At 41.3% G+C, this 57,671-nt stretch carries 51 protein-coding genes (1 of these 51 running past the window's edge); 18 read left to right on the forward strand and 33 right to left on the reverse strand.

Features of this window, described 5'->3' with window-relative positions:
* The 10 genes from EHS15_RS16125 to EHS15_RS16170 all read right to left on the reverse strand — a co-directional run.
* Nucleotides 1-4,364 (reverse strand): TIGR04388 family protein (locus EHS15_RS16125; protein ID WP_135761622.1); only part of this gene is annotated, 4,364 nt, incomplete at its 3' end.
* 268 nt (nucleotides 4,365-4,632) lie between these two features.
* Entirely contained in the window at nucleotides 4,633-5,505 is an 873-nt protein-coding gene (locus EHS15_RS16130) for a class I SAM-dependent methyltransferase (protein ID WP_135761623.1), read from the reverse strand.
* Nucleotides 5,506-5,526: 21 nt separating this feature from the next.
* Nucleotides 5,527-6,366, reverse strand: coding sequence for a metal ABC transporter permease (locus EHS15_RS16135; protein ID WP_135761624.1), 840 nt, complete (start codon nucleotides 6,364-6,366; stop codon nucleotides 5,527-5,529).
* Complete coding sequence (locus tag EHS15_RS16140; RefSeq protein WP_135761625.1) at nucleotides 6,359-7,066, reverse strand: metal ABC transporter ATP-binding protein; 708 nt, start codon at nucleotides 7,064-7,066, stop codon at nucleotides 6,359-6,361. Before EHS15_RS16140 ends, EHS15_RS16135 begins: the two co-directional genes overlap by 8 nt.
* Nucleotides 7,038-7,928, reverse strand: a complete 891-nt coding sequence (locus tag EHS15_RS16145; protein ID WP_246052262.1) for a metal ABC transporter substrate-binding protein — start codon at nucleotides 7,926-7,928, stop codon at nucleotides 7,038-7,040. The genes EHS15_RS16140 and EHS15_RS16145 overlap by 29 nt, the downstream gene beginning before the upstream one ends.
* A gap of 85 nt (nucleotides 7,929-8,013) precedes the next feature.
* Nucleotides 8,014-9,342 carry a TonB-dependent receptor gene (locus tag EHS15_RS16150; protein WP_135761627.1) on the reverse strand — a complete coding sequence of 443 codons (1,329 nt, stop codon included), beginning with the start codon at nucleotides 9,340-9,342 and terminating at the stop codon, nucleotides 8,014-8,016.
* A gap of 27 nt (nucleotides 9,343-9,369) precedes the next feature.
* The gene (locus EHS15_RS16155; RefSeq protein ID WP_135761628.1) at nucleotides 9,370-10,113 is read right to left on the reverse strand and encodes a hypothetical protein; all 744 of its coding nucleotides are present in this window, start codon (nucleotides 10,111-10,113) and stop codon (nucleotides 9,370-9,372) included.
* 104 nt (nucleotides 10,114-10,217) lie between these two features.
* A complete protein-coding gene (locus EHS15_RS16160; protein WP_167884259.1) occupies nucleotides 10,218-11,156 on the reverse strand; it encodes an amidohydrolase family protein in 939 nt (312 codons plus the stop codon).
* A gap of 62 nt (nucleotides 11,157-11,218) precedes the next feature.
* Entirely contained in the window at nucleotides 11,219-12,982 is a 1,764-nt protein-coding gene (locus tag EHS15_RS16165) for an acyl-CoA dehydrogenase family protein (RefSeq protein ID WP_135761629.1), read from the reverse strand.
* Nucleotides 12,983-13,132: 150 nt separating this feature from the next.
* Complete coding sequence (locus EHS15_RS16170; protein WP_135761630.1) at nucleotides 13,133-14,665, reverse strand: methyl-accepting chemotaxis protein; 1,533 nt, start codon at nucleotides 14,663-14,665, stop codon at nucleotides 13,133-13,135.
* Nucleotides 14,666-14,834: 169 nt separating this feature from the next.
* Between EHS15_RS16170 and zigA the strand changes: the two genes are divergently transcribed.
* Both zigA and EHS15_RS16180 read left to right on the forward strand, forming a co-directional pair.
* Nucleotides 14,835-16,064, forward strand: a complete 1,230-nt coding sequence (gene zigA / locus EHS15_RS16175; RefSeq protein WP_167884260.1) for a zinc metallochaperone GTPase ZigA — start codon at nucleotides 14,835-14,837, stop codon at nucleotides 16,062-16,064.
* On the forward strand, nucleotides 16,061-16,576 hold the full coding sequence (locus EHS15_RS16180; protein ID WP_135761632.1) for a hypothetical protein: 516 nt from the start codon (nucleotides 16,061-16,063) through the stop codon (nucleotides 16,574-16,576). The genes zigA and EHS15_RS16180 overlap by 4 nt, the downstream gene beginning before the upstream one ends.
* Here EHS15_RS16180 and EHS15_RS16185 read toward each other — a convergent pair.
* The 3 genes from EHS15_RS16185 to EHS15_RS16195 all read right to left on the reverse strand — a co-directional run bounded on the left by EHS15_RS16185 (nucleotide 16,565) and on the right by EHS15_RS16195 (nucleotide 20,259).
* Nucleotides 16,565-18,133 (reverse strand): HEAT repeat domain-containing protein, encoded by a 1,569-nt coding sequence (locus EHS15_RS16185; protein ID WP_135761633.1) that lies wholly within the window; start codon nucleotides 18,131-18,133, stop codon nucleotides 16,565-16,567. The genes EHS15_RS16180 and EHS15_RS16185 overlap by 12 nt on opposite strands.
* 127 nt (nucleotides 18,134-18,260) lie before the next feature.
* Nucleotides 18,261-18,944, reverse strand: a complete 684-nt coding sequence (locus EHS15_RS16190; protein ID WP_246052239.1) for a hypothetical protein — start codon at nucleotides 18,942-18,944, stop codon at nucleotides 18,261-18,263.
* 16 nt (nucleotides 18,945-18,960) lie between these two features.
* Nucleotides 18,961-20,259 carry a hypothetical protein gene (locus EHS15_RS16195; protein WP_425460655.1) on the reverse strand — a complete coding sequence of 433 codons (1,299 nt, stop codon included), beginning with the start codon at nucleotides 20,257-20,259 and terminating at the stop codon, nucleotides 18,961-18,963.
* A 135-nt stretch (nucleotides 20,260-20,394) separates the two neighbouring features.
* Here EHS15_RS16195 and EHS15_RS16200 point away from each other — a divergent pair, with 135 nt between their 5' ends.
* Nucleotides 20,395-20,766: a hypothetical protein gene (locus EHS15_RS16200; protein ID WP_135761635.1), complete on the forward strand. Its 372-nt coding sequence runs from the start codon at nucleotides 20,395-20,397 to the stop codon at nucleotides 20,764-20,766.
* A 51-nt stretch (nucleotides 20,767-20,817) separates the two neighbouring features.
* Entirely contained in the window at nucleotides 20,818-21,303 is a 486-nt protein-coding gene (locus tag EHS15_RS16205) for a hypothetical protein (RefSeq protein WP_135761636.1), read from the forward strand.
* Here the strand turns inward: EHS15_RS16205 and EHS15_RS16210 are convergent.
* The 4 genes from EHS15_RS16210 to EHS15_RS16225 form a co-directional block, all read right to left on the reverse strand.
* Nucleotides 21,300-22,415: a heparan-alpha-glucosaminide N-acetyltransferase domain-containing protein gene (locus EHS15_RS16210; protein ID WP_135761637.1), complete on the reverse strand. Its 1,116-nt coding sequence runs from the start codon at nucleotides 22,413-22,415 to the stop codon at nucleotides 21,300-21,302. The genes EHS15_RS16205 and EHS15_RS16210 overlap by 4 nt on opposite strands.
* Nucleotides 22,399-23,232 (reverse strand): LBF_1199 family protein, encoded by an 834-nt coding sequence (locus tag EHS15_RS16215; protein WP_246052241.1) that lies wholly within the window; start codon nucleotides 23,230-23,232, stop codon nucleotides 22,399-22,401. The genes EHS15_RS16210 and EHS15_RS16215 overlap by 17 nt, the downstream gene beginning before the upstream one ends.
* 168 nt (nucleotides 23,233-23,400) lie before the next feature.
* Complete coding sequence (locus EHS15_RS16220) at nucleotides 23,401-23,793, reverse strand: nuclear transport factor 2 family protein (protein WP_135761639.1); 393 nt, start codon at nucleotides 23,791-23,793, stop codon at nucleotides 23,401-23,403.
* Nucleotides 23,794-23,832: 39 nt separating this feature from the next.
* Nucleotides 23,833-24,384, reverse strand: a complete 552-nt coding sequence (locus EHS15_RS16225; RefSeq protein ID WP_135761640.1) for a TetR/AcrR family transcriptional regulator — start codon at nucleotides 24,382-24,384, stop codon at nucleotides 23,833-23,835.
* A gap of 122 nt (nucleotides 24,385-24,506) precedes the next feature.
* On the opposite strand from EHS15_RS16225, the gene EHS15_RS16230 reads away from it, so the two are divergent.
* Nucleotides 24,507-25,358 carry an alpha/beta hydrolase family protein gene (locus EHS15_RS16230; RefSeq protein ID WP_135761641.1) on the forward strand — a complete coding sequence of 284 codons (852 nt, stop codon included), beginning with the start codon at nucleotides 24,507-24,509 and terminating at the stop codon, nucleotides 25,356-25,358.
* A gap of 45 nt (nucleotides 25,359-25,403) precedes the next feature.
* On the opposite strand, the gene EHS15_RS16235 is transcribed toward EHS15_RS16230, so the two are convergent.
* The 10 genes from EHS15_RS16235 to EHS15_RS16280 all read right to left on the reverse strand — a co-directional run bounded on the left by EHS15_RS16235 (nucleotide 25,404) and on the right by EHS15_RS16280 (nucleotide 37,969).
* Nucleotides 25,404-27,419: a hypothetical protein gene (locus EHS15_RS16235; RefSeq protein ID WP_135761642.1), complete on the reverse strand. Its 2,016-nt coding sequence runs from the start codon at nucleotides 27,417-27,419 to the stop codon at nucleotides 25,404-25,406.
* Between the two features lie 993 nt (nucleotides 27,420-28,412).
* Nucleotides 28,413-29,312: an ion transporter gene (locus EHS15_RS16240; RefSeq protein ID WP_135761643.1), complete on the reverse strand. Its 900-nt coding sequence runs from the start codon at nucleotides 29,310-29,312 to the stop codon at nucleotides 28,413-28,415.
* A gap of 189 nt (nucleotides 29,313-29,501) precedes the next feature.
* Nucleotides 29,502-30,245 (reverse strand): SCO family protein, encoded by a 744-nt coding sequence (locus EHS15_RS16245; protein ID WP_246052242.1) that lies wholly within the window; start codon nucleotides 30,243-30,245, stop codon nucleotides 29,502-29,504.
* Nucleotides 30,214-30,795 (reverse strand): toxin-antitoxin system YwqK family antitoxin, encoded by a 582-nt coding sequence (locus EHS15_RS16250; RefSeq protein WP_246052244.1) that lies wholly within the window; start codon nucleotides 30,793-30,795, stop codon nucleotides 30,214-30,216. Before EHS15_RS16250 ends, EHS15_RS16245 begins: the two co-directional genes overlap by 32 nt.
* 14 nt (nucleotides 30,796-30,809) lie before the next feature.
* Complete coding sequence (locus EHS15_RS16255; protein WP_135761644.1) at nucleotides 30,810-31,667, reverse strand: YHYH protein; 858 nt, start codon at nucleotides 31,665-31,667, stop codon at nucleotides 30,810-30,812.
* Between the two features lie 204 nt (nucleotides 31,668-31,871).
* Nucleotides 31,872-33,890, reverse strand: coding sequence for a tRNA guanosine(34) transglycosylase Tgt (gene tgt / locus EHS15_RS16260; RefSeq protein WP_135761645.1), 2,019 nt, complete (start codon nucleotides 33,888-33,890; stop codon nucleotides 31,872-31,874).
* 30 nt (nucleotides 33,891-33,920) lie between these two features.
* The gene (locus EHS15_RS16265; protein ID WP_135761646.1) at nucleotides 33,921-35,417 is read right to left on the reverse strand and encodes an ABC-F family ATP-binding cassette domain-containing protein; all 1,497 of its coding nucleotides are present in this window, start codon (nucleotides 35,415-35,417) and stop codon (nucleotides 33,921-33,923) included.
* A 49-nt stretch (nucleotides 35,418-35,466) separates the two neighbouring features.
* Entirely contained in the window at nucleotides 35,467-36,618 is a 1,152-nt protein-coding gene (locus EHS15_RS16270; protein ID WP_135761647.1) for a CapA family protein, read from the reverse strand.
* A gap of 115 nt (nucleotides 36,619-36,733) precedes the next feature.
* Nucleotides 36,734-37,357: a PilZ domain-containing protein gene (locus EHS15_RS16275; protein ID WP_135761648.1), complete on the reverse strand. Its 624-nt coding sequence runs from the start codon at nucleotides 37,355-37,357 to the stop codon at nucleotides 36,734-36,736.
* A 6-nt stretch (nucleotides 37,358-37,363) separates the two neighbouring features.
* On the reverse strand, nucleotides 37,364-37,969 hold the full coding sequence (locus EHS15_RS16280; protein ID WP_135761649.1) for a hypothetical protein: 606 nt from the start codon (nucleotides 37,967-37,969) through the stop codon (nucleotides 37,364-37,366).
* Nucleotides 37,970-38,090: 121 nt separating this feature from the next.
* Here EHS15_RS16280 and EHS15_RS16285 point away from each other — a divergent pair, with 121 nt between their 5' ends.
* From EHS15_RS16285 to EHS15_RS16295, 3 genes are read left to right on the forward strand one after another with little or no spacing between them, the layout of a single operon-like run.
* On the forward strand, nucleotides 38,091-38,708 hold the full coding sequence (locus EHS15_RS16285; protein ID WP_135761650.1) for a leucine-rich repeat domain-containing protein: 618 nt from the start codon (nucleotides 38,091-38,093) through the stop codon (nucleotides 38,706-38,708).
* A 52-nt stretch (nucleotides 38,709-38,760) separates the two neighbouring features.
* A complete protein-coding gene (ileS, locus tag EHS15_RS16290; protein WP_135761651.1) occupies nucleotides 38,761-41,508 on the forward strand; it encodes an isoleucine--tRNA ligase in 2,748 nt (915 codons plus the stop codon).
* Nucleotides 41,505-41,891 (forward strand): DoxX family protein, encoded by a 387-nt coding sequence (locus EHS15_RS16295; RefSeq protein WP_246052245.1) that lies wholly within the window; start codon nucleotides 41,505-41,507, stop codon nucleotides 41,889-41,891. The genes ileS and EHS15_RS16295 overlap by 4 nt, the downstream gene beginning before the upstream one ends.
* Nucleotides 41,892-41,894: 3 nt before the next feature.
* Here the strand turns inward: EHS15_RS16295 and murJ are convergent, their stop codons facing one another.
* From murJ to lipB, 4 genes are all read right to left on the reverse strand, one after another.
* Nucleotides 41,895-43,514 (reverse strand): murein biosynthesis integral membrane protein MurJ, encoded by a 1,620-nt coding sequence (gene murJ / locus EHS15_RS16300; RefSeq protein WP_135761652.1) that lies wholly within the window; start codon nucleotides 43,512-43,514, stop codon nucleotides 41,895-41,897.
* 21 nt (nucleotides 43,515-43,535) lie between these two features.
* A complete protein-coding gene (locus tag EHS15_RS16305; protein ID WP_135761653.1) occupies nucleotides 43,536-44,438 on the reverse strand; it encodes an STAS domain-containing protein in 903 nt (300 codons plus the stop codon).
* 12 nt (nucleotides 44,439-44,450) lie between these two features.
* A complete protein-coding gene (locus tag EHS15_RS16310) occupies nucleotides 44,451-45,407 on the reverse strand; it encodes an LIC_12071 family protein (protein WP_135761654.1) in 957 nt (318 codons plus the stop codon).
* A gap of 129 nt (nucleotides 45,408-45,536) precedes the next feature.
* The gene (gene lipB / locus EHS15_RS16315; protein ID WP_246052247.1) at nucleotides 45,537-46,124 is read right to left on the reverse strand and encodes a lipoyl(octanoyl) transferase LipB; all 588 of its coding nucleotides are present in this window, start codon (nucleotides 46,122-46,124) and stop codon (nucleotides 45,537-45,539) included.
* A gap of 54 nt (nucleotides 46,125-46,178) precedes the next feature.
* Here lipB and EHS15_RS16320 point away from each other — a divergent pair, with 54 nt between their 5' ends.
* The 10 genes from EHS15_RS16320 to EHS15_RS16365 all read left to right on the forward strand — a co-directional run bounded on the left by EHS15_RS16320 (nucleotide 46,179) and on the right by EHS15_RS16365 (nucleotide 56,205).
* Nucleotides 46,179-46,715, forward strand: coding sequence for a type II toxin-antitoxin system antitoxin SocA domain-containing protein (locus EHS15_RS16320; RefSeq protein WP_135761656.1), 537 nt, complete (start codon nucleotides 46,179-46,181; stop codon nucleotides 46,713-46,715).
* Nucleotides 46,712-47,068: an aspartate 1-decarboxylase gene (panD, locus tag EHS15_RS16325; RefSeq protein WP_135761657.1), complete on the forward strand. Its 357-nt coding sequence runs from the start codon at nucleotides 46,712-46,714 to the stop codon at nucleotides 47,066-47,068. The genes EHS15_RS16320 and panD overlap by 4 nt, the downstream gene beginning before the upstream one ends.
* A 66-nt stretch (nucleotides 47,069-47,134) precedes the next feature.
* Nucleotides 47,135-47,989 carry a hypothetical protein gene (locus tag EHS15_RS16330; protein ID WP_135761658.1) on the forward strand — a complete coding sequence of 285 codons (855 nt, stop codon included), beginning with the start codon at nucleotides 47,135-47,137 and terminating at the stop codon, nucleotides 47,987-47,989.
* 103 nt (nucleotides 47,990-48,092) lie between these two features.
* Nucleotides 48,093-49,106: a fatty acid desaturase gene (locus EHS15_RS16335; protein WP_210416364.1), complete on the forward strand. Its 1,014-nt coding sequence runs from the start codon at nucleotides 48,093-48,095 to the stop codon at nucleotides 49,104-49,106.
* Entirely contained in the window at nucleotides 49,103-49,867 is a 765-nt protein-coding gene (locus EHS15_RS16340; RefSeq protein WP_135761659.1) for a phosphatidylethanolamine N-methyltransferase family domain-containing protein, read from the forward strand. The genes EHS15_RS16335 and EHS15_RS16340 overlap by 4 nt, the downstream gene beginning before the upstream one ends.
* Before the next feature lie 192 nt (nucleotides 49,868-50,059).
* Nucleotides 50,060-50,476, forward strand: coding sequence for a TRL domain-containing protein (locus EHS15_RS16345; RefSeq protein WP_210416365.1), 417 nt, complete (start codon nucleotides 50,060-50,062; stop codon nucleotides 50,474-50,476).
* A gap of 102 nt (nucleotides 50,477-50,578) precedes the next feature.
* On the forward strand, nucleotides 50,579-51,676 hold the full coding sequence (locus EHS15_RS16350; RefSeq protein ID WP_135761660.1) for a hypothetical protein: 1,098 nt from the start codon (nucleotides 50,579-50,581) through the stop codon (nucleotides 51,674-51,676).
* Nucleotides 51,677-51,679: 3 nt separating this feature from the next.
* The gene (locus tag EHS15_RS16355) at nucleotides 51,680-52,900 is read left to right on the forward strand and encodes a lipoprotein N-acyltransferase Lnb domain-containing protein (protein WP_135761661.1); all 1,221 of its coding nucleotides are present in this window, start codon (nucleotides 51,680-51,682) and stop codon (nucleotides 52,898-52,900) included.
* Nucleotides 52,893-54,710 carry an FAD-dependent oxidoreductase gene (locus EHS15_RS16360; protein ID WP_167884262.1) on the forward strand — a complete coding sequence of 606 codons (1,818 nt, stop codon included), beginning with the start codon at nucleotides 52,893-52,895 and terminating at the stop codon, nucleotides 54,708-54,710. Before EHS15_RS16355 ends, EHS15_RS16360 begins: the two co-directional genes overlap by 8 nt.
* Before the next feature lie 136 nt (nucleotides 54,711-54,846).
* The gene (locus EHS15_RS16365) at nucleotides 54,847-56,205 is read left to right on the forward strand and encodes an adenylate/guanylate cyclase domain-containing protein (RefSeq protein WP_135761663.1); all 1,359 of its coding nucleotides are present in this window, start codon (nucleotides 54,847-54,849) and stop codon (nucleotides 56,203-56,205) included.
* 129 nt (nucleotides 56,206-56,334) lie between these two features.
* Here EHS15_RS16365 and EHS15_RS16370 read toward each other — a convergent pair whose 3' ends face one another.
* The gene (locus tag EHS15_RS16370; RefSeq protein WP_135761664.1) at nucleotides 56,335-57,360 is read right to left on the reverse strand and encodes an ankyrin repeat domain-containing protein; all 1,026 of its coding nucleotides are present in this window, start codon (nucleotides 57,358-57,360) and stop codon (nucleotides 56,335-56,337) included.
* Nucleotides 57,357-57,671 carry the 3' portion of a prolipoprotein diacylglyceryl transferase gene (locus EHS15_RS16375; RefSeq protein ID WP_135761665.1) on the reverse strand. Its footprint extends 705 nt past the window's final position, so 315 of the gene's 1,020 nt are visible here — the last part of the coding sequence; its start codon lies off the right edge, out of view; it ends in the stop codon at nucleotides 57,357-57,359. The genes EHS15_RS16370 and EHS15_RS16375 overlap by 4 nt, the downstream gene beginning before the upstream one ends.

A 57,671-nucleotide genomic window follows, 5' to 3' on the forward strand; every position in this document is an offset into this window, starting at 1 on the left:
CCCACATTCGCTGTCGATTGCAATAGCGGTAATCCCGTTGACGCTAAATTTGCTAAGGGACCTAACAGAGATGCTGTCGCGCTTCCTATCGCTGACAATCCATTCTGGATCGCTGGACCCAAAAATCCTCCCGCTCCCAATGTTAATACGGTTACTGCTGCTGTGATCGCTGTTGACCTTGTTGCTTCCGCTTGTGCTTTCGCTTCAGATCTTCTTCTCTCTATACCAGCTAGTTCTTGTCTTACGAAGGTATTTAATATATCTTTATCGACATTTCCTACACTTGCTACTGTGTTGATGAACAACTGCTTTTGCAACTCTTCCATGATGCCTTTCTGTCCACTTGGTACAGAACTATGATAACTGGTTCCCGTCACAGCTAAGCCGGCGTATTGTTGTGCATTCGCCAAATATCTTCTTTCTGCATACGTTAGTTCCATGTTTCCAGCAAATCGAAGTTCGGTGGCTTCCTTTATTCTTGCGTTCATCTCCGATTCAGGAACTCCTGCTGCGATCAACGCACTCTTGACAATTCCACTTCCTAGTCCGGATATCTGATTCATTATGCTTGTGATCGGATTTTCGTTTATCGCTGCTCGCGTTTTTTTTGCTTCTGCCTTTCCCTTATAGTCCGTAATCATTAAGTCGAGCAAGTCCTTGGGTAGTCCGGAGGCTGTTGCTATGCTGCTCACCATATAGCTTTGTATCAAGGCATCATTTTCTGATTTTAAACTCGCATTCCCTCTTTTGCTCGCTAGAATTTGATTCATTCCCGCATCATATTGTTTTTTGCCTACCAGGCTTTCTATACCAGCTAACGCTATACTATCTGCGATCGTCATTATAGGGGATAGTCCCACAGAATTAAGAAGGGCGGCTTTGCCTGCTTCTGTTTTTGCTATGTAGTTCTCGAAACTTCGGATCGGATCATTGATGGAGAATGTATTCGCTCTTTCTCTTATATTTCTTGCTTGATCTTCCCTTCTCATATAACCTATGATATCTGTTGCCAGTTGGATCTGATCGTCGGATCCTCCCGTGGCTCGGATGAATCCTGCTGCTATGCTTGTATTGATTTGAGATTCGATTTTGCCTTTGATGGACGCTTGTATTGCCGATGCTCCCCCTGTCATATACGCAAAGATCAAGTCCTTGAGAAAACTATCCGACGATTCCGCTGTCTGTTTGTTCTGCTGATATTTCTTCTCGTTTTGGTTTTCCGCTGTGGCAAGACTGCCTACTGCCGCACTTGCGGCTTTACTATCTTGGCTTAAGCTTTTATAGTATGAATTCAAGTTATCATTGTTCGCTACTGATACTATATCCCAATCTCCTTGGCTCCAGGTATCGAATAGATCCTTGCCTGTCGGCGCTGTCACTGCCTTCATTTGGGATAAACTCACATACTCTTCTCTCGTTGTATACTCCGCTAAGTATTTGCCGTTTACTTTGATGATCTCTCCGGTCTTGATCTGTTTGTATATCGTGGCTACGTTCGTATCCGTGTTGATCGTGTATGAGAAATTTTGTTTGATTAGGTCGGAACATCCTGCCGGATTCGCAAAACAAGTCCCGCTTTGTTTTTTTTCTGCTTCGGTTAACTTTTCATATTCGATGTATCCTAGTTTGACCTCTTCCTCTCTTGTCAGTTTGCGAACGATCATTCCGTCTACGTATTCCAAATTCAAATCGGCGAGTCGTTTTAGTTGCAATTCATGATTATTGCCGAAGCAACTCTCATAGTCCTTTCCTGTTTTTCCCTCACAATTGCGGGCAAGCCTTGAGTCTTCCAAGTGTTTGAGTATTTCTGTGAGTTCCCAACTGCTGGCGTTGAGTGTTCCATCCGGATTGTAGATATTCTGTGCTTGGATGTTTCCTGCTTCGTCTCTGTTTACGAGTGCTCGTTTTTCCCAGTCCACTCCGTAGGTCATTTGGTTGAGTAAGGTTTCTTGTTCTTTCCTAATTGCGTTTGCGTTGTTTTCATTTAGAGAAAGCAGTTTGGTGTATTGTTCCACTCCTGTTGTTGTGGAGTTGAAGTAGGAAAATATTTCTTTACCATTCGAGGAAGCGTATGTTTCCACCTCTTTCTCGTAAGCTGCTCCGAAGATGCTGTATTTCACTTCCTTTGTCTCCGCCTTGTCGGAAACGCCGATGGCTCCTAATAATGCTTGTTTTCCTTCTGTAAAATTTCCATCCAATATGGTTTTTAATAAAGAATTTTCTCCTCCTAGAGTGACCGGAGTCGGTTTGATCAGTGTAGGATCTATTTTATCACTTATACTCGTTTGCCCCAATGGAAGTAAATTTTCCGCTCTTACCGTAGGGAAACTTACTGTGCTGGATACTGTTTCCTTAAATGTAAATTCTGTTTGGGTCAGTCCTATCAGGGAACTTCCGTAGTTGTTTAGGATTTCGTTGGTTCCCGTGCTTCCCGTTCCGATTCCTATATTCGCCAAATTAGCATTTGCTGTTGTTTGAAATTGGGCTAAATCTTCCGTATTCTTTACTTTTCCCGCTTGTTCGTAAAGTTCTATCCATTGAGTGAGCCCTGCCTGCCGTTCCTCTTCCATCTTAGAAAGCCATTGTGATTTTTTGATTTCCAAATCTTCCATTGACTTTTCGTAATCGGCTTTTGCCTGGGCTTTTAATACGCTGACTTGTGTTTTCCATTCTTTATAAAACTGATCATAGTCGGCTACCTTTGTTTCCCAACTGCCGATAGCAGGATTGAGATCGTTTACATACAAACTCAATTGTCCGGATAAAGAGGTTCTATTGTTCTTCCAGTAGTCTGCGAAAGATCTTGCTCCCAAGTCTTCCACTTCGTACACGAGTCCGTATCCTAGTCCCCCCATAAGGACTCTATCTTCCCAAGGACCGCGCCAGATGCTGTAAGAATGAAAACCTGCTCCGTCTACTACGTAATTTCCGGCTAAATGGGTTAAGTCGGTAAAGGACAAGATATCCCACTTATTCATTAAATCATTATGATCCGTATATAAGTTGGAAGCAAGTATCTTTACTACTTGTTTGTCAGAGCCGTATCTTCTCTGAATCTCTGCCATGATTCTATCTTGGTCTTTGCTGTAGATGGCAGCGACCAGACTTCTGGTGATTTCATCCGTTCCCAAAGTATGGAACATGTTTTCCCCTAATGCTCCGAAGTAGTCCGCTCCTTGTCCTCCGGAGAACCAATCCATTGTTTGGTTGGCATATCCGTTGTCTCTCAAATACAAATAATTGAGTCCGTATAGAACCTGATCCACCATCGCAGCTGGGTTCGTATTGTTGGCACTGTGATCGTATGTGAATTGAAGTGAATTTTGATAGGTATAGATTCTATTGTCGTATTTAATATAGTTTTGTGTGGCAGATGTGGTTTGGCCGTCTAAAAAAACGGTGATCTGTGAAGAGATTGTAGAGAGAATTTTGGATACATCTATATCGGTTTTGGATAGTTCATTTCGAATGTCATTCACCAATGCAGTTAAGGTCAATCCCGCTCCATTCAATTCGTTCGAGTTGGCTTTTTTATAGAGGCATCCTTCTGACAATGTGCACGCTGGTTCCAAATCAGAAGCAAGCTGATTCATCATTTCCCCCATCGCATTTTTAACAGCCGTTTTATATTGATTAATCGCAGTTAAATTCTGTTGAAACATCACATCCGATTGGTCCAAAGAACTGAGGAAAGCTTCGTAGTTTTGTTGGATCACCGCCGAGGAATTGGCGAAGTCCGCAGTTCCTGCTTGATAATTCAGATTAAAATTAGCATTCCAATTGCCGATTGCCTGCACCAATTGATTTTGCAATTGTCCCGCTTGCGTTGTGTTGTATTGGTACTGCTTGTATAAATCTTCCTGACCGATTCTTTGCAAATAAGTTTCTTCGATTCTTCCGCTGTTCAGCTTGGAGATGAATTCGTTTCTATTGCTTAAAAAATCCAGGTTCGCCCGATGTTCCCAATCGTTCATAGCAACGATCTTTTGAGATTCCAATGCTTTTTGAACCGCATCCTTATACGCTTCCACATCGTTATAGGAATCGCTTTCCGTAATTTGAGATACATGATTGTAAATGGCCTGGTCCGCTTCATTTTCCCAATACGCTCGGATCAATCCTTTATAATAGTTCACTTGTTCCGTCCATGCAGAGAGACTGTTTTGGAAATAACTTTGTCCATACACACGATTCATCAGATTCGTGTCATAACCTTCCAATTGCAGTTGAGGGAATGGGTCGGAGAGTAATCTTCCTGCGAACAATAGAATTGCACTGATCAGCAGTATCTTTTTTCTTTTCGTTTTATTTATTATATTTGAAAAACCTATTTTCCTAAAGAGCTTTCTAATTATATTTTCCATCTTACTCTCGTTTCAGCACAAACAAATCTCGATTTATTGCGAGATAGGTCATTTAACTGAAGAAAGGAAGATCTATCCAGAAAAAAATCTTTAGTTCTATTATTGGCAGTGCGCCGCTTTTTTCTTTTTCGCACACTTTATACGGAATATACGTATGTTTTTTTATTTTTTTAGATCGAATTTGGCGCCTTATCCGGCTCTCCCTCGACGAGGGCGCTCGGTCGATCCGGGGCGTTTCGTATATGGAAATTTTATTTCCTACCTATGTTCACTTAACCGTAAGGATCGCCATCATATCCCCTTGATTCGTTTTTTTTACCAAAGGATCTGCGATCTTTTTGATCATACGAAATAGAAAACCAGCATTGGGTTTGGAAGTAAGTCCGCTTCCGTAAGAAAGAGAAACGGAAGATTTATAATTCAATTTCTTCAATAAGGATAAAAGTCCTGAAAGAGAGTAATAATACAGATGCTCCGGAACATTCAGATAACGCCAGTTCGGCCCCTTCCAACGAGCGAGAATCCCGTATCTGCATGTGGATAAAACCAAACATCCCCCCGGTTTCAAATGGCGGTAGATTTTCTCTAAAGTTTCTTTCGGTTTATGAAGATGTTCTATGGTCGCCCATAAGGTAATGACATCATACTGTTTTTGAAACCCCTTGTCCCAAGAAAGAAAATCTTCCTGATGCACAGTGAGTCCCAATTTTTCTCTGGCAAATCGAACCGGTCCGTCTGCGACTTCGATCCCTTCGGAACGGTATCCTTTGGAGCGCATATAATCCACGAAATATCCTGCGGCACATCCTATGTCCAAAGAACTCAAAGAGGCGCCAGTCTGTTTATAATTTTTTTCCCATTCGAAGAATTTAAGGTCTGTTAAATTTAACTGAAAGACTCTGGAGATTTCACTGCGAATGGCATCCGAATAATAATTATCATAACCCCGATCCGTTCTTTGAGTAAAATAGGAGTCGGAATAATAACGAATCACCTCAGCCAAACTCGGTTGAGGGTTGACTTGCACAAGCCCACAAGACTTGCATTTTACGATATGAAACTCCTCTCCCAGAGGACTTTGTTTCGAAAAAAGTGCAGAGAAGGTTTTCCCTTCACAGGTATTGCAAACTACCATTTCCATAGAAACAGTATCGGAGGAAATTCAAAAGAAACGTTTGATTAAACTGCGAACCGTCAAAATCAAAAAGGATAAAATGCACATAAAAAGAATGATCGTGGAAGAAGTGGGAAAAAACACCTCCTCCCCGTGATGATGAAACCCGGTGAGGCTAAGGAAAAAACCTCCTATCGTTCCCAAAAGAGAGAAAAGAATCGAAAGAAGAGCTAGGATCTTAGTCGAACGAACGAAAGGCAAAAGAGTGAAAACGGGAAGAAGTAGATGAGCTATGGAATAAAAAGAACCCAAAAGATTCACTGAAACAGTGACCGCAGTGGAAAGGATCATATAAAACAGAATGTCGTAGAAAATGGGATTTCCGATTTGAATTCTATATTCGTCCCGATCGAAACTTAGAAAAAGAAATCTTCTGAAAAAAGAAAGATAGAATATGAAAGCTAAAGAAGCAATCCAGATACCGGCGGAGTCCAGTTTCACTTCGGAAGTCAAAATATCCCCGAAATAAGAGGCCATCAAATGGTTCTGAACATCCCCACCTAATGCGAGTAAAATCTGGGACAAGGAAGCGAAAAATACGAACAAAATTCCCAAAACCACATCTTCTTTGATATGAGTGGATTTATGAAGAAGAACAATGGGAAAGATAAGCGCACTGGAAAGCAAAATGGGAGCCAAGTCTCTATCCCAACCCATAAACAGACAAAAGGCGACGGAAAAACCGACTGCTTGTGATAAGGTGACTCCGAAAAAAGTCATATTCCTCAGAACGAGTAAAATTCCCAATACGGAAAGTAAGGCTCCTAAAATTCCGCCTACGATCATCTGAGGCAGAAATAAATCCCAATTTTGTATTACATTAGTCATGGTGGTGGCAGTGAGGGGGTTTTTGTCCTTCTGAAATTTTGTAAAACTTTCCTTCGTCGATTTCAAAGATTTCGGAAAAACCTTGTCTCCAATCGTGAGTGAGACTGTGAGTGATTACGAACAAAGAACGATTCGCTTCGTGAATGTATTCTTCCAAAATCTCTTGGAACAATTCCCTGGACTCATGATCCAAAGAATCCATAGGTTCATCCAAAAACACCAAATTCGCTTTGGTAAAGAGGGAACGTAAAATCAAAACCCTTTGCAACTGACCTCCGCTGCACTCAGAAATTTGTTTCTTTAAAAAATGACGGATTCCCGTTCTTTCGATCAGAAACAATTCCTCATCCGTGAATTTTTTCTTAGGAAGAAAACTAAAACCTATATTCTTAGGCATCAGCAACACTTCCTTCACTGACAAAGGAAAATCAAGGCGCATCTTTTTCGCCTGAGGCACGTAAGATGAAGATTTGAGTTCAGGAAAATCAATGGAGCCGGACAAAGGAGGAATGAGCCCAGTCAATGTTTTGAAGACGGTCGTTTTTCCAGCTCCGTTCCCTCCGATAAGAGCGTACGTTTTGCCCGGCTGAATGTCAAAACTGACATCGGAGACTACGGGAAAACCGCTTCTGTATCCGACGGAAAGGTTGTTCGTTCTTAAAAAATAAGATTTAGTTTGATTTTGTTCTATCACTTGCATCGCGTATCTTCTGCAACATTATTTTTAAAGTCTCTTCATAGGTAGTCGCTTCCGGAGTTCCTCCTACGGAAACAGGCATCACAAGCACGATACTTCCGGGAACCTTGGAAGAAACATATTCCGCATACTTGGGATTATGATACGGTCCTAGTAGAATGATTTTGATTTTTTCCGCAATCATATAACTTACCACTTGGTCCATATAACGAACTGATGGCGGAACTCCCGGACGTTCCTCTATCGTAAGATTTGCAGTGAACTTGAATCGGGAGGCCAAATAAACGAATTGGTCGTGGAAAACGGCGACTTTCAATCCGAAGTAAGGCTCCATTTTTTTCAGCTCCTCTTTCGTAAGGGAAATGATTCTTTTTTTGAAAGAAGCGAAATTATCATCGTAGTAAGAATGATTCAAGGGATCGACTCGATTCAATGCGCTTCTGATATTGTCCGCCATTTGAATGGCATTGATGGGATCGTTCCAATAATGGGGGTTTCCATAGATATGCATATCTCCCATAGAACGGTCCATCATTACGGTCGGCTCTCCCAAGATCTTCACTTGAACGGAAGTATCGCAGTAACCCGGCTGCCCTTTTTGGATTTTGATGTTTCTGGACTGCTGCTGAATGTAAGGAACCCAGCCTACTTCCAAATCCAATCCCACCATACACAAAATATCCGCCTGATTGAGGCGAACCAAAAAATCAGGACGAGTCATCACGAAGTGAGGGTCATCGAATCCTCGAATTAAACCGGAGACATCTGCCTTATCACCTGCGATTTGTTCTGCGATATATTTAATGTCCGTAGTAGTAGCGACTAGGGATACTTTCGCCTGCAAGGAGAAAGAAATCAGAAACATTCCTAAAAATAAAAACAATCGTAGGGTTTTATTTCCATTAGGATCGAATCGAAATGATGTTACTCGCATTTTCTTCTCCATTAAATCAATAACTGTGTGCAGGATGCGAACCCAAAATGGCAACCGCCTGAACGTATCCTCTGTATTCCTTGGACTCTTGTCCCGTTTCTTTGGAATAATCCTGAATGAAACGTCTTTCCGCAGAAACTCTGATTTTCCCGAATTCGGAACTATGAAAAGTCACCTGAAGGGACTGTGCTTCCACAGCATTATTCGCATATTTCCCGTTTTTGTCTGTTAGATTTTTATCTGTATAATAATCGTAACGAAACCCCAATGACCATAATTGATGAAACTTATAATCGATAAATAAATAAGTTCCCCATTTATTCTGAGAACCTGGTTTGGATTTTTCAAAAGTCGTTAGATTTATGGTTTCGGGAAAAATTTCCTGTTGGTACCAAGTTTCCGTCATGATGATGAATTCTTTTAAATTGGACTGGTTCCAGCGAAGAACCGCATCGAAACCGTAAAGATATCTTTGGTTCCTTCTGTCTTGGGTAGGTTCATAACGAACCCCGGAAAAACCGAATTGAGTTCCCCAGTTGTTTCCGAAGTAATAAAAATTTTTGAGATGAATGTATCCCATCGGATTGTTCTTTTGAACTCCTTCCGAATGGGCATGCCCCCATTTTTTTCCGTTCGTTGCACCTAACACCAATTCCTGAGTGATGTATTTCCAGGGAAGAAGTATGCTGAATTCAGCCCCCGTATCCATCGCGGATTCCCATCCGAAAAATCGTTCGTGAACGATGGGGGACATGGTGAACGGTCTATCATGAGAGTGGATTTTATTCAATCTGCCGATGTCCATAAACATTTGTCCCGCTTTTAAAGACATGTTATATGGTAAAAAAGGAAGCTGGATCCATGCCTCATGAACTTCGTAAAAATATTTTCCGTTCTCTCCGTGAGCGGCAGCTAAAAAGTTTCCTCTCAGCCACTGATCCACAGCACCGCTGAACCCGAATTCGGCGGTCCGTATGTCCAATTTATTATCAGTAGAATGAGGTTTGTTTTTGTCCCAGCCGCCTACTATGTCTATGGCAACGGATGCGTCCATCATCAGGTTCTGAGCTGATCTGTTGATTTGATTGTTCGATTGTACGGGAGAAGTGGTTCCTCTGGAATCTTCGGAGCCCTTGCTTCTTTTTTCCTGCTCCTTGAGATCTTTCTCCAAATCATCTTCCCAATTATTACCGGAAGAAGAAGTGGAAGAGGTATTCTGAGCTAAAGAAGGAATGTCTTTCAATTCCTTTTCCCAAGTATCCGTCTCTGCAAAAAGTAAAAACGAAAACAGAGTAAGTGCAATCGAAACACTTACTCTTCCTTTCAAACTAAAAAAAAATTTCATTTTCAAATGCGGATTCTACGAAACTAATTATTGGAATGAAGTAACAGTTCCTACAACATCGTATGCGGTAAATGATTTTAAAGTCGCACCGCTGAGTCTGAAACCGATCTGTGCTCCCGTGTTGGAACCGAAATCTTCTTCTTCAAAATCAGGAACGGCTCTGTTTACGGATGCACATGCGGTTTTCCAGCCGAGTACGTGCAGTCCTGCCCCTTCCTTATGCATTTCCAAACAAAGAGTATTGTCTGTAAAAGAAGTCAAAGCGAAGTTTGTGGTTTTTGTGAAGTCTGCTGTGGCACCAGTGTTGGGTGCTTTGGTTTGCACTTTCGTAGTAGTGATATGAAACGCAGCTCCGTTCACGCTATTGGATCTCATCACCACATCCAAATAACCGGAAACCGAATTGATGGAATATGTAACTTCGATTGTGGTTTTTTCTCTTCCGTCCAAAGCGTTGAAACTTCCTTTGGAAAGAATGGTGCTGGAATCAGAAGTTCCGATCACTCCGCCCGCAAAAGCGACATTGGATGCGTTGAATCCTAAAACGGAAAGAGCGGAAACAGCATCCCCCGAACAAGGAACCAAATTGAATTTTCTGCCTACGGTAGGGCTCGCACTGACGGATTGTTCCGCAGGGCATCCTGCCGCACCTGCAGCAACTAACAATAATGAGTTTAGATCGTCGTTATCTTTTTTCTTTTTTCCGAATTCCGCACAGTTTGCGGCAAACAGAATGAGCGCTAGAAGGGAAAAGAAAGTTTGTTTTTTCATAAAAAATTCCTCACGGGAACAATGATTTGCAACCTTGTTGCAAATGCAACTGTGTTTTACTTAAAAAAGAGAAAAAAAATACCAAAGAGTTGATTTTGTTACAGTTACATGATAGGAAACAGATCTTCTGCGTTTTTCCATAGAACCTTTCTTTTCGCCTCATCACTGATCTTTGCTTCCAAAATTTTCATGACAGGATGAGAAAGATTGTAAGGAATATTAGGAAAATCGGAACCGAATAGAATTCGATTTTGATATTTTTCCAAAAGAAACAACCAGGAATCCACATTTTCTCCAGTGGCGAGAAAATCCACAAAGACCATGGTCGTGTCCAAATAAAGATTGCGGTAGCTGCCGATTAACTCTGCATATTCGGAGATCTCTCTGGCACCCATATGGGCAACGATCACCTTTAGATCGGGATAGGTTTGCATAAAAGGAAGAAAATGAGAAATTCCGGTGAAGTCTCCCGGTAAAGGAGCATTGCCAGTATGAATCACCAAGGGAATCGATACACTTTCCAAATAACGAAAAGTTTGTTTCAATTCCTTTCGATTCAGATCCAGTTTGGAAACTTCGCAATGAAGTTTGAATCCTAAAAATCCGTATTCTTCTACCGCTTTTTTTACGTAAGTTTCCACTCCCTCTTCCGGATAAAAAGTTCCGAAAGGAACCGCACCTTCCCAATTTCTCCAATGAGAATGAATCCAATCGTTGAGAGACTCAGCCATATCCGGCTTATGAGCATAATTTAAAGTGGTAAATCGTTTGAATCCGTTTTTATGAAGACGCAAAACCCTTTCCTCTTCCGCATAACGATATGCTATCGCCCAGCCCACCTTATCGAACCATTTCCAAATCAATTTCATCACTACTTCCGGGAAAAAATGGCAGTGAATATCGAAAAGGTAAGGAATGTTTAATTTTTTAAGTAAGTTTAGATGAGGAGGATTTTCTTCATCGAGTAAGGGAGGAAAAACTCCTTTTTCCTTCCAAGGGAAAGGAGAAAGGAGTCTTTGTTCTTCCGAATTAGACGGACTCACTTCCCCCGTTTCCCCGTGAAAACAGGCGAAACAAGGAAGTAAATCTGAGGAAGGATGGATCACTAAACTGCTGCTAGGATCTTTTTTCTGCCTTTGATTTTCGTAAGATTGGCGGCCAAGATGGCGGCACTATCCAGCAAATAACTTTGAGTGAGTGCTTTTCTGCCTTCTCTTCTTTCCACTTTCGCACGAGGAATGTTTCTTTCCATCAACATACTTACATGGAAACGAGCAGCGGATTCTACCACTTCGAAAGCCAATTCTTCTCTTAAAGTTCCCGAACTGGAATCGATTCCGGTGAACTCGTTTACAACGGATTCCAAGGAAGACCAAAGTTCTTTGAGTTCGGAAGAAGGAGAAAATTTCGCCATTTCTTCCTTAACATATTCTCTGAAAATTCCAGTCTCAGTCATACCGGAAACGATTCCTCCGATACAAGCAACCGTCTGTAACTGAGTCGTTCCTTCGTAGATATTCGTAATACGCACGTCTCTATAGATACGAGCTACATCATAGTCTTCCGTATATCCGGAACCCCCGTGGATCTGTAATGCATCGTAGGCGACTAAGTTTGCGATCTCAGTGATGTAGTATTTGGAGAGAGGAGTGAACAAAGAAGCGAGTTTTTCCCATTTTTTGAAGTTTTCATCCTTTCTAATTTCCTTTTCGGAAATTCCGTTCATCCTGCCTCTTTCTTCCTTCCAACGATAAAGATCCACTGCACGGCTTGCTTCGTAAAGAATGCATCGCATTCCTGCGACTTCTCTTTCCATACGATCCAACATCTTCTTTACCGCAGGGATTTGATCGATTGTTTTTCCGAATTGCACACGTTCGGTGGCATATTTAAGGCCTTCGAAATAAGCCGCGGATGCGATTCCCATCGCTTGCGCTGCGATATTCAAACGTGCTTGGTTCATCATCGCCATGGAATATTTGACCAAACCTTTTCCTTCGTCCCCGATCAAAATGCCGGGAGAATTTTCGAACACAACTTCACAAGTAGGAGAACAGTGAAGTCCCATTTTCTTTTCGATGGAAGCCACATATACGTCTTTGGAGTGAACCAAAAAGAAAGAAAGACCTCTCGCACCGCTTGTAGTGGAGCCGGTTCGAGCCAATGTCAATATGATGGAAGGTGCCTTATCGAAACCGCAGGCATGAGTGATGAATCGTTTGGTTCCTGTGATTTTCCAAACTCCGTCCTCTCCTTTTACAGCTTTTGTCTGTAAGTTGGGAAGGTCGGATCCGTAGTTCGGCTCAGTAAGAGCCATCGCTCCGCAAAGTTCTCCCGCAGCCATCTTAGGAACATATTCTTGAATCATTTCTTCTGTTCCGAATCGTTCCACTGTTTCCGCAAGATTCATACAACCTAAAGTGATCGCAAGACCTCCGTCGGCACGAGAAACGGATTCGGATAACATAGATTGTACGACAGAAGGAAGACCGATTCCGCCGTAATGTCTGTGGATTCCGTAAGGAAGAAGACCTGCGGATTTGATTTTTTCAATCACATCGATCATCTCTTTAGGGAAAGTCACCTTTCCGTCGTTATATTTCAAACCGACTTCATCCATCACTTTCGCTACTTGAGAAATGTCTCGGCCGGCAATGTCTCCGCCCGCTTCCAATGTAGATTTGTAAAATTCGATTGCGTCTTCGTAATTTCCGGGAGCAAAAGCCAGTTCTTCCTGGCCTGTTTTTTGATAGGCTTCGTAGTCTGCGAAATTCTCTTCGTAAGCGTCTATGATCTCTTTCCAATCGGTAAGAGAATCGAAATGGTCGCGCAAATCAGCGTTATCGCTAAAATAATTGTTAGATATCATGGGAGGATCTCCAGAATAGATCTTGTTCAAGATCAAGTTTTCAGTTCGTTTCGGGGATCACAAACGATTTTTAAGAACGGGATTCTCCCGATTTTCCATATTTAATGCAGTTAAATTTAATCGAATCCTTTCATCATTCCCAAAGAAGTGTTATTTGATTTTTTCCGCCAAAGAAGCGATCTCGGAAATATGTTCCCGAAGCACTCTTGTATTCTCCGCCACCAATTGGACCGCATCTTCTATATTCTGTGCGGCTGCCATCACTTCCTTGTTCCCTAAAGTCTGTTCGCTTGCGATGGTTTCCAATTGAGAAGACAACTCTTTCAATTCTTTTTGAGAGGAAACCACTCTGGAATTCAAACTCTGCATCTCTATGATCTTATCGTTAAAGATGCGCACGCTGGCTTCGATATGTGAAATTTCTTTCTCTTGGCCAACAGCCAAATCGGAGGCTTCCATTGCGGACAGATTTCCTTTATCCAAATCGGATTTCGATTTTTGAATGGTTTTGGAAATGATGCTGGCATTGGATGCGGAACTTTCCGCAAGCTTCCCTACTTCTTGAGCGACCACTGCGAAACCTCTTCCGTGTTCTCCCGCTCTTGCCGCTTCGATTGAAGCATTTAACGCAAGCAAGTTGGTTCTATCTGCGATTTCTTTCATGATTTGATTCACTTCTTCCACTTTTTGAAAAGACGATTTCACTTCCTCCAAAGAAGAATTCAAAGCGTTCATGGCCAGGGAAACTTTATTACTGAATGCGGAAGATTGATTTACCTGATTGGAGATTTCTCCGATTTCATTTCTCACTTCTTTTACGATCAGATCCAAATTAAAACTTTCATCATTGAGTTTGCCTATCTTTTGGTATTGATCCCGCACGAACTCTGCGGAACTTTCCGTAGACTGGGAAATTTCAGTGAGGGAGGCGCTGATTTCCTCAATGGAAGCTGCTTGTGTTTGGATTTGCGAATTCAAATCCTCGGCAAACAATTGTAAGGCATCTACGGAGACGTTTAGTTTTTCCGCAGTGATAAGCATGTTTTCTTTCTGCTTTTCCACGATTAAGGAATGTTCGTCGGCTTGTTTCTTTTCCCGAAGCGCTTGGTCCTTAATTTCTACGAGAAGATTCACCATTCTACCGGTTGCGAACGTAGCCATTCCTAAAAAAGTCACCTTTACGATTTCTATCGGCAAAGAAAGAGCGTACGCAAGTTTATGAGTGTCCGTTCTATCTACGAATTCCACTCCCATTATATGAGCGATCCAAAGTGCGGCCACATCCATAAGAGACAGAAGCACCCCTACTACGATCGTTTGGCGCTGAGAAAAAAGAAAACCGGAATAAAGAATCACAAAAAAACTGATCACATAATTGATTCCTAACTTTAAGGCGCCGGAAGCGATGTCTAAATCGATCATTTGCTGCCCCAGTGTATTGAAACTTAAAAGAAACACATCGCCCAAAGTGAAATAAAAAGCATGAGGATCCAAATTCTTCCGAAGTCGGTACGCCTGTAAGGCGGAACTGACCCCGTACAAAGAAGTGGAAATCACCATTAGAGCCAACTGTTCTTTTCGCAAAGAACCAAGAGCACCTATAATGCCCGCCACATAGAGAAAAAATAAAAAAATACGAATCGAATTGATGTTCTTTGCAGAACGAACGGAATATACATCCATACCCCAAAATTGTTTCCGTTTCCCCTTTCTGACAACCAAATAGTTCCTTCTTTTATCCCATCTGTATAACAGATGCAACTTTGTTGCAAAAATTCTTGACAAAATTTCCCTACGATCCCAAAAATGCAATTCAGTTGCAAATGCAATATAATTGCAAAGAGGTATTGTTTTGAAAAGGGTTCCCGTTACGGTTTTATCAGGATTTTTAGGAGCAGGCAAAACGACTCTGCTCAATCACATTTTAAACAACAGAGAAGGTAAAAAAGTCGCAGTCATCGTAAACGATATGAGCGAAGTGAACATCGATTCCTCCTTAATTGCCAACGGAGGAGCCAATCTGTCACGCACCAACGAGAAGTTAGTCGAAATGTCCAACGGATGTATCTGCTGCACTCTAAGAGAAGATCTTTTAGCGGAAATCACCGAACTTGCCAAAGACGGAAAATTCGATTACATACTGATAGAATCGACGGGAGTATCCGAGCCCCTTCCCATCGCGGAAACATTCACTTTCGAAGATGAGAACGGAACGAGTCTTTCCGAAATCGCAGAACTAGATACGATGGTCACCGTGGTAGATGCGGTTCATTTCCTGAAAGATTTTTCAAGCTTAGAGATTCTGAAAGATAGAAATTGGGAAGCAGGAGAAGAAGATGAAAGAGGAGTCGTAGATCTTCTGGTAGATCAAGTGGAATTTGCAAACGTAATCGTTGTGAATAAAATCAGTCTTCTTGCCGAAGAAAAGAAAAACAGACTTCTCACCATCATCAAAAGTCTGAATGCGGATGCGGATATCATCACAACGGATTTCAGCAAGGTGGATTTGAATCGAATTCTACATACCAAAAAATTCGATTTTGAAAAAGCAAGTGAGTCTCCTCTTTGGCTGAAAGAACTGAGAGGAGAACATAAACCGGAAACGGAAGAATACGGAATCAAAAGTTTCGTATACAAATCCAGAATTCCCTTTCATCCGAAACGACTTATGGATTGGCTTGAAACCGAAAAACAAGGATTAGTGCGAGCCAAAGGGTTCGTATGGCTTGCCACCAAAATGGATTGGGTGATTTTATATTCCTTAGCCGGGAGCATCGACTCTTACAGACCGGAAGGTTTTTGGTGGGCGGCAGTGGAAGATTCTGAAATTCCGGATGATCCTATCATACAAAAAAACCTAATGGAAAATTGGGAAGAACCCTGGGGAGACAGAAGACAAGAAATCGTATTCATCGGAATCGATTGGAATGAAAAAAAGATCAGACAATCACTTGATGCTTGTTTGTTGACGGAATCCGAATTTTCACTCGGGCCTGAGGAGTGGAGTTTATTCGAAGACCCTTTTCCTGACTGGGATTTCGATCGGGAAGAAAATTCTTCGGAAAAGGAGTCCGCTTTATGAATGTTTATTTGGGAGATATAAAAATCGAACTTATAGGAAAACGGCCGCAAACAGGATTTTCTCTTCAGAAAACTTTTTCGATTCCCGCAGCCTATAACACAAAACGCGCCCTGAAAAACGATTCCTTAAAGAAAGGCTGGGTCATCATATCCACCTTACCGAATATCAAGTCGAATGAATGTTCTATGCAGATATTGAATCTGGAAAACGAAATCAAAAAACTGAATGAAAAGATTCGAATCTTTCATATTGCCTGCGACTCTCCCGATCATTGGGAAGGAGTTAAGGAACTGCATCCTTCTCTCAAAGCGAAAGGGTTTTGTCTGAACCTAGCAGCAAAAAAAGATGTTATGAATTTTAAAGAAAGTTTCGGTGTAGGAGTGAAAGGTTCGGAAAGAATCGCACACGGACTCTTTGCCTTTCGGGATGGAAAACTCATTGGTTCACTCATCCCGAAACAACAATATGGAATTCCCAATATAAAGGGATTTCTTAAATCTTTAGGGTTTTGATTTGGATCTCCATGCGTTCCATTCCTGTTTGGTACGGAAGTGTTCTCCTGTAACTGCGGCTAACGCATAGTAGGATAACTTTCTCTTTTCCGGATGTTCTCCGTTGACATGATCGAATAGAATCGGAATGGAGTTTTTATCTTTTCTACGAGCGATCTCTTCCATGGCAGGTCTGTAAACGTCCGCATCGGAAGAAAGGGTCGCTTTTTCTATGGCGATTCTAGCTTCCTCGGAATCGATCTGTCCGATTGCGGAAAGAATTTGAGGAGCCATTTTAGGTCTGTTTTCCAAAAGGCGAATCAATGTAGGAAGAGAGTCCGCTTCTCCGATGGAACCGAGTGCCTCTAAAGAATACGATACCAATTTGGGATCGGAACTTTCCACTGCTTTCAAAAGATCGGGGATCGCTTCTTTTGCCTGCATCACACCCAAAGCCCAAGCGGAACCGTATGGACCTTCCTTTTCTCCGGAAAGTAAAATTTTACGTAAAACGGGAATGGATCTTTTGTCACCTAACCATCCTAATGCTTCCGCATATGAATCCCTCTCCGGTGCTTTCTGATTCAAAAGAAGTTCTTCCAATTTTTCTCTGGCAGGAGCAAATTTCTGTCTTCCTAAAATCTTAGCGGCACTCCCCCAGGTGTATTGTTTATCGGAAGAAAGAAGTTTGAGAGCTTTTTCTCCCGCTTCCTTGGAAGGAATAGAAGCAAGAACATCCGTTACATACAGTCGGGTTTCGTTCGTTTTGGATTCGATCAGAGGGAAAGTCATAGAAATGATTTTCGGGTCTCCGATTTCTATGAGGGCCATGGAAGCATTTTCCTTTCCTTTGGAATAGGAATGATCCAGCGCCTTTACTAAGTTAGGGATTCCTAATTTACTTTTAACTCTTCCCAAAGCAAGATAGGCCGCAGCAAGGCTGGGAGAATCATCCTGAACTTCCGTAATTCGAATTAAATAATTTTCAGAAGGAGCATAACCCAATTTTCCCAAAGCCATCGCATAGGTTTTGTCTTTTTCCCTGTCTTTGTTTTTCAAAGCTAAAGCCAATATATTGGCTCCTTGGTCCTTGGCTCCGATTTGCACTAGAGCTTCCACAGTCTGAAGGCGCAAAGTAGCATCTTCCGAATTCAAAAGCGGAAATATATTTTTTCCTGCTTTCACATCTTTCATCCTTGTCAGTGCATCCAGATACACATCCTTAGGATTTTCTTTGTCCGTCTCCAGTAAGCTAACAATGTTTTGTGTGGACGATTTGTCCTGTAGGTCTCCCAGCGCAATCGCCGCACCGGCTCTCACTCCCGGTTCCGTATCTTTCAAAAGAGTTTTGAGTTTAGGAATGCTTTTTTTCTCCTGCCTGCTTCCCAATTGGATGGCGGCTTGAGACCTGAGAAAAACATCTTTGGAATCTAAATCTGCGAGTAACTTCTCCGTTGGAACTTCTTCTTCCACAGTCATTTCCACCTGAAGGTCTGGTTTGGTAGGTCCCGCTTCGCAATGAGCGAAGGCAAATCCCAAAAGAATCAAAATAAGAAATCGTTTCAAATGATTTTGCATAAGGAAAGTATATTCTAAACGCCGGTGATTATTGTGTAAATTTGAAAAAGAAAAAGGAAGGTGGAAAGAAAGGAAAAAAGGAAGACTCGCCGAATCGTAGTTTATCGGCTCATCTTCCTTAGAACGGTTAGGATTTAGGAACTTGGCTTCTTACTTCTTGCAAAGTAGAAAGTTCTTTTTTCCACACTTTAAGATCCCTTTCCGCATTCAGCTTGTCTGCCGCAGCGGTTTGGTTATTTTCCATCCAATATTCGATCATTTGAATTCTGGATTCCAATTCGTGGATCTTATAATCGAAGTAAATTTTTTGTTCCGCAGGAGCAGGTCGGGAAGGTTCCGAAGGAGGGTTGCCATTCGGCTCCGACCATTTGTTTTTAGAGATAGAACTTGCAAAATTGGCTTCCAACGCAGTGAAAGTTTCCATATTTTCCTTCGCTTCTTTCTCTTCGGCTTCCGTCATGGCGGGTCGAATTTCCTTAGGAATATAAAAGTTTTTAGGATACTTCGCTGCGAAGTCTCTCCATTCTTCTTTTATTTTCTCTTTTCGATTCGGTTGTCTTTCCAGAGCAAAAGGCCAAAGTTTTTCGGCCTGGCTGAGTTCATCTTCTTCAGGGGCAGGAGCATCGGCAAACTCCGGATCATCGAATAAACTTTTTGCCCTCTTGGCCAAAGGAATGTCGGAATCATCTTCCGCACTCACCTTGTTTCTAGGATCGACATCCTCGTCTCCCTTTTGAAAACCTAAAATAGCGAGGAAAACCAGGGCTACAAGCCCTAGTCCTCCTATTAACCATTTGTTACGTTCCGTCATGACGAATACCTTCCTGTTATGCGAAGATAGAAATCACCCAAGAAATCGCTTGGCCGAAGATGTTTTCCGTTAGGAAACCTTTCAAGTCCACTGGGTTTCTGTTCAAGCTGTCGTAATACCAAGCAGTGTATTCACTTACAGCAGGAATAGAGTAACCATAACGAGAGTTAATCGCTTTGATAAGTTCGTTTGCGAACAAAGAGTGACCATACATGTTCGGGTGAACTCCGTCTAGTCCGAAAACACCAGGTTGGTTCGGTAGAGGCCAGTTCGCACGAGCGTTTCCTGGGCTCCATCCGTCAGCGCTGCGGATCGGTCTTCCGTTTTCTTTCAAATCATCAAAGATCACTTTCAAATCCGCTACCGCAAAACGCATAGTAGCTGCTTGTGCTTTGATTTCATTGTTCAACATAGTTAAGAAGTTAGAGATAGTAACGATTTCGGAAGAATCCAAAACTTGGTTCGGATTGGATACAGAGCTTCTATAGAAAGCTTTCAATCCGCTGTAGTTAGATCTGCCTTGTGGATCGTTGTATTTTTCCAAATACGCGATGGAAGTTACGTTAGGAATAGTGAAGAGAACTCCACCTTTCAAAGATCCCATAGCAGCCATTCTTCTGAAAAATTCACGAATGTCTCTTTTGTAACGAGCTTCATCCAAACAATCCAAAGATGTATGAAGAGCAGTACAGAGAACGTGGTTTGCACCTGCAGTTCCGAATAGGAAAGTAGGTTTTACTTTTTCCATGATTTGAGTTTGTGTTCCCGCATCACGAAGTCCGAATTGGTGGAATTTGTCCGGTTCTTGGCAATCCGCAACAGTCACCCAACGATAAGTGTACCAGTACCAAGTTTCCCAGTACCATTGTTTTTCTTGTTTGGTAGCAGTGATGTCTTCACATTTACCGGAAGTCTTAAGGAGGGAAGTATATTCAGCACCTGTGATTCCTGCGTGAGTAGGAAGAGCAACGGTTCTTTCATTTCCACCGATGATGCTGCTTGCGATACAGAAAACGCCGCAGTTCCATTTCAAAACATCTTCCAAGTTTACATAAGGCCCTTTGAGCTCATTGTAAGAAACGGAAGTTCCTGCTTGTTTAGAAACAAGGACAGGGTAAGCCCAATCTTGAGTTTTCTTTTCTACGGTAACTCCGAAAAAGCCATGGCTTAGGGAATCCCCTACAACACCTACTTTTTGGAACATTTGTGCCTGAGTTTGCGACCAAACCGGCATGGAACTGAATAATAGAGCAAGAAATAGCCCTAAACCAACGAATCTTTTCATTTTTCCCTCCAAACGGAACATATTTAACACATTTTCTTCAATTGCAACATTTTTGTGCATTTTTGAACCAGTGTCAAGATTTTTGGAAAAAAGTTTTTAAAAAAATTCAGATTTATGTCCTAATTTGCTTCCCCCTCATTCTAAGCCCAAGGAAAGTCCGAACCTATGCATTTAAATACGATCCAAAGCCTCACCGCGAACCTTCTTTATTCTACATTTGTTTCTATTGGCTCGGTAGCAGAACTCCATATCGACGAAAAGCAGGACCAAGAAACTGCGATGGGAATCTTAAATTATACCCTTTCCTTGCTGGATGACTCCCGAAAATCCATCCAAACCTCTCTTTCCGACAAAGGAATCGGGCTGGAATACCAAAACTTTTTAGAAGGAGCTTACGAAGCCTTGGGTTATATGAAAAAACAAACGGAATCTTATGTGTTATATGCGAACACTGGAAACAAAGACTATATCGATGAATTCGAAATAGCAAGAACCAGCGCTTGGAATAAAATCAGCGAAGTTTTAGGAATCGGTTAGATTTTCGCTTTTCCGAAAGATACGTAAAATCAAGATCAACGGAAAATATCCATGAAAACAATTCGAACTCTTTGTTTCCTCTCTCTAGTTTGGACAGCAGCTTTTTCTTTCTCCCATTTGCAGGCAGAACCTAAAAAAGAAAAACCATCCACAGCCCCTACTCCTCTGCTTTTGGAATCGATAGGCACTTTATCCGCACAAGGAGTTTACCTCACCTATATGTCGATAGGTGCTCTTTCCGACGGATTTGTGGCGCAAGTTTACGATAAGGAAGCGGCACAGTCCATCATGACATCCTATGTTCATCTTTCCAAAATCTGCCAAACGCAACTTTCCAAACTTTTGAAAGAAGGAAACCTGTCTTCCGAAGATAAAAAATACATTCGCGAAATTGAAATCACATACGGCCACTTGATCAACCAAGGACAAGCGATCATCGATTATATAGAATCCTCAGACCAAACCCACCTGAAAACATTCGAAAGCAACAGGCTGGAAGCGGGAAAAAGAATCGAAAAGTTAATTCAACAGAACTAAGAGTTCGTCTTTTGTCTGGGAAAAAAGTTTTTTCCTTTTTCCCAGAGGAAACAAAACAGAAGGATCGCAATCAAATACATGCAAGAGAATAAAAAGCTGGCAAACTCAGGGTTTGCCGTTAGTTGTTTGAAGTTTCCATACAGATAAGATCGCAGTTTGGAAAACACACTCAATCGAGTGACAAACCCTGTTAGAAAAAAAACAAGTAGAGCATTTCTTCCATAAAGACCAAAACCCAACCTACTTCCTAAAGAAAACTTCTCCCACACAACAAACAAAGAACACAAACATTCGGAGAGAAAGGCAGTGAAAAAGATAAAGCTGAGAGACCAATTCGTTTTATTCAAAGGAAAGATTAAAGAAAACGCAAACGAAAGAACAGGATAGACCAGAAATTCAAATCGACACCTAAGGAACAAATTTCCATCCGAATACTTTTTTCTTCTGAGAAAAGAAACTGCACCTAACATCACTGTAAGAAATGCGGGAATCGAGCTGAAAATCCCTTCGGGATCATAGTTTTTTGTTTCTTTCCAAAGATGATTTCCGAATACGAAACGATCCGTAAGTGCGCCGAGAGTATTAGACACCAGAGGTTCTTCCTTAACGAAAGAAATAGAATTCGAATCGGATGAAATGGAGAAAAAACGGTTTAAACAGGCAAAGCAGATCACAAGTAAAAAAAGAATCCAAATGGAGGGAAAAAACTTTTGTTTCGGTACATATCGTATCCAAACGGCGCCGCAAAAATAGAGTAAGGCGATTCTTTGCAGAACTCCGGGAATCCGAAACGTTTCCCAGTCCCATTTCGGAAACAAGGATAAAAACAAACCCATGAGAAACAGGGCGGTACTTCGAAACAAAATTCGTTTCCAAAAATCGGAGAGGGATTCCTCGCTTCGTTTGGAAGAAGAGATCATTAAACTGTAACCGACAGCCCACAAAAACAAAGGAAACACCAGGTCGGCCAAATGAAACCCGTTTCCTTCCGCATGTTTGAGTTGAGGATAAATGAAACCCCAAGAACCGGGGACATTTACGAATAACATTAAAAAGACGGCAAAACCGCGAAGATGATCTAAATATTGTTTTCTTTCAAACGAATCGGCCATTCTTATTATGGTTTTCCAAAACGGAAAGAATCGTAGACTCTTCCCATTCGTCAATCACAGCACCGTTTCCTTTGATATAAACCAAAATATCGGCTCTTTCGTGATTGGGAACTTTTACCAATTCGTGCAAAACCAAAGAGAGTCGTAAGGAATCTCTTTCTTTGGGCTTTTTATTTTTTTCCTCGGTAAGATTGAATTTCTCCTGCACCGACAAACAAAACAATTCCCAAACATGCACCGAATCCAGAATGCCCTGCAGAATGTCTTTGCTCTTTTTATCTTTATCGGATTCCAACTGATCTCTGGAAACCATCATCATTCTCAGATAATAATACAAAGTGGGGCTGTTGAGAAGGATCTTTCTAATTTCGTTCTCGCGCAAATTGGCGAAAATTCCCAGAAGAGCCTGCATGGTAAACGAATTGCCTTCCAAGATGTCGAAATAGGCTTCCCAGGTTTGCGGATCCAAATTGGCAAGAAGATGGATCTTCAAAGTGGGATCTCGATCCATTTCTTCGGAGAGGGAAAGAATCTTCAAACTCTGAAGAGGGTCTAACATCGTTTTGACTTGGGAAAAATAATTCCCAGATTCAAAATTGCCAGAAATAAATTGTTTTCCGTAACCGAAATAAATGAACCTCAGAAGAAGTGAGGAGGGAAACTCTTCCTTATTCAGAAGAACTCGAGTTTCCGATTCGGAACGAAACAACCAAAGGTATTCGAAAATGAGATCGCAAAAAGCTTCATCTTTCTGCATGATCTCCACCCAATCCCGGATATGTTCTCCTTCATGGATTTGCTGAAAAAAATCCAACATTTCCTTGGGGGACGAATTTTTCCAGAATTCGGAGTTTTTCCAAAGCACAACCAAAGATGAATCACTAAACTTTTGGTTCAGTCAAGTATTTATTCCGAATTTAAGGAACCGCCTTACAGAAAATTAAATGCTCAACCATTGAACATAAATTTGACGAATATGACAAAATCATTCTTCGATCCAAAGAGCGTGCACTGTGTCAAAATATTCTTTCACCTTCAGGATCTTGCCGTCGGAAAGAGTGATTAGAAAATGATAATGATTGTTGTATTTTTTCTGATTCGATTTACGAACCGCATTCGATTCCGCGATCAAACTCACTCTGTCATCCTCTGCGGTCATTTCCTTCAAAGTGAAAGTGAAATGATCGAAGTTTCTATGGATCATTTTCAAACCGAGACTGATTTTTCTCTTATCGTAATCTCCGGAAACTGGTACATTTCCCATGATCCACCAATGCAAATCTTCCGAAAAAAGGAGAAAGGCTTCCGTTAATTTCTGTTCATTGATCAATCCGAAAAACTTTTTTACAACATCTTTATTAAATTCTAAATTCGACATATTTTTCCTCGTTTTATTCTAAACATTCAATATACATATCTAAAGAAATAAGTCCTTCATTTGAGACTTCATCAGCTCGATTACTTTTCTGTCCTTTGTCAGAGAAAAAAGCCTCAAACCTCCCAAATACAAAAGATACAGTTGCAGGGAAATCGAATCCAATTTCTCTCCTTTTCTGTTTCGATCGAACTTTCCTACGCATACTTTAATGGTTTCAATTACCTTTCTGATCGCATTTGTCCTCGCAGTATCAAATTGGCTCAGATGAGATATTTCTCCGGAAAACAAAGCGATAGGACAGTCTTTTCTGGAATTATTTCTTTGCTCTCTTACGATAAAACTCACCCACTTATCTATAAAATCGGAAATGGAATCGGAACGATCCAGCATCTTCAACATAACAAGGTTTTGCTGAACTGCCAGATGATTCAGATACTCATTCCCTAAATCGTCTTTAGATTCGAAATGATCGTAAAGAGTCTTCTTATAGGCACTCGCATTCTGCAGGATCTCGGAAATACCGGTCGCCTGATACCCCTTATCCCGGAACAAAGAGAAGGAACTGTCCAATATTTTTTCTTTTATTTTCATATTTCCTCGAATTAAAAGTAGACCGATCAGTTCACTTTTTCAACTTTAGGTAGACTGACCGGTTCACTTTCTTTTAAAAAAAGAGCAGGTCAAATTCTTTTTTTGTCTTTAGGAGGACGGAAATGAAAGCGGAAGAATTATTTATTTCAGCCAAAGACGGTTTTACCTTAAGTTTGAGTTACTTCCCTGCGGAGAATACGGATAAAAAACAAGTCATAGCCATCCATTCTGCGGTAGGAGTGAGAAAAAGTTTTTATTCTCCTTTAGCGAAGTTCCTGGCAGGAAACGGATATCACGTTTTTACACTGGACTACAGAGGAATCGGAGACTCAGGCAATCCTTATCAAGTAGAAGAAGGAATGCATGTTTGGGGAAGTTTGGATCTGGCAGCATTGCATGAATTCATTTTTCAAAAATTTCCTAATTCGAAACTTCATATATTGGGGCACAGCGGAGGAGGATGGCTCACAGGATTTTTACCACCTCCACAAAACTTAAGTTCAATGGTATTTCTTTGCGTAGGAAACGGTTACTACAATTCTTTCCCATTTCCTCAAAACATCAAAATATATGTATCTTGGAAATTTCTGATTCCTTATACAGTGAAAAAACACGGAGTTCTTCCTACGGGGAAAAGTTATTACGGACTTCCTCTTCCTAAAAACGTTGCTTTAGGTTGGGCGGAATACGGATTGAAAAAAGATTTTATCGAAGACTTCTCCCTCAACCCCAGGGCTAAATATTTGGAAAATTATAAAGTGAGTGCTCTCTCTTACAGTTTCAGTGATGATTCGGTTCTTCCGGAAAGTACCGTAAAATCGATGTTAGCAAAATTTGCAGGACTAAAAATTACGGAAAAACACATTCGCCCTGAAGAGATAGAAGAAAAAGAAATAGGACATTTCGGATTTTTAAGGCCTGGCCATAAGAAAAAACTATGGCCGGATCTTTTGGAATGGCTGGAAAAACAATAAAAGTCGATCCGTGGTGCGAAGACATGCTATTTCGCTTAATATTTGTTATTTTATTTTATCGACTCTTTGTCTCTGAAAATAATAAAACCTCTTCGGCTTAGTATCATAGAAATCCCAGTTTTGGAACATCATAATTCCGAATAATTCCACTATACGATGAGTCTCCATGGATGCGGTTCCCCCTACTCCTAAAGTCAAAGTAGTACTCATCGTGGTGTATTTTTCCCAACTCTGAATCTTAAATTGGGTTTCCCGGCTTTTAGCAAAAGCTTCGATATATTCCTTAGAAAGGATCTCCCTTAAGTTTCCGTTGATTGGAGAGGCGCTCCCAGTGGAGCAGAATCTTAAAAAAAACATGATTTCGCAATTCAAAGACAATCCTGAAACAACGAATCCGCCAGAGAAGTCCCCTTTTAGAATTTCTTCCTGATCATTGAGTATAGGAGAATACTTTCTCCAGCTTCGAGAATATTCTTCATTCATATACTTAGTAAAACCAACGTTTGATCCTAAAAAAAACGCTTCTGCCCCCGCTTCCAATCCATATCCGGGACGGATCACGAAAATATCAGAAATTCCGTATGCGATATTTCCCAAATACCGAACGGGAGCCATGAGAATATTTTTTACGGAAAATTCAGAATGCCTGTCTTCATTGAGTTTGTCCGCAAGTTCATTGTATTTGGCAGTCAAAGAAACATCAACTAACTTCGTGTTCTCGATCGTATTCTTAGCGAGCTGCATAGCGCTTGCGGAAAGTTCCTTTTTTTCTCTGGAAAGAGATTCATTCTTCATCTCTGACTCAAACAAAGATAAAGTATTTTCTTTCTCAGCAATATTCAAAAGTTCATTGATTTTGTTTGTTAAATAAACGGTTCCGATCTTTTTGATCTCGGAAGATCGTTTCTCGGAATTCACAAGTAAATCGGAATATTCCGTTTCAGGAAAAATTCCTTTCTTCATATTTTTGATGTAGGAAGTTCTCTCCGTAGATTTACGATCTGCGATATCGAAATCCCTGTTCCCCACGGAACGATGGATGCCATCGGAAAGGATATCTAAAAATGCATTTTCCAAAGAGCGAATCGAATCCTTCAAAACGGAACCTATTTTTTCATTCTTTGCGGAAGGATGTAACTTCTCCCATTCATCCAAATTCGAATGATAAACGGACAAAAACTTTTCAATGGATTCCCTGTTTAGATTTTTTCTTTCCTTCTCGAAATCCTCTGAAATTTTATCTATCCTCTCTTTCCATAGAATCCCCGTTACATTCTGTCTCCTAGAAGATACGGAAGAATAAAACTGTTCTATCCTTGATTTCGTTTCCGGCCTAAGTTCATCCAATACGGTGATGACTCTTCCGTAAATCTCCTCCCCTTCCTTGAACCTATCCATTTTCACTAAAAGATCCGCCTGGTTGATGTATCCTGCCAAACTGCCGATCAATTCTTGATCCGTTCGATTCGCACCTTCCAAATAAGGAATTTGAATTTTATCATCGGAAAGTTTTGGGATGGAAACCGCAATCGGAAGAATGGAATGATAAGAAGGAGCTTTATTTTTATCGATCACATACCCTTCATTTAACAAAGATTTACCGGCCTCTTTTGCAAAAAAGGGGATTTGAAAGTCTTCGCATGAAAAATGAACGGTCTTTTTGATTTGATAGGAATCGTTACTTCCTTTCTCCAAAAGATAAGTTTGAAAATAGAAAACATTTCCGTTCTTTTGGTATTCAGCATAAGCCAAATAATCAGGCTTATAAGGAGATTTGACGATTTGTTCCAAAAACCCGTTTCTGTCCCCACTGAAAGACAACACTAGACCTGCCTGCTTCAAAAGAGCGGCAAGAGCGTTGTCGTCCAAAATGGAAATATTTTTCGCTTCGGAAAGCAGCCCCTCCAACAAACCGGCACTGGCTTGAAAAGCGAACTGAGATTCCGACTTAGGAAGGACCGTCTGTAGATACAATCTTTTGTTCTCTTCCGATCGCAGAGAAGAGCCAAAACAAATAGAATACATAAAGACCCAAAAAGATATGGAAACTAAAGATTTCATAATTTATAAATACTCTCAGTTTCCCAATGTAAGAAAAAGGCGCAGAAAGCATAATCAAAATTTTGATCCGACTACCGCACAAGCTAAAAGCCTGAATCAATTTATATAACATAAGTTTATCGAATTTATAAAGAAAAATCTCATACTAAACGCAAATTACAAAATATTCGAATAGTAAAATGAACCAAAATATAGACAAACTCATTATAATAGGAATAATGATGTGATTTCGAAGAACGAATCTTACCTTCTACCGAATCACTTCCTTCAAATCGAGCAATCCAAGAAAAGGAATCATATACAATATAGGCTGAAACAGAACAGCCGTCACATCAAAGAAGAAGACATCAAACTTGCCCAGGATACACAACCACCTCCGTGAAAACAAAAGCGACCGAACCATATAACAAAAACAAGGAACGAGTTCTTATAAAACGTGACTGAAGCGAACAAAGCTCGTACCAAATCATTCGAAGGAAAGGCTACCGCGTACACCGTATAACTTTCATTATAATAACCAGAACTCATCAAAACTTTTTTCTTTTCCTTGGGGCGCTTCGAATCCATACTCCGATCGGAACTTTTATGAAGAACGACCGCGCTCTCCGCTGCAATCAAAGCGAAACAAACAGCATTTCCCGTGAGCGAGTAAAGACGTTTCCGCTTTGATTTACGCTACGATCGCTAGCGCGGGGTATACTTTCCCCGCCCTGATCATGGGTGGGGAATCCTCCCGCCACCCATGACCTCTCTCTATCATTTCCGCTTCGAAAGGACAACCTGTTTCCGAAACTTGGCATTTTTTTTAGTTTTCTTTTCGCTCTTTTGCCCATAACTTTTCACCTTTTTCACTTTTTTCAAAATAAGGAAAATATCTGTGGAAGGTACTACATGGAAATAGCTTGGTAAGTTGGATACAGTGAAAAAAAAAACGACACCTAACAAGAAATAGATGCCGTATTTTAAAGAATTTACTTAGATTAGAAAAAAAATTTATTTCCTGGAAACTTGCTGACTTAATTTTTCCAAAAGAGAATTGGCTTTTTCCAAATCTTTTTTAGCCTGAGCCACCTCCGCAAGCAACGCCTGATTCGTCGCACCTGACTCCAAAGAAGAGTTCAAGTCCAAATCCTCATTTTCTTTCTGAGCTTCTTCCATACCGTTCATAATGACCCCGATAAACAGGTTCAAGATGATCATAGTTCCCGACAAAACGAAGCTAATGAAAAATGCAGCTCCCAAAAGTGGTGTTGCGGAAGGATGCAGACACAACGCCTCGTTACCATCATAACCGAATTGATTGCATCCGTACATCTGAATGTACATCAGTTCCGTCCAACCTTCCAAAGTAACCACTCGGAACAAGGAAACCATCGCAATCGCAAGATTTCCGAAATGGATCGGATCGTTCGCCCCAAACATAAATACAGAGGCTACCCCGTAGATATAAAATTGCAGAAGAAGCAGAATCGATACATACCCCATAGAAGGAATACTTTTCAAAAGAGCGGAAACCAAAATCTGAAGTTTAGGAAGAGCGCGCACCAGCTTCAAAACCCTAAGAAGTCTCAAAAGTCTGAGGATAGTTACATACTGTCCGCCCCCTTCTCCTAAAGGCAAAAAAGTTGCGGCAACGATAAAAAAATCGAAAACGTTCCAACCGTCAAAAAAATACAGATACGGTTTTTTCCCAAAAGATAGCATCTTGATGATAATTTCCGCAATGAAAATGGAAATGATGATTTTGTCAGCGGAATGCAGAAGGGTTTCCCGTTCCTTTGCGAAATCATGATTCGTTTCTAGGCCGATCAAAATCCCGGCGAAAAGAATGACCAAGGTAATAAAATTTTGAAATTTTGCAGAGTCTGCGATCTTTTTTGCAATGGCAGTCAAGGAAATACTCCGGTTAGAAAATGGGTTTATAAAGTTGCAGACTATATGGAAGTCAACAACAATTTCCTTCAAATTTACTAATGACACACCCCTAGGAAATCTCCGCAAAGAAGCAATTTACTGTTCGTAAAATACCCGTAATACGAAATAAAAGGGGTATTATCAGGCATACTATAGATTTGGAAATTACTAGTTGAGAGGAAGCGGTTTTTCCTTTAACAGAAGTTTTATGTCATCAATCATAATTTTCACAGACTCACCCCTGTTTCCGTTATAGATTCCACGAAAACGTAGATTTTCATCTATCAGAAAGATCTGTTCCGAATGAACGAAATCTTTTACGGAATCTTTATTCGTAGTATTCGTGTCCGCTTGGAACGTATTCCTTGCCAGTCTAAAAATTTTTTCCCTATCTCCGGTAAGCAAACTCCATTTTTGAGGCCAAATCCCTTTTTCTTCTCCGAATTTCTTCAATTCGAAAGGAGTATCCAGATCAGGAGTCACCGAATAAGATACAATCTGTACTTTAGGTTCTTTTCCGTAGGCAGATTGAACGAATTTCAAATTTCTTATGATACTCGGGCAAATCCCGTGGCACTTAGCAAAGAAAAAGGATACGATCGTTATCTTATCTTTTAAATGAGTTTCCTTTATGTTCTGATCCAATTGGTTTTGGAAGGAAAAAGCATCCACCATCCTTACTTCCTCAGGAAGATCTCCCTGTTCCGACCAGAATGCCTCCAAGTCTTTTCCTCTAAAATAAGGAAGTTTATCCTTTTCCGGCTTTGCGAAAAAAGTGAGTGAGGAATCTTTTTTGCCGCTTTCCTGCTCCCAAGAATCACAACCAAACAAAATTAAGGTGAAAATAATAAGGGCACTGTAATGGAAAAAGGATTTCATCCTAACGAATGACTGTTTTTTGATTGGTTTCATCGCCTTTCAACTTAAAACAAAGTTTAGATCCCAAAACGCCATAAAGCCTTTCCGAAGTATAAGAATAATTGGCAAAGATCTTACCGTCTTTACGCCAAACTTTTTGGCCGATGAGGTTACCTTTTTCGAATCTTCCATAACGATAAGGATTCCCTTCCTCATGCCATTCCCAATGATCCCCATCGGACAGACCTTCCTCGTCATAGGAGAATTCGAATCTAGGCTTCCCGTCTTCATACCATCCCTTATGTACACCTATGCTTTTTCCGTTTCGATAAAAGTATTCAGCGGCTAACTGCCCGTTCAAATACGTGTCGTAAGTTCTGCCATCTTCCTTTCCTTCCTTCATTTCAGTTACCCGGATTATACCGTTCGGATGAACTGATTTCATGATCCCAGTAAAAGGAACTCCTTGGTAAAAATAGACGCTGTCATACCCTATCGAAAAATTAGGATCATTGTCCATACGTATGTCCGGACCCAATTCCTGTTTAGAGTTGCAATAGGATAAACAAAGAAAGGATAAAACGATAAAAAATAGATTTCTCATAGAAATACTAAGAATTACTGGGATGTCCCCGCTGTTCCTATGTATTTTCCTGATAAAATGATTCCGTTCACTTCGGATCCGTTATTCACATGATAATGGTAAGCAGTAGAGGAAGTTTTCGTAGAATTATAGTTAGCTGCCTGTGTCCAGGAAGTCGGAACCGAAGTAGTTTTGCCGGAGAGATTACATTGAGTCGTACTATTAGCACCTCCTAAACTGAACCCGGAAGTACCGTTTGCAGTATCATCGTGTTTTTTACCGAAGATCAAATAACCGTCCAAAGCGATTCCTACCAAATTACTGTCGTTATTTGTGAGTTTAGGAGGCTCTACGTGGTAATGATAAGCACCTGTGTTTGTAGGATGACCTTGAGAGGTATCGAAAGTATAGTATTCCGTAGATAAGGAATCTCCGGGAGCTGCTTGGTCGTTATAAATAACGATTCCGTTCGTAGAAACTCCGATAGCTCCAAAAGAACTGGCAGGTGCCGATGTGGAGGTATTATTCATGGGAACAGTTAAAGTGATGTTTTGTGATTTAATCAAATTAGGATTCGCTGAATTTTTCCCGGAAGAGTTTGTATATAAAGAGGATTCATACAAGGAACTGGTGCTTCCCCAATACACTGATTTATAAGTGGGAACGGATGTTGTTTTAAATACGTAATTGGAACCGCTGACGGATACAGTAACACAAGTAAAACTGTTCTTAATCCAGTCAGGCACTCCTGCGCCGAAAGAGGTAGTACAGGATGAAGAAGATAAAGCAAGCAAAGCCAAAAGAGTCACAGAATCCTTATTGTCGTCTTTCTTTTTTGTGCAATTCATCAGCAGGCAAGCGGTTAGGAAGGAAATCAGAAGGTGCTTTTTCATGGAAAAAATGTAAGTGGGTTCCGAAGGAAAAGCAAACTAAAAAAACAATATTGTCAAAATATTTCTGAAAAACCCACGTTAAAGTACGAAGGATCTGTTAGTTTCTTTTTCCTCCCCATTCAAGTCGTTTTCGTTTTCCCCATCACCCGATACAAGTTTGCGACTCCTTCACAAAGAAACGTCACCCAAGGACGTTTTAGAAAACTACTTAGAAACGAATTGCGGATGAGACAAAATCCTCTCTACCCATTCCTTCCTTTGAGCAGGATCCAAATTCTTCGGATAACGAGCGTCACTTTTCTCCCATCGGGAAAGCCATTCTTTGCCGAGTAATCCTGAAAGTTCCGATTCCGTATTTGGTTTTCCGGAATAAGCAACTGTAGTTTCCGATTTGGGACCGGATCCCAAACCCCTTCCCACCCAAAAACCGCTGTGGAGCAAAGAGGAACGCACAGCAGTGGATGCGGAATAAGTGTACAAACGAACCAGCCTGGAAGAATTTCGAAGCCGATCAAAGAGTTGTTCGAAAAAAGTATGAGTCCATAAGGAGGAATCCGTCTTAAAAGAAAACGGATCGTAAAAGATAAGATCGGGAATCTCTTTCTGTACAAAATGTACAGCAAAATCCCCTTCTACAAGTTCCCAAATCAGATTTTTAGAATCGGATTTCCAAACATTATATTTCAAGAGTTCCCAGGGCGCTTTGTGAAACAGATGGGGAAATTTTCCATTGTTCTTCAAAGCCAAACGAAGTGGATCTAAATCCGATTCGAAACTGATGATCTTTAAAGTGCGAGGAACTTCTATTTCTTCGAAACAACGAACCGCCATCATTGCGTTCGTGGCAGCGCCTAAACCTACGTCCCAAATCACAAGAGGAGCCGTATCGGAAGAAGAACGAAGTATTTCGGAAAGTCCGGATTGTTCTATATAAAGTTGCTTCGATTCCAAATAAGGATCGTTCACCGAATGCATCACTTCACCCGAACTTTTCTGGCGAACGCTCCAATACTCCCCAGCAGGATTTTCAATCAGCTCGTAATCCCCTAAACTTTTTTTACGGTTCGCTTTGGATGGTTTCAAACGATGGAAAGATGGATTCACATTATCGGTTCGATCCAATTCTTCCTTTTTTCTTTCATAAAAGGAAGCAAAAGTATCGGATAAAATTTCTTCCCGCATATCTTTCATTAATTTATGATAAAAATAAAGATTATGAATTCCTAATAAATGCCAGCCTAAGACTTCTTCCGTTTTCGTTAAATGATGCAGATAAGCTCGAGAATAGGAACAACAACAAGGGCAATCACAATCAGGATCCAAAATTTGATCTTCAAATTTATAAACAGTCCTATGAATCTGCAATTTACCTTTGCTCGTGAAAGCGACTCCTCTCTGAGCCAGCTCAGTAGGAATGGTACAGTCGAACATATCCACACCCCGATGCACAGCTTCCAATAAATCCAAAGGAGTGCCCACTCCCATTAAATACCTGGGAAGGTTCCTCGGGAGTAAGGAAGCGGAAAGTTCGCAGAAATCGTTTCTCTCTTCTTTGGTCTCACCTACTGCAAGACCCCCTATGGCAAACCCGTCAAACGGAAGTTGTGTGAGAACTTCCGCACTTCTTTTGCGTAAATCCGGAAAACAAGCACCCTGCACAATCCCGAACATAGACTGAGGAGAATCCCCTCTGGCATCCAAACTTCTTTTCGCCCAACGATGAGTGACTTCCATTGCGGACTTAGCTTTGGAATATTCGACCGTAGAAGGAACACATTCGTCCAACACCATCATAATATCGGAGCCGATCGCTTTCTGCATACCGATACTGATTTCCGGAGAAAGGAGGACGTTCTGGCCGTTCACATAACTTCGAAATACGGCACCTTCTTCCGTCATTTTTCGTGCATTCGGAAGACTGAAAATCTGGAACCCTCCCGAATCCGTAAGAACGGGTCTGTCCCAATTCATGAATTTATGAATCCCACCTAACTTTTGAAATACTTCCGGGCCGGGGCGAAGAAGGAGATGATAAGTATTGGCAAGTAGAACGTTGGAGCCCGCCGCCTTCAACGTTTCCACGGTTTGGGATTTCACGGTGGCCTGTGTTCCCACAGGCATAAAAATAGGCGTTTTTACTTCTCCGTGTAAGGTGGTGAAGCGAGCAGCTCGCGCTTTCGAGCCGGACGCCTCTTTCTCCAATATAAAGTCTAATCTGGACATGAAAGAATGACGGAAAGACGAGAACCTATTCTAAAGATCTTCGTCCGACCATCCTACATCCGATAAAAAGTCGTCATAGGAACCGTCAAACACAGTGATCTGATTGTTGTCGAAAACGATGAGTTTCGTAGCCACTGCTTTCAAGTGCATCTCATTGTGAGTGACCATCACTACGGAACCGTCAAATTCATCGATAGCTTCGATCAAGGAATCGCAGGATTGCATATCCAAGTGGTTCGTTGGTTCATCCAAAAAGAGAAGGTGGCAAGGAGTCACAAGAATCTTACCCAACATCACCCTGCTCTTTTCTCCTCCGGACAAAAACTTGATTTTTTTCAAAGCAGTGTCACCGGAAAACATAAGTCCTCCAGCGATGTTTCTGGATTTACCTTCCGTGCAGGATTTATCCGCACTCATAATTTCTTCCACGACTGTGGCATTTTCGTTTAAGCTGAGTTTGTTGGTTTGCCCGAAATAACCTTCTTTCAAAACGGGATGTTTGGAAACATTTCCTGAAACGGGAGAAAGCTCTCCCGCAAGGATCTTCAGCAATGTAGATTTTCCCTTACCGTTCTTTCCGATGATACAAATTCGATCTCGTTTGCCTACACTGATGGAAAAATCATCGATAAGCAAAGGCCCTTTTCCATCGTAAGAAAAGGAAATATTTTCTGCGGATAACATTTGATTTGCGCCAAAGGAAGCACTGTTGAAATAAAGCTCCAAATCTTCAATGTTCTCTAAAGCTTTCATCTCTCCCTGTTTCTCGAGTTTTTTCACACGGGACTGGGTTCTGCTGGCAAAACTCGCCTTAGCTTTGAACTTAGCGATGAAGATCTCTTCCTGTTTTCTTTTTTTGGCTTCATTCAAACGGGTCTTTTCGTAAATTTCTTCTTCCTGATTGATCTGGTTGTAGAGTTTGTCCGTATCTCCCTGTACTTTGATCGCCTTTGTGCGATGGATCGCCACCACATGAGTGACAACACTGTCCATAAAACTTCTGTCGTGAGTGATAAGAACAACTTCCCCTTCCCAGGACTTCAAAAAATCCTCAAGCCAACGGATCGTAACGATATCTAAATAGTTGTTAGGTTCATCTAACATCAACATATCGGGACCGGAAACTAAAAGTTTAGCCAGATTCATACGAATCTGATACCCGCCGGAAAACTCGGAAGGGTTTCTTTCCATGTCTTTCTCTGAGAAACCCAAACCGGAAAGGATCTTTTCCACTTTCCAAGTTTCGTATTCTTCTCCTTCAGGAAGTCCCAATGCGCATTCTTCCAAAACGGTAGGCATGGTGAAATGAAGATGCTGCTGTAAATGGCCGATCTTATAGTTTTTAGGAACCGTGATGGTTCCTGAGTCAGGTTCTACGCTTCCCAAAATGATTTGAAACAATGTGGACTTACCGTGACCGTTTCGCCCCACAATTCCGATCCTTTCACCTCTGTTGATGGCGAAGTTCAAATCTTCAAAAAGAACCTGTTTTCCGTAAGACTTATTCAGTCCAAAAATCTTTATCATCTGTTTTACTTTATTATTAAATTATACGAATTTACTTATTTTCAAAATTTTATAGTTCATTCCAGGAAATGGTTCCGACCGATCTGCGGATATTTCCTTTCTCGTCGATCTCAATGGGACTTCCCGGAAAGTCGGAACGAGTGAGGCTTTGAATCAACTTAACGGATCTCAATTGAGGATCCGGGTAAGGAATGCCGGGCACTTCCATTATTACAGGAATGATGTTTCCTTTCAAAAAATTGCCTTGTTTGTCCAAAGCAACTTGCAGAACCAAAGACAAACCGTTGTCTCCTTTTACGGAAAGAGTTCTATAACCCAAAAAGTTTCCTAAAGAATAAGCGATGAGTCTGTCTTTATAAATTTCCATTCCTCTGGGAACATGCGGCCCATGACCTAACACTAAATCGGCGCCTAAATCGATCATCCTATGGGAAAACTTCACCATATTTCCTCGGTTCTCTCCCAAGAAGATTTCTTCCTGATCGGGAGTATGAATCGCATTCGCTTCCGCTCCCGCATGGATGGAAAGAACCACCAGATCCGCATTTTGGACGGCTTCGTTTACCAAAGCTTCGGAAGCTTCGAAATTGGTGATCGAATTATGATATCTTTGGTAACTGAATCCGATGAATGCGATTTTCAGATTTTTCACAGTAGTGTATTGGATGAGACCTTTACCTCCGACTGCCAACATACCCGCATCGTTTATATTTTTAATCGTATCATTGAATCCTTGTTCCGTGAAGTCCATCGAATGATTGTTCACAACACTGAGAACGTTAAACCCTACATCTTTCATAAGTTTGGCATAATGAGGAGGAGTGCGAAACGCATAGGTATTGGGACGTTTGATGTCTTTTCCCGATTTAGGATAATCGGTGAGAGTGCTTTCGAAATTCCCGAATAAGATATCCGCACCGGAAAGATGTTCCTGCATAGGAGAGAACAATTTCGCTTCATCATCTATCAAATGGCTTTCGGGATAATTGGAGCCGGGAATGGTATCTCCCACCGCTTTGATGGTGAGCACTTGGTCTTCGTTTGCAATGGATGTCAGATGAGAATCGGTCTGTTGTTTTTTCAGAATGGTTTTGTTTTTTTCCCCGACGCAATTCAAAACGAGGGAAACGATCAAAATCAAAAAAACAAAACGGAAGGAAGAAGAAAGAGGTTTCTGCGGGAAGATCAATGGATTTTTCATTTCAACTTGGTTCAGATTTGATTCTTTTCTTTGGAAAATCCACGAGTCCACTCATTTTTGAAAAGAAAGGCTTATCGGATCCGTTTCTTCCCTTCGACCCTGTTTGGTTTTTAGGCTAAGAAGGAGAAATGAGGGAAGAAGTATTCAAATGCTCTAATATATACTTTTCGACTTTCTTCATCGCATCGATGGAAAGAGTGGTGAATTTAACTCCGGAAAGAAATAGATCTTCCCGGTTGGGATCTTTTTTACACCACATAACCAATCCTTGGCAGATGAATCTAAGAGTTTGGCCGGGAATATAAACGTTCAAACTTAAGATCGTATTCTTCGGAATTTCCTTATGACTTGTCATTTTAATTCCGACCGTGCTGATGTCGGTGATGACTCCTTCGTATCTTCCTCCCTCGGTCCAAAGAGTGAAGCTGAATTGAATATAGGTTTTTAATCTTTCCGTTTTGCGGATTTGGCTTTTATGAATGATTTTCGGTTTATGAATGGAGATGTATTCCCCTTCTCTTTCGGGAAGTATGGAAGATCTAAATTGAAAATTATAATTCGACATACTGAACTCTACCAAGATCGAACCGGAAATTTTTTCTCTCAGAAAGTTTTCGTCGATCTTGATTTTCATTCTGTCCGATTCCAAAGCGTCCAGTATTCCTTGAAATTTTTTTCCCTCAGGATTGTTTTCCTGAGGGAAAATCTGAACAGGAAGATTTTGTTGGAAAGCGGACATATCTATCTACCGTTTCAAAAACACATAACCGGTGATTCCCGCCCAAACGGCCATCATCAAATGAAAGACATGCCATCTTGCCAAAAGCCCGAACAATAATTCGTCTCCTGCTCCCACAACCAAACCAGCTAACAAAAGAATGATGCAGGATAGAATCGTAAGGAGACCTAAAAATCTTTTCGAATTTAGGAACATCTGTATCCCTGCCACCAAAGCGATGACGGTTGCGATGGCACCTACGGGAGTTTTGATCGCAGGAACCGACCCCAAAACGAAAGCGATTCCGAAAACGGCAGAAGCAGCGATAAGGATATAAGAAAATATCTTTTTCGTTTCCTTCAGATTTCCTGTAAGAAAAAGATAAGCACCCCCTAGAAGAATCAAACCGAAGACGGAATAAAAATCGGAACCGAATCTGTGTATACCCACAAGTTCATCGACCAAATTCAATCCGTAACGAGTCGCTCCCAAAAGAGCAACGGCACCTAACAATAATAAAGATATGGACGCCAGACTATGTCTGTATTTGCGGTCTTTCTTTTGAAACAAAGAAAAAGAAAACCAAAAGGACACGATCACAAGAACGATTTCAGAAACGGCATAATGCTGCATAGTTTTCCCCTAAACCCGTAGAAGACTAATATGGGAATTTTAGAATTCAAGCTTTTTCTTCTCCTTCCATCCCTCCTAGATTACTTGTCAAAGAAAAGGAGGCTCATATTCTGGAGTTATTATGACACTCCGCATCTTATGTTTATTCCTTCTTCTCCTCTCCTTCGGCTGCAAAAAACAAACAGTTTCCTTCGATGTTTGGTTGTCCGAAAACAAAAACGAGAAAGTAGTCAATCTTTCGAATAAGGAATTGGGAGATCTCCCCTCCTCCATAGAAACCCTGGAAGCTGTCGAAGAACTTACGTTACAGTACAACTCAATCTCCAAACTTCCCGACGAACTGGGAAATCTGAAGCGACTCAGAATTTTGAATCTTTTCGGAAATCCGATCCGCGAACTCCCAGAATCCCTCGGCGGACTGCAAAACTTGGAAATACTTCTTCTTGGCAGAACGGAAATCAGTTCGGTTCCTAAATTTTTACCGAAACTGGCTTCCTTAAAAACATTAGCCTTGGACGAAACCAAACTCACCCTTACGGAAGAGGATGTGGAAATCCTGGCACAAATTCCTAAATTGGAAATCTTGGATCTTACCCTTCTGAGAGAATTCAAAACCCTTCCTAAAAATATTTCCAAACTCTCTCATTTGAAAGAACTGCAAGTGCAGAAAGTCCTATTCGAAAAATCTGATGTAGCTCGATTGAGAGATGAACTTCCCAAAGTAAGAGTGAAACTATAAAGACTTAAATTTGCTGTTTTTCTGGGGGTAATGTCTTTTTCTTGGTCGTATCATGGCCAAATCCGAATCGGAAAACCCTTACTCTAAAACAGTATTGCTACCTACTACTGCCTTCCCTATGAAGGCAGACCTCGCCAGTCGAGAACCCAAACAAATCCAAATTTGGAAGCAAGAAAAAACGTTCTCTCGCATGAGAGAACTCAGAAAGGACAAACAAAAATTCGTTCTGCACGACGGGCCTCCTTATGCGAACGGAAATTTTCACTTAGGCCATGCATTGAATAAAATTCTGAAGGATATGATCGTAAAAAGTAAAAACCTAAGCGGTCATCCTGCGGACATGATTCCAGGCTGGGATTGCCACGGCCTTCCGATCGAAGTACAAGTATTAAAGAATCTTGGCAAAGAAGCTAGAAACACTTCCCCTTCCGAACTCAGAAAAAAATGCAGAGAGTATGCGGAAAAATTCGTCGCCAAACAGGGAGAAGACTTAAATCGCTTTCTCTGCTTTTGGGATGAAGACAATAAATATCTCACGATGGCTCCCGGCTTCGAAGCAAAAATCGTGGAAGTCTTCGGAGAACTTTTCAAAAAAGGTTATATCTACAAAGGTAAAAAGCCTGTTTATTGGTGTATCGATCTTGCTACCGCTCACGCAGAGGCGGAGATAGAATATCACAATCACACTTCTCCATCCATCTATGTTAAGTTTCCCATCCAAGGAGAAACAGATTCCTATTGCCTCATCTGGACGACCACTCCCTGGACTCTTCCTGCAAACTTGGCCATCTGCTTCAACGAAGAACTCGATTACGCTTTGTTTGACGGAGGAGAACAAGGAAAACTTATCTTAGCCACCGGTCTTGCGGAAACGGTTTCCCAAAAAACGGGAGTAAGTTTAACTAAAATTAAAGATTTAAGTTCGGATGATCTGAGAAAAATGATGTTCCGCCATCCTTTCCTGGATCAAAATTCCATCCCTCTCTTCGGAAACCACGTCACATTGGATGCGGGAACCGGATGCGTTCATACGGCACCTGGGCACGGAACGGACGACTATCGTGTAGGAATCGCAGCAGGATTAGAACCGTTCTCTCCTGTAGACGATTACGGTCGTTATACGGATGAATTCCCTATGATGAAAGGGATCAAAATCTGGGCCGCCAATCCGATGATTGTCGATCTACTGAAAGAAAAAGGAATGCTTCTGCATTATTCCGAATTCCAACACTCTTATCCTCACAGTTGGAGAAGTAAAAAACCTCTTATTTTCAGAGCGACTCCTCAATGGTTTTTTTCCATCGATTACAACGAATTGCGAAATCAATCCTTGGCAGCAGTAGACAAAGTAAAATGGATTCCCGATTGGGGAATCACACGCATTCGTTCCATGGTGGAATCCCGCCCTGACTGGTGTTTGTCTCGTCAAAGGAACTGGGGAGTTCCTATCCCATCGTTCACATGTAAATCCTGCGGACACACTCACCTAACCAAAGAAACGATTCAGCACTTCATCGAAATCGTCAAAAAAGAAGGGATCGAAGTTTGGTATGAAAGAGAAGCGGCGGATCTGCTTCCTACAGGAACCAAATGCGAGTCGTGCGGATCGGACGAACTCAAACAAGACAAAGACATTTTGGATGTTTGGTTCGACTCGGGAGTTTCCAACTTCGCAGTGTTTGGTGATTCTCCCGGCAAAGAACCTGCCGATCTTTATTTGGAAGGTTCCGACCAACATAGAGGCTGGTTCCAATCCTCCCTTTGGCCTTCCATGGCAATCAGAGGAGTTCCTCCTTACAAGGCGGTTCTCACTCACGGTTATACCTTGGACGACCAAGGAAGAGCGATGTCCAAATCCCTAGGAAACGGAATCGAACCTCAGGAAGTGATCGATGTTTACGGTGCGGATGTCCTTAGACTTTGGATCAGCTCCCAAGATTTCAGAGACGACCTTAGACTGACCAAAGACGGAATCAAATCCGTAGCGGATAACTACCGTAAGATTAGAAACACATTCCGTTATCTGTTAGGAAACACTTCTCCCGACATAGAAACCAACCCTCCGAGCGAGAACGATTTGGAACCGATCGATTCGTATTACCTTTCCCAACTGGCTTCTCTTACGGAAGAAGTTAAAAAACATTACGAAGCCTACCAGTTCCACTTGGTATATCAGAAGGTGCTTCTCTTCTGCACTGTGAACCTATCTCAGGATTATTTCGAAATCATTCGGGACAGAATGTATTGTGATGCGAAAGGTTCGAAAACAAGAAGATCCTCCGAATACGCACTCAGAGTGATTTTGGAAACGTTGACCGTTCTCACTGCACCGATCCTTTCGTTTACTGCGGAAGAAGTATGGAAAGAATCCGGCAAAAAAGATTCAGTATTCTTTCATGATTTCCCCGATCTAAACAAATTCAAAAATACGAAATCGGAAGAAACACTCTCTCTCATTTTCCAAACGAAAGAATCCGTTCAAAAGGCGTTAGAGGATGCACGACAAAAAGGGAAGATAGGAAAGTCTTTGGAGGCGAAAATCCGTCTAATTCCTAAAGAATCCGCAAACCCTCTTTCCGAATTCGGGAAAGAACAATTGGAACTTGTGTTCGTGGTATCCCAAGTGGAGATAGAGAAAGAAAACAGCTCTGAAGAAGAACTGTCCTCTCACAAGGGAGAACATTACACAATCCAAGTTCTGAAACCTAAGGAACATGAATGTCCTAGATGTTGGAGACACACTAGAGACAACCACAAGGAAGGGGAATTGTGCGGAAGATGTAAGGAAGTGGTCCAATGAACACCCAATTTTTGTTATCCGTAGACTGGAATTCCATAAGATTAGATATGTATCTTTTCGCTAGCCTATTTATCGTAGCGGGAACAAGTCACTTTCTGTTGGACAGGTTTTTCCTGAGGATTATGCCGAAGTGGGTTCCTTTTCCCAAGTTCGTAAATTATGCAAGCGGGCTTGCGGAGATTCTGTTAGGACTGCTTTTGTTTCCTGATTTAACTAGAAGTTATGCGGCATGGCTTTTGTTCGCACTTCTTCTTGCGGTTTGGCCTGCCAACTTCTACCATTATTTTTCAAGAAACAAAATGGATCCACCCAAATGGGTTCTTCTTGCCAGACTCCCTCTGCAAATTCCCCTTTTGTACTGGGCTTACAGTTTCACCTGGTAACTGTTAACTTCTTCTCAGTTTTCTAAGTAATTTTCCTAAAACGATGTCGGCTTCCGAAAGCCGACTGATTCCCGCCAAAAGAAAATAGATCACAATCGCAGGGCCGATCGAAATCACAAGAGAGACCCGGCTGAGATTTGCGTGCCCTAATCCGTAATTTTCTTTTCCCCAATCCATCCAAAACGGCTTCAGAAGAATCTCTCCTAAAAAGAGCCAAAGGACAAGCCCTACTAAAGGGAGGATCATTTTACCGACTCGAAAGGCGAGAGACTTCCAAGGAATGGAAACGGAATGTCGGGAAAGGAGAAAAACAAGCAAAACAGAAGTCAGAGAAGCGGCGATTGCGGAAGACAACGCAATGGCGCCGTGTTTCAAAAATGCCATCAATGCAAGGCTCATCCCTATGCTTGTAAAAAAGGAAACGAACTGAACTCTAAGGGGAGTTTTAGTATCTTGAAATGCATAATAAGAAGAAACGAGGACTTTGTTCGTACTATAAAAAGGAATCGCAAAAGAATAAAACACCAAAGGAAGATAGGCAGTTTTAGTGGCAATTGCATCCCATTTCCCTCCGAAGTAAATGGCATCCAATACGGTTTCGCCTAATATAGATAATCCGATAGAAGCAGGAAGGGTCAAAAACAATCCGAAACAAAGTACATCCAAAATCTCTTTCGGAACTTTTTCCTTTTCTCCCGCTCTTAGATCTTTCAAAAGAGAAGGAAGAATGGTCGTGGCAAGGGCCACTCCAATAATACCCGTAGGAAGCTGCACAAGTCTCTGCGAATAGTCCAAGCTCACTACCGCACCCAGTCCTGGATTCGCATTCTGGATATAATTTGCCAAAAAGATATCCACAAGAAGACCGATCTGATAAAAACTCCCCCCTAATGCGGCGGGCAACATCAATTTGAAAATTTTGCGGATGGCAGGATGTTTATAATTCAGTTTGAATACGGGACCGTATCCCAGTTTGTATACATAAACCGCTTGTACGATCAACTGAAGAACCCCTCCCGCTACGATTCCGTAAGCAAGAATGAATACTTTCTCTCTCAATTCCTTCAAAAAAGGAAATGCGAAAATAAAAACGATCAGATAACTAAAGTTAAGTATAATGGGAGAAAGAGAAGGAACGAAGTATTTATGATGAGAGTTGGAAATCGACATGAAGATCGAAGACAAACTGGCGGTCATAATCAGAAAAAAGAGAACTAGGGAAAGTTCCACTACGAGTTCTCCGTATTCCCTGCTTCCTCCTACGAGTGCGGGAAGAAAATCAGAAGCAAATAACCAAAAGAAGGCGACAAACAGAGACAAACACAAAAACAGAAAACTAAGAACGGTTCCCGCCATAACCTTGGCTTCTTCCTTTCCCATTGCTTCGTATTCGGAAAAAATCGGCATAAAGGATTGAGACAAGGTTCCTTCCGCCAAAAGATTTCGGAACATATTGGGGAGCCTGTATGCCACGCTGAATGCGGAGGCGACCATTCCCGTTCCGAAACTAACCGCCATAAAATGATCGCGGACCAATCCTAAAATTCTGGATAAGAAGGTATAAAAAGATAAGGCCAAACTGCGTTTGGCACTGGAAACGTTTGCTTCCGATTTTTGATTCATGAAATGCTGCTTGTAATAAAATTAGGAATTGAGTTTTTCCAAAAACCGCACAGCTCCCGTAGAACCGACGAATACGTCCGTTTTACAGTGAGGGCATTGGTGTTTTCCCACTCTCATGACCCTCAGTCTTGTACCACATGCTTCACATAAAATCACTTTTTCGAAACCTTCGGAAGATTGTTTCGATTTGGGTCCGATGTAGTTCGGCATATTTTTAGGAAGTGTGTCTTCTTTGAAAGGGAGTTTGTATCCAGAAAAACGTTTTTCCAATTCGGAAGAAAGAGTGTCTTTGATTTCCTTTCGAAGGCTCACCAATTTTTCCTCCAAAAGAACTTCCATAGAAGAAGGAGCATTTTCAACCGGTTCTGCTATGTAAGTTTTTGCCTGAACCTTTTTTTCTTGAACTGGTTCTATTACAGTCTGCGCTTTCACATCCAACGATTCCAATTGAGAAACAGGTACTTCCGAAGAAGATTTCACATCCGACTTGGGAGCTCCCGTATAATAAAAACGAATTTTTTCCTGGCTTGGTTTTGCGAACGAAGTTTTTAAAGTCTCAGAAAGTCTCGGTTTTTCTTCCTGAACTTGAAAACTTCTCAAATAGTTTTCCGCATCCGCCAAAGATTTACGAATCGGGAGTTTTTTATAGACTCCGAGCAAAGTCAAAACGGATTCCACTTCCCTACTGAGTCCGTAGAAGACGAAAGCGAGCCCGCCTCCATCTAACATCCGTTTTTGAATTTTCAAAAGGGTGCTGATTCCGTTCGAAGTGATGAAATCCACATGTCCGAAATTAAAAAGAAAACGAGTGTATCCTTTGCCGATTTGAGATTCGAGGTATTGGAACAAATCTTCGGAACTGACTCCGTCCAAAGCCCCTTTCAATTGGATCGAAAAAACTTTATCGAAAGATTGTTGGTTCAATGAAATCACCTTTTAACCTAAAAATATGGCATCCACCACTCCGGCAGGAGGAGGAGAAATTTCTCTGTCGGGAAGAGCCTTCTGTGCAGGAACGCCCGCTTCATTATCAGTTTCCGTCAAATCCACAAGTGTGGATACCTCGGAAGGAGGAGTGATCGTTTTCTTTTCAAACAAAGGAGGATTCTCTTCGGAAACAACCACCGGGGAAGAGGATGCGGCTCCCCCTTCCTCTCTGGCAAAATAATGAAATAGAAAAAAGATCCCCCAAAGCAGAATACTTAGACAAACTGCAATTAGGCTGTAGTTCAAAAGAAGCCATTTAGCAAGCTCCAGTTGATTTTCGAATAAAAGAAGAAGGTTTCCTCTTTCATATTTGAAAATAACGGCTCCTAAAACTTCCAACTTGCCAGTATGATAAACGGGAGCATACATCCTGACTTCATTCGCATTGGCCAATGGAAAAAACTTTACAAGTCCTTTGGCAAATTCAGGCAATTCGGGGTGTTTGGTGCTTAGATCTTTGGAATCCTCTTCAGGATGGGACCATTCCCATTTTCTCATACGGATCGCTTTTCTAAAATAACTTTCTTCCGTTAAACCTACGCTAGGTTTTCTTTTTTCCAAAGGTTCCGCAACTTCCCCTTCTACGGAAGAAGAAAGTAAAACTCCTTTTACATTGAACAAACGGATTTCTTTCAGAATGAACTTTTCAGGATCTTGGGAAGTGACTTCCACATAACGACCGAAAGTTTTATTCAATTCGGAAAAACCTTCCTGGTTCAACCTAGGTTCTACCGCTTTTGCCAAAGCCAAAACGAAATCGCGGGCTCTATGGTCGGAGAGAACCGCTTCCTGTTTCAAAGAATTCTGAACCGATTCGTAAAAAGACCAAACAACAGCACTGAGGGCGACTGCTTCAAAAACGATAAATAATAGAATGAAATAAATGACTGATCTTAGAATGAACACGACATCGTCCTCTACAAAGAACTTCGGTTCAAACGGAAAGATAGAGGCGGAAAAAAGAGGAAAGAAGTGAAAAAGAGTAAATTCTTTAAGACTTTGCGGAAAACCCAAAACAAAATGAACAAAATTTCGCTACAATATCAACCTCTCCAAATGAAAGAGCATCGCTCCTGCAAATCTCAATTTTTCTTTTTCCCAATCCTTCACCTTGCCTAAACGTTTGAGAGAGATCATATTGGAAGAAAGTCCTCCGCAAGGATGAATCCATTGGAATGTGGACAGATCGTTCACTCCATTCAAAGCAAAACCGAAACTAGTGAAGTAAGACTTCGCATACACGCCCATCGAAACTAATTTTTTATCAGGAAAATCCTTCAGATACAGACCGGGGGAAGTTCGATTTTCTTCCACTTCCAATTTCCAAATCTCCAAAATGGCATTTCGAACCGCAATCGTAAGGGCCTGCAAATAGGTGCCCAAACTTTTGTCTCTTTTTTTCAAATCGAAATGAGGATAACCTACGATCTGGCCCGGTTCATGGGCAGTATAATCTCCTCCTCTGTTGATTTGAATCAGCTCGATGGATCTGCTCTTTAGGGTTTCCTGAGTAGCGAGTAGATTTTCCGCTTTCGCCCCAAGACCTCCTGTCAAACATGGATAGTGTTCTAAAAATAGAACGGACTCTTTTCTTTCGGTTCTCGCTCCTTCTTGGAATTGCAAATACCGATGATAGGAACAAGGCTTAGATAGGTAAAAGGACGGGAAACCACTGGAATGGAGAAACTTTGTCATGCGATACTTTGGATCCTGGAAAAATCTCCCAATGGTCGAACCAGACTTGATCTAGCGAAACTCCTCTACTATTCCGACGGAGTTCATTTCCAAAAACATGCTGAAATGATCACAAGAGGGATTTATATCCATTTGGAAGACTCTCCCTACCCCGTCAAATTGAACGAAGCCATCATGTTTTTAAAAGAAAAAGGCCATGTCAGTGCCACTCCCGTAATTTCTGCCAAGGGAGTTCAGGGATTCAATTTGAACTTTTCCCAACCTTTGGAAGGTCTAATTTTAACCAGAGAAGAAAAAAGAGTGATGAGGAAGGTAAATGAAGCCTTCCGAGGGAAAGTGGTAGATGAAAGCCGTCATTACCCTAATCTTTATGAAAATTACGTCGTCACACCATTATATGAGGCGATTCCCTTCGATGTGGCGCGCATCAACACCAAAATCCACGTATTTATGCAAAAAAGCCTTTTGAATTTGTCGGGCAAAATATTTAGGGTCTTATTTGAGAGGTCTCCGGAATGATGATCACTGTTTGTAAAGGTAAAATCCATAGAGCTGTCGTAACGGAGGCAGAATTGCACTACGAGGGAAGCCTCACGGTCGATCAAGATTTGATGGATTTGGCCGGAATGCGTCCTTATGAGCAAGTTTCCGTCGTAAATGTGAACAATGGGGCTCGTTTCGAAACCTATCTGATCGTAGGAAAAAGGGGTTCAGGAACCATTTGCTTGAACGGAGCCGCCGCCAGATTGGGGATGAAAGGCGATAAAGTCATCATCATCACCTACGGCCAATTGGAAGAATCTTCCCTTCCCGCAGACTACCAACCCAAGGTAGTGTTCGTGGATGAGAACAATCATCCGAAAAAACCCTAATCTTGTCCTAATCTTTCTGGGTCAATTCTTCGATACTTACTGTATAAACCTATCGGTAGTCAGAACATGAAAAAACTATTCACATTGATTTCTTTCGCACTCCTATTCGGGACAGTATCCGCTCAAGAACAAGGAACTCCTGCGAATACGGACGCGCAAGGCACACAAAAAAAAGACATCCAAGATCTTTATCCTTTGTCCATCTATGACACTCGCATCCGCTTAAAGAGCGTAAATTTTGTTAAACGTCATGCGGATACGGGAAAAGGCGAAATCCTTGATGTGCAAGTGGAATTGGAATCCAGAGTTCCTGAAGATAACACATATTCGATTTACGTTTTAGCCGGTTATGAAGGCAACCAAGTGAATGAAGCGGAAAGAAGATTGGTTCCGTATCCTGCTTGGAGAAAAAACGATCCGAAAAAGGAAGCAAAAACGCTTTATTTCACAAATGTAATGCCGACTCCAGTGACTGCTCTCGAAGTTTGGGGACAAGAAACTTTGAACAAAAAGAAAGCAGAAGTGGAAAAACTACACTGGCAAGGTTTTGAAGCGGAATATCCGGAACCCACTTTTACGGAAACGGTAGACTATCTTTGCAAAAACAATGCAAAAGCTCTGGGTTTCACTTTATACGGAGAGACAGGTCCTACACAAGACAAAGTAGTTCAATACAACTACGTCGCTCAAACTCCAGAAGAGAAGAAAAAACAAGTTCACGATACTTTGCCGAAACATACATATACGATCTACAACAACAAGTATCAAACACTAGTTACATCTCATCACTATTCCCAATACAGACCCAATTTTTTAAGCTTCAATAAAATTGCTGTTTTGGTTTTTGATCCTAAAAAACAAACGAACAGCCTTCTTTTCAGAAAGTTCTACGACATAAGCGATCTCAAACTATCGCGTTAAAACTAACTTCTGACAGAGATAGTAAAAAAGCGGGCACTTGTGCTCGCTTTTTTTTTGCTTTCACATTCGAAAGCACCTTTCCATTCTACCTCACAAGCAATCCATGAATCCATCCCACTCCGTCAACGAACTCAGAAAGCATATCCCTGCCAAAGCCTTCGAACCATCCATCCCCTTAAGCCTGTTTTATTTCTTTTGGGACGTATTGATTCTATCTATTATTTATTTCCTAGCTTTTCAAGTGAATGAAATTTGGTTCCTTCCTATTTTTTGGTTCTCCGCAGGAACGATGATGTGGGCTCTTTTTGTGGTAGGTCACGATTGCGGACATGGATCTTTTTCCAAATTAACCTGGCTTAATTTCCTCATCGGTCATCTGGCACACACTCCTATCCTTGTTCCTTTTCATGGATGGAAGGTGAGTCATAGAACTCATCACAATAACACAGGAAATATAGAAAAAGATGAAAGCTGGCATCCCCTTACGGAAAGCCAATTCCAAGAAGCAGACCCTCTTACTAAAATGGCACGTTTCAAATTATTTTTGATCGTTTTCCCTCTTTATCTTTTCGTGCGTTCTACGGGAAGAGACGGTTCTCATTTTCATCCGAAGAGTCCCCTCTTTCCTCAGGGAGAAAGAAAGAATGCGGTGGTCAGCACGTTCTCTATACTTCTGATGGCTGGTTTTTTAGGTTGGGTCACTTGGAACTACGGCTTCGTTTTTTTCCTTACTTATTTTTTTGCCCCTTACACTGTCTTTGTAATTTGGCTTTCGTTGGTTACCTATCTGCATCATACGGATGTGGACATTCCTTGGTACAGAGGCAAAGACTGGAATTATGTGGACGGAGCCCTTTCCACTGTAGATAGATCTTACGGAATTTTCGAGCCGATCCATCACAATATCGGAACCCATGTGGTTCATCACCTATTCCCTACCATTCCTCACTACCGTTTGAAACTGGCAAAACAAGGCTTAAAATCGTATTTGGGAGAAGAATACAGAGATTCCAAAGAATCAATCCTTTCCGTATTTCTAAGAAGTTCCAAAGAATGCATCGTAGTTCCCGACGACGGAGGAAAAGTATTCTATAAGAGGCCGGAAGCAAAAGTATGATTCTTTTTCCTCAAGATTCATTGATCGAAATCACAAGAGTCATCGCCTATCTGGGATTTGGTGTTTTTCTTTTTTATCTGGAATACACGGGAAAATTCAATCTTCCTTACAGTAAATTTGCGGAGAACAAAGGGGTCTCTCCTAAGATAGGAATGTTCCTTGTTTATTTTCTTCCGATACTCGGTTACCTCAGCACGCAAGACCACCTAACAAACCTTTCTCCGTTTCAAAAACTAACACTCATCACATTCTGTTTTCATTTCGCCAAACGATGTTTGGAAGTATTGTTCCTGCATAAATTTTCGGGAAAGATGGGAATCACAGGCGTCGTTTTGATTACAATCGCATATACGAACATCGGTCTCATTTGTGGACGCAATCATAACCTGATGAATAGCGATTACACGGACAAAATTCCTTCTCTACAAATCTACTTAGCAATTACACTGTTCTTTATTGGACAGTTTGGAAATTTTTTCCATCACGTTCTTCTTAGAAAACTTAGAAACCAAACAAATCGTACGAGTTATGTGGTTCCGGAAGGGGGCATGTTCAGTATATTAGTATGCCCACACTACTTTTTTGAACTCTTATCTTGGTTTGCTTACAGCCTCCTCTCTACTCACTGGGAAACTTATCTGTTATTTTTTCTAATGTCGTGTTACCTAACAGGCAGAAGCCATCAAACAAAACTTTGGTATAAGGCTCATATACCTGCGTTTCCGACAGAACGGAAACGTATTTGGCCTTATCTATTTTAATTCTTATCCCTAGAACGAGGTACGTTTAGTACCTCTCTTTTCCTCAATTCTATCTAAAACCCTAGTACAAAAGAATTTGAAAAATTTATTGATAAAATATACTTTTTCTATTGACGAACTGTAAAATCGAAGAATAGATTTCCCGGATGAGTTTTGGCAAAAGCCGAAACTTAATTTTTCACGGAGAAAAATATGACTAACAACTTCAAAAACTCTTTGGGCGTTTTAACTGCGTTCGCAGTAGCAGCTGCTATTGCATGTAGTGGTGCAGGATCTGGATCTGGCGGAAACCCATCCATCCAACCAGCTAGCTCTGGTTCCATTATGGACAACGTTAAATCTAACCAAAACTGCGGTTGGGGAGTAACTGAGCAAGGTACTGCTGAAGCAGGTTGCGTATGGGGTAAAGACGGTGGTAAGCCAGTTGGAGCAAAAACTGGTAGAGCTTGCACTAACTCCATCCTCGGTCTTATTAGAAGTGGAGACATGAGCATTGCTGCTGCTGCGAAACAAGGTGGTATCACAAAAGTTCAATCTGTTGACGCTGAAATCAACTCCCTACTAGGATCTGTTCTAGTTGAGAGCTGCCTTCTTGTAAACGGAACATAATTCCTTCTAAAACATGTTGCAGTAGAAATACTGCAGCATGTCTTTCTCTTATTTTTCTTCTCTCTGTTTTTATCAGACATACACAACCAAAAGAAACACCAAATGATTTCTAAGTTCTACTCTCTTTCTCTCTCTTTCATCATCCTATTTCTAATTTCCTGCACAGCCGACCGCAAACTCAACAACCCCAAAGAAGGGCTTTCGGGAATGCAATGCGAAGGAATCGACTACTATGTAGACGAAATTTGCGAAAGCGAAAAAGCACTGCTCGATTGGGCGGCAGCTTATCCTAAATACCGCAAACTTACGGATCTCACTCGGCCGGTTTTGTATGAGATCATGCAAGAAACCGACATCGATCACGCTGCAGCTATTTTTTATCATAGAGCCATTACGGAACCGACCAATAGAAAGTTCATCGAATATGTTTTCACAAAACAAAATGAACTTCTCAGAAAGGTTCCTGACTATTCCAAAAAGAAACTCATCTTTGCGATCGCTCCGGGAATGTTTTATAAAGACAATACCGAAGTGGATGCAGACGGAAAACTCATCCGTGCCATCGTAAAACAGATGGGAATCCAGGAAGCTGTGATTCCTACGGATCAAACGGGAACCGTAGACGGGAACGGACAAATCATCTGCGACTTCGTACAACAAAACCAAGATAAATCGGGAATCATCATCGGTTCTGCCAGTAAAGGAAGCGGAGATTTCAAAAGAGCCATGGAACTTTGCGGAAACGAACCTTACTTTGCCAAAGTATCCGGTTGGTTCAACTTCGGTGGAATCAATAAGGGAAGTTTGGTGGTCAATGCGATGATGGACCACTGGCTTTACAGCAGAGAAGGTAAAGTTTATTTTTGGTGGAAAGGTTATAACTACGAAGGACTCACTTCCATGAGAGCGGGAGCGGATGCTCCTCTAGGAAAAGATTTAGTGATTCCGAAAGGGCTGATCGTGGTGAACATTGTGGGCGTCCCTCACTCTCAATTGGTAACGGAAAGAGGTCGTCCTTTTTACAATTATCTGGCTCAGTTCGGTCCGAACGAAGGATTGAACCTTCTTGCAGACAGTTATATCGTAGGAACTCCTCTTTTCCCTTCTTGGAGAAACGATCATTACTTTAGAGTTCCGATGCCGGAAGAAAGAATCAAAGCATTCATCACATACATCGTAGAAAAGAAAAACATCAAATAGATCATGTTCAAAAAACTTTCTCTCCTTCTTTTAGTTTTCTTCCAAATCGGTTTATCGGCGCAAAGCACTCCTGCTCCCGGCGCCAATACTCCTGAAGCGAATCTCATCCAAATGCTGAGTTCCATCGGACCCAATCAATGGAAAGATGTTGAATTTCAATTGGTGACTGTTTCCCCTTCTCCTACGGTCACTACCGCTTTCGGTCACTCCGCCTTGAGAGTGCTCTACGGCAAACCATTCGAAAGCCAAGATTTTTATTTGGATTTCGGCGAATACGATGAATCCGCATCTTTCGTATGGCGTTTCCTCAAAGGAGAGGCGAAATTTTTCATTAAGATTCGAACTATGGCAGACGCCTATACTTTCTGGGACAGAACAGGAAGAGGAATGGTTGCCTCTCAATTCATACTCACTCTGGAACAAAAACAAAAGTTTGCAAAAGAGATATTGGATATCATAGAGAAAAAAAGAGAAGGTTACGAATACGATAACTTCGAAGCAAACTGTGTCACATTTATCAGAGACATTTTAGGAAATGTTTACGGCAAACCTCTTCAATTGGAAACGGAAAAAAACAAATCCACTTGGAGATCCAGACTTCTTCCTTATGCTGCAAAAGTATTTTGGCTTCGTTTTTGCGAAAAACTTTTGTTAGATCATGATACGGATATGGTTAGAAATCCGAAGGATCTGATTTATCTGCCTTACGACCTTCTCATTGCTGCAGAAGACGGTAAATTGGTGAAAGACAAAGAACTTTTGCACAGAGATTTTTGGAAACTTCCCGAGTCTGCGGATGTTTTAGGTTTCGTTACATTTGCGATTTTTATATTCTTAGTCGCTTCCCAAATCCCCGGATATCTGAAACAAAGATTCTCCTCCGTGGGAAGAAAACTTTTCGGTATCATTTCCGTTTTCTGCGGAACATTCACTCTCATCGTAATCCTGTTCACATCCTTTCCGTTTATGAACGATACGATCATGTTCTTAGTGTTCACTCCTGTGGATTATCTTCTCTTCTTAAAAGGAAAAATAACGAGCCGTTCCTATCAGTATTTTCTGTATGGAAGATTGACTATGTTAGGATTAGCACTTCTTCTGCGACTGACGGTCCTTCCGCAAAGCATAGATGCTGCATTGTTTTTTACGGTTCTATTCTTCGTTCTTTCCTATATCAATTTCAGAAAAGAAAGAACGGAAGAACTTACAGAGACAAATGCCTAAGTTCAACAGAAAAGATTTCGTTGTAAAATCCCTAAAATGGTTGGGAGGCAGCGCCGCAGTAGGACTCACAGGCGGCCTGGGATACTCCTTCTTCGGCAATTCTCAATACAAAGAAAGTTTCCCTCATGTTCCTGAAAATCATGCGGACTTTCCACCTAACGGTAAATCGGTTTGTATCGTAGGAGGAGGACTTGCAGGCCTACAAGCAGGATGCGAACTTGCGGACAGAGGGTTTCAAGTCACTATCCTGGAAAAGACGGGAACTGCGGGCGGAAAACTTAAAACCTGGAAAGACAAACATTTCGGAAAAAAACATTTCGGAAAAAAAGGGTATGACCGTGAACACGGGCTTCATGCGATTTGGGGCTTTTACAAAAACTTACGAGAGTTTATCGGCCGACATAAATTCAAAATCAAAAAACTAAGCACAAACGATTCTTTCTATTACTTCGTCTCCAAAAGAGGAGTGCAAAGTAAAATCCATTCCACTACCTGGCCGATCCCTTTCGATCGTTTAGAAATGGTAAACAACGGGATTTACGTTCCTTCCAGAGAAGACATCAATGTCCCCGCTTCCAATATGGTCGAAACTCTTTTCGTATCCATGAAGATGTGGGGATTCGATTTTTCCAATCAAAAAGACAGACTCTATTTAGACAGCATTACCTTCTACGATTGGGCCATTCAAAACGGAATGAGCGTGGAATACATCAAACACTTCTTCGATGCATTGGCAGAGATGGGTTTTTTCATGACCACGAAGGAATGTTCCGCTTTAGCAGTTGTTAATTTTATAAAACTAGGAAATCAACCGAGCGATTCCAAAGTCGATTTTTTCCAATGGCCTCCTAATGAGTCTTTCATCGAGCCGATGATCGCCCACATCGAATCGAAAGGCGGCAAAATCATTTATCATCAGGAAATTTCCGGGATAGAAAAAGATGCTTCCGGCAAAGTCAAATCAGTAAGAACAAACGAAGCTCTGCCGAAAGGAAAAATCAGAAGATGTAGAATCTGCGGAAACGTAATCGGTGCAGGCGACTACGATCATTGTCCTTTCTGCGGAGCGCACCATTCCGAAATCGAAGTTCTCGATAATATCAAACCGGGAGTATTCGATGCGGATTATTTCGTGATCGCATGTGATGTCCCAGGGACAAAAAAATTTCTCACCACGAGCAGGTTATCCGACGAAGACGACTACTTCAAGAAGGTGATGAAGCTTTCCAATGCGCATATTCTCTGCGTCAATCTTCTCTATGAAAACAGTGATGCTTGGTCGAAACGTTTTCCGGAAGGAAAATGGAGTGCCATCGACTTTATGCCTACCGGTTATGAGTATTTAGGTTTCACATCCAATTGGTCTGCAGTGCAGATTCCGGAACTAAAAGAGAAAAAAATAGATTTGATCGAAGTGCAAGTTTCCAAATGGAAAGAACTTCTTCAATATCCTTTCCCTAAAATCGCGGAGATCGTACACGAAGAATTGAAACAAATTCTACCCGATCTTCCTAAGTTTTCCGAATTTTACATCAACCATTGGGATACATACACAGGCTTTCGTCCGGGAGACGAAGCGAATCGTCCTACCATCCAATCTCCTATCGACAATCTTTTGTTTATCGGAGACTGGGTGTTTGTGGATCAACATTCCGTCTTTATGGAAAGAACCAATGTGATGGCCAAAACAGCAACCAACATGCTTCTTAAAAAAATAGGAGCGAAAGACGGTTATATCACGGTTCTAAGATCGGGAATCCCGGATCTGGCTACGGATCTTCTTAAATATGTAACTTCGGTAAGAAGCTAAACATCCACGCTCTCTTTCCCAAGAGAGCATTTTTTGATTTTTCGAATATTTGGAGTTATGTGACATGATCGATACGCATATAAAACCTAAATTATTCTTCTTAGAACAAAAAATATAAGAAACACGAATAGCGACAATGACAAAGATAAATGCTATATATAATACGATTCAGGAATGGTTTCGACTAAAGAAAATCACCCAAGGTCTGACCGGTTCCGAATTACGATCGGCTACCACAACATTTTACGTTCAATTTAGCATGTCTGTATTGCCGACGATCTTAATCGTCTCCGTACACTATAACGAGCCTCCTGAAACACATTTTTATTCTTTGGTACATTATCTCGTTCTTATTATTCCTTTAATGACTGCATACTTACTTCTTAGGCGGCGTTATTTTAATTTATCCGCTATAATTACGTTAGTTTCCATTAATTACCACCTAGGAGCACTTACATTAGCGCAGGCAGATGACCCTGCACCTATAGGTTTTTTCATTACTTCTATTTTATCATTTCTAATGATCTCTAAGAACTATAATGTTACTAGATTTCTAATATCGATTGCATCTCTAGGACTTTATACTGCTAGCCAGTATTATTATAGAGTCATGGGGGGAAATGCGCTATTTGGCCCGCCCAAATGGATCGTACCTGCCGAATATTTGATTCCTCCTTTGATACTAGGATCTTTTCTTATCGTATTGATTGTTTATCAATTTGTGAAAGCAGTAGAGACTGCAGAAACGAAATTAACGGAAGAACATGAAAAATCAGAAAAATTATTATTAAATATAATACCGCAAGAAATAGCGGAAGAGCTGAAAAGAAAAGGGGTTAGCACACCTAGACAATTCAATTCCGCTACGATCTGTTTTACCGACTTTGAAGGATTTACAAGCATTGCGGAAACGATGAATCCGAAAGAGTTAGTTGAAGAATTAGATAGATGTTTTTCCTATTTTGATAGCTTAATGGATCATTACAATCTTGAAAAACTCAAAACAATCGGGGACAGTTATATGTTTGTCGGAGGAATCCCCTCCACAAATAAAACTCATGCAGTGGATTGTGTATTGGCTGCAATAGAGATACAAGCGTTTATGAACCAAATGAAAGATATAAAAGAATCACAAAATCTTCCGTATTGGGAACTGAGGCTGGGAATTCATTCCGGTGAAGTAATCGCTGGAGTCATCGGAGAGAAAAAATTTGCATACGATGTTTGGAGCGACACGGTCAATACTGCAAGCAGATGCGAATCTTCAGGTGTTTCCGGAAAGATAAATATATCTTCCGCTACCTTTGAGCTTGTTAAAGACTTCTTTGATTGCGATTATCGCGGATACATAGATGCAAAAAACAAAGGCAAGATTAAAATGTATTTCGTAAATGGGATATTGGAGGAACTTCGAGAGAAGAACAATCCAAATACCCCCAATAGCCAATTCAAAAAAAGATATGAATTCTTAAAGGATCACAACATATCACTTTGATTCCTGGGGCAGATGTAACGAGGGTTCGTTGGCTTTTTTAACCGGCTACGCTACTTGGCTTCACCGGTTAGATTTTCAGGATGCATCGTCTGCCAAATTCGATACATCCTTGTCCCTGAAAAAAATAGCTTATTCTTTCGCCCCTGCCCTTCTCATCAGTTCAGCAATCTCTCCTTGACTGGCACTCAAAGCGACCGCCAAAGCAGTCTTTCCTTGGTTGTCTTTCAATTTCAAATTAGGTCTTTTGTTTAAGATAAGAGAAACCATCTCTTGGTTTCCTTGCTCTGCCGCTCTCATCAAAACTGTTTGCCCCGATTTGTCTTGAATGTTCGGATTGGCATTATAATCTAATAATGATTTAAGCACAGAAACGGATCCCATATTTACCGCCCACATCAGCGCAGTAAAACCGTTGGAATCTTGTGCATTAAAATCGGCACGAGCTTCATACAAAACCTTGAGAACATCCGTTTGCCCTTTTTTAGCCGCCATCATAACGACAGTTTTGCCGTCTTTACTTGAGGCTTTCAGATCCGCCTTCGCCTTTACGAGTAACTTGATTCCGTCTATATCGTTTCTAGCCACCGCTTTGATGAGCGCCGTTTCCCCGAAAATATCCGTTTGGTTCACTTCCGCTCCCGATTTGAGAAGAGAAGGAACGATCTCGGAGAATTGATGCACGATCGCCAAAATCAATGCGGATTGTCCTTCCGTGTTTTGGTGCTTCAGATTCGGCTTTTTCTTCATGATTTCTTTGGCAATATCACCTTGGTAACGTAAGATGGAAACCATAAGCGCATCCCAGCCGACATTGTCTCGAAGATTCACATCTGCACCCTTAGCGATAAGTAACTTCGCAATTTCCGTATGTCCGAAGTTAGCTGCCATCATCAAAGCGGTTCTTTTGTCTTTATTGGAGGCGTTTACATCGGTTCCTGCATCCAGCAAGATGGAAACGATCTCTTTATTTCCATGACCTGCAGCGTAAATAAGCATAGTGGTTTCTGAATCGTCTTTAACGTTGACGTCTTTGTTTTCGGCTAAATATGCTTTGATGCGGGATTCATCTCCGTCACGCGCCGCCTGAAATAATTTTCGATTTCCAGTGCAGGAAACGAATAACCCTACAATCAAACTCAGTAGTAAAAATCTCATGTTAAAGACTCCGATTCTTTTCTAGACATATATTTGGATTTAATGATAAAACCGACAACGGCAAAGAAGACGATGGCCAATGAAATCACCTGCGCATACGTCAAACTTCCCAGCGCTAAATTACGATCCCCCCTGAAAAACTCAATGAGAAACCGGTTCAAACCGTAGAATAGCCAGAAGACAAAAAACATTCTTTCTTTGGACCAAGGAAAAGTTTCTATTTTGTACATCGCCATCAAAACGATAAACATAATGAAAACTTCATACAACTGTGCAGGATGTACTTTTGGATATACTACAGGAAAAGGAAT

This window comes from Leptospira idonii, assembly GCF_004770995.1.
GTDB classification, from domain to species: Bacteria; Spirochaetota; Leptospiria; order Leptospirales; family Leptospiraceae; genus Leptospira_A; species Leptospira_A idonii.

Excerpts from the sequence above, each read along its gene's own strand:
- EHS15_RS16165 (WP_135761629.1), bottom strand. The coding sequence starts at position 12,982 with ATGATATCTAACAATTATTTTAGCGATAACGCTGATTTGCGCGACCAT.
- tgt (WP_135761645.1), bottom strand. The coding sequence starts at position 33,890 with ATGTCCAGATTAGACTTTATATTGGAGAAAGAGGCGTCCGGCTCGAAA.
- EHS15_RS16145 (WP_246052262.1), bottom strand. The coding sequence starts at position 7,928 with ATGTTTCTGATTTCTTTCTCCTTGCAGGCGAAAGTATCCCTAGTCGCT.
- EHS15_RS16205 (WP_135761636.1), top strand. The coding sequence starts at position 20,818 with ATGAAAACAATTCGAACTCTTTGTTTCCTCTCTCTAGTTTGGACAGCA.
- EHS15_RS16275 (WP_135761648.1), bottom strand. The coding sequence starts at position 37,357 with ATGTCCGCTTTCCAACAAAATCTTCCTGTTCAGATTTTCCCTCAGGAA.
- EHS15_RS16155 (WP_135761628.1), bottom strand. The coding sequence starts at position 10,113 with ATGAAAAAACAAACTTTCTTTTCCCTTCTAGCGCTCATTCTGTTTGCC.
- EHS15_RS16355 (WP_135761661.1), top strand. The coding sequence starts at position 51,680 with ATGTTCAAAAAACTTTCTCTCCTTCTTTTAGTTTTCTTCCAAATCGGT.
- EHS15_RS16250 (WP_246052244.1), bottom strand. The coding sequence starts at position 30,795 with ATGAGAAATCTATTTTTTATCGTTTTATCCTTTCTTTGTTTATCCTAT.
- EHS15_RS16245 (WP_246052242.1), bottom strand. The coding sequence starts at position 30,245 with ATGAAACCAATCAAAAAACAGTCATTCGTTAGGATGAAATCCTTTTTC.
- EHS15_RS16210 (WP_135761637.1), bottom strand. The coding sequence starts at position 22,415 with ATGGCCGATTCGTTTGAAAGAAAACAATATTTAGATCATCTTCGCGGT.
- EHS15_RS16135 (WP_135761624.1), bottom strand. The coding sequence starts at position 6,366 with ATGACTAATGTAATACAAAATTGGGATTTATTTCTGCCTCAGATGATC.
- EHS15_RS16130 (WP_135761623.1), bottom strand. The coding sequence starts at position 5,505 with ATGGAAATGGTAGTTTGCAATACCTGTGAAGGGAAAACCTTCTCTGCA.
- EHS15_RS16255 (WP_135761644.1), bottom strand. The coding sequence starts at position 31,667 with ATGAAAAAGCACCTTCTGATTTCCTTCCTAACCGCTTGCCTGCTGATG.
- EHS15_RS16270 (WP_135761647.1), bottom strand. The coding sequence starts at position 36,618 with ATGAAAAATCCATTGATCTTCCCGCAGAAACCTCTTTCTTCTTCCTTC.
- EHS15_RS16295 (WP_246052245.1), top strand. The coding sequence starts at position 41,505 with ATGAACACCCAATTTTTGTTATCCGTAGACTGGAATTCCATAAGATTA.
- EHS15_RS16220 (WP_135761639.1), bottom strand. The coding sequence starts at position 23,793 with ATGTCGAATTTAGAATTTAATAAAGATGTTGTAAAAAAGTTTTTCGGA.
- EHS15_RS16350 (WP_135761660.1), top strand. The coding sequence starts at position 50,579 with ATGATTTCTAAGTTCTACTCTCTTTCTCTCTCTTTCATCATCCTATTT.
- EHS15_RS16340 (WP_135761659.1), top strand. The coding sequence starts at position 49,103 with ATGATTCTTTTTCCTCAAGATTCATTGATCGAAATCACAAGAGTCATC.
- EHS15_RS16320 (WP_135761656.1), top strand. The coding sequence starts at position 46,179 with ATGGAGAAACTTTGTCATGCGATACTTTGGATCCTGGAAAAATCTCCC.
- EHS15_RS16345 (WP_210416365.1), top strand. The coding sequence starts at position 50,060 with ATGACTAACAACTTCAAAAACTCTTTGGGCGTTTTAACTGCGTTCGCA.
- EHS15_RS16140 (WP_135761625.1), bottom strand. The coding sequence starts at position 7,066 with ATGCAAGTGATAGAACAAAATCAAACTAAATCTTATTTTTTAAGAACG.
- EHS15_RS16170 (WP_135761630.1), bottom strand. The coding sequence starts at position 14,665 with ATGGATGTATATTCCGTTCGTTCTGCAAAGAACATCAATTCGATTCGT.
- EHS15_RS16330 (WP_135761658.1), top strand. The coding sequence starts at position 47,135 with ATGAAAAAACTATTCACATTGATTTCTTTCGCACTCCTATTCGGGACA.
- panD (WP_135761657.1), top strand. The coding sequence starts at position 46,712 with ATGATGATCACTGTTTGTAAAGGTAAAATCCATAGAGCTGTCGTAACG.
- EHS15_RS16370 (WP_135761664.1), bottom strand. The coding sequence starts at position 57,360 with ATGAGATTTTTACTACTGAGTTTGATTGTAGGGTTATTCGTTTCCTGC.
- EHS15_RS16180 (WP_135761632.1), top strand. The coding sequence starts at position 16,061 with ATGAATGTTTATTTGGGAGATATAAAAATCGAACTTATAGGAAAACGG.
- EHS15_RS16285 (WP_135761650.1), top strand. The coding sequence starts at position 38,091 with ATGACACTCCGCATCTTATGTTTATTCCTTCTTCTCCTCTCCTTCGGC.
- EHS15_RS16225 (WP_135761640.1), bottom strand. The coding sequence starts at position 24,384 with ATGAAAATAAAAGAAAAAATATTGGACAGTTCCTTCTCTTTGTTCCGG.
- EHS15_RS16235 (WP_135761642.1), bottom strand. The coding sequence starts at position 27,419 with ATGAAATCTTTAGTTTCCATATCTTTTTGGGTCTTTATGTATTCTATT.
- EHS15_RS16280 (WP_135761649.1), bottom strand. The coding sequence starts at position 37,969 with ATGCAGCATTATGCCGTTTCTGAAATCGTTCTTGTGATCGTGTCCTTT.
- ileS (WP_135761651.1), top strand. The coding sequence starts at position 38,761 with ATGGCCAAATCCGAATCGGAAAACCCTTACTCTAAAACAGTATTGCTA.
- EHS15_RS16265 (WP_135761646.1), bottom strand. The coding sequence starts at position 35,417 with ATGATAAAGATTTTTGGACTGAATAAGTCTTACGGAAAACAGGTTCTT.
- EHS15_RS16200 (WP_135761635.1), top strand. The coding sequence starts at position 20,395 with ATGCATTTAAATACGATCCAAAGCCTCACCGCGAACCTTCTTTATTCT.
- EHS15_RS16190 (WP_246052239.1), bottom strand. The coding sequence starts at position 18,944 with ATGACGGAACGTAACAAATGGTTAATAGGAGGACTAGGGCTTGTAGCC.
- EHS15_RS16335 (WP_210416364.1), top strand. The coding sequence starts at position 48,093 with ATGAATCCATCCCACTCCGTCAACGAACTCAGAAAGCATATCCCTGCC.
- EHS15_RS16365 (WP_135761663.1), top strand. The coding sequence starts at position 54,847 with ATGACAAAGATAAATGCTATATATAATACGATTCAGGAATGGTTTCGA.
- EHS15_RS16185 (WP_135761633.1), bottom strand. The coding sequence starts at position 18,133 with ATGCAAAATCATTTGAAACGATTTCTTATTTTGATTCTTTTGGGATTT.
- EHS15_RS16215 (WP_246052241.1), bottom strand. The coding sequence starts at position 23,232 with ATGTTGGATTTTTTTCAGCAAATCCATGAAGGAGAACATATCCGGGAT.
- EHS15_RS16230 (WP_135761641.1), top strand. The coding sequence starts at position 24,507 with ATGAAAGCGGAAGAATTATTTATTTCAGCCAAAGACGGTTTTACCTTA.
- EHS15_RS16150 (WP_135761627.1), bottom strand. The coding sequence starts at position 9,342 with ATGAAATTTTTTTTTAGTTTGAAAGGAAGAGTAAGTGTTTCGATTGCA.
- murJ (WP_135761652.1), bottom strand. The coding sequence starts at position 43,514 with ATGAATCAAAAATCGGAAGCAAACGTTTCCAGTGCCAAACGCAGTTTG.
- EHS15_RS16360 (WP_167884262.1), top strand. The coding sequence starts at position 52,893 with ATGCCTAAGTTCAACAGAAAAGATTTCGTTGTAAAATCCCTAAAATGG.